This window comes from Virgibacillus necropolis (assembly GCF_044793635.1).
GTDB lineage: Bacteria > Bacillota > Bacilli > Bacillales > Amphibacillaceae > Virgibacillus_F > Virgibacillus_F necropolis_A.
Genome location: NZ_CP084992.1, coordinates 3,745,118 through 3,802,788 on the forward strand (window position 1 = coordinate 3,745,118; position 57,671 = coordinate 3,802,788).

51 protein-coding genes, 1 pseudogene and 1 riboswitch (2 of these 53 running past the window's edge) are annotated in these 57,671 nt (G+C 35.7%); of the genes and pseudogenes, 46 read left to right on the plus strand and 6 right to left on the minus strand.

The annotated features are described in order from the left end of the window. From LG329_RS18540 to LG329_RS18650, 23 genes are all read left to right on the plus strand, one after another. A protein-coding gene (locus LG329_RS18540) for a peptidase (protein WP_404452340.1) crosses the window boundary here: on the plus strand, positions 1-474 show its final stretch. Its footprint begins 792 nt before the window's first position; 474 of the gene's 1,266 nt are visible here — the last part of the coding sequence; the start codon falls outside the window, past its left edge; the stop codon is at positions 472-474. A gap of 17 nt (positions 475-491) precedes the next feature. Further along, positions 492-2,051: a lipopolysaccharide biosynthesis protein gene (locus tag LG329_RS18545; RefSeq protein WP_404452341.1), complete on the plus strand. Its 1,560-nt coding sequence runs from the start codon at positions 492-494 to the stop codon at positions 2,049-2,051. 75 nt (positions 2,052-2,126) lie between these two features. Beyond that, positions 2,127-4,181: a hypothetical protein gene (locus LG329_RS18550; RefSeq protein ID WP_404452342.1), complete on the plus strand. Its 2,055-nt coding sequence runs from the start codon at positions 2,127-2,129 to the stop codon at positions 4,179-4,181. 3 nt (positions 4,182-4,184) lie between these two features. After that, positions 4,185-4,883, plus strand: coding sequence for an HAD family hydrolase (locus tag LG329_RS18555; protein ID WP_404452343.1), 699 nt, complete (start codon positions 4,185-4,187; stop codon positions 4,881-4,883). Beyond that, positions 4,870-5,958, plus strand: a complete 1,089-nt coding sequence (locus LG329_RS18560; protein WP_404452345.1) for a class II aldolase/adducin family protein — start codon at positions 4,870-4,872, stop codon at positions 5,956-5,958. Before LG329_RS18555 ends, LG329_RS18560 begins: the two co-directional genes overlap by 14 nt. A gap of 20 nt (positions 5,959-5,978) precedes the next feature. Beyond that, positions 5,979-7,625 (plus strand): NTP transferase domain-containing protein, encoded by a 1,647-nt coding sequence (locus LG329_RS18565; protein ID WP_404452346.1) that lies wholly within the window; start codon positions 5,979-5,981, stop codon positions 7,623-7,625. Further along, positions 7,601-7,999 (plus strand): GtrA family protein, encoded by a 399-nt coding sequence (locus LG329_RS18570; protein ID WP_404452347.1) that lies wholly within the window; start codon positions 7,601-7,603, stop codon positions 7,997-7,999. Before LG329_RS18565 ends, LG329_RS18570 begins: the two co-directional genes overlap by 25 nt. Continuing rightward, positions 7,996-8,706 (plus strand): glycosyltransferase family 2 protein, encoded by a 711-nt coding sequence (locus LG329_RS18575; RefSeq protein ID WP_404452349.1) that lies wholly within the window; start codon positions 7,996-7,998, stop codon positions 8,704-8,706. Before LG329_RS18570 ends, LG329_RS18575 begins: the two co-directional genes overlap by 4 nt. Further along, positions 8,703-9,293, plus strand: a complete 591-nt coding sequence (locus LG329_RS18580) for a phosphatidylinositol-specific phospholipase C/glycerophosphodiester phosphodiesterase family protein (RefSeq protein ID WP_404452351.1) — start codon at positions 8,703-8,705, stop codon at positions 9,291-9,293. The genes LG329_RS18575 and LG329_RS18580 overlap by 4 nt, the downstream gene beginning before the upstream one ends. Before the next feature lie 26 nt (positions 9,294-9,319). Further along, complete coding sequence (locus LG329_RS18585) at positions 9,320-11,050, plus strand: DUF6798 domain-containing protein (protein WP_404452352.1); 1,731 nt, start codon at positions 9,320-9,322, stop codon at positions 11,048-11,050. A 12-nt stretch (positions 11,051-11,062) separates the two neighbouring features. Beyond that, a complete protein-coding gene (locus LG329_RS18590; protein ID WP_404452354.1) occupies positions 11,063-11,185 on the plus strand; it encodes a hypothetical protein in 123 nt (40 codons plus the stop codon). Between the two features lie 918 nt (positions 11,186-12,103). Further along, positions 12,104-14,146: a right-handed parallel beta-helix repeat-containing protein gene (locus LG329_RS18595; RefSeq protein ID WP_404452356.1), complete on the plus strand. Its 2,043-nt coding sequence runs from the start codon at positions 12,104-12,106 to the stop codon at positions 14,144-14,146. A gap of 226 nt (positions 14,147-14,372) precedes the next feature. Continuing rightward, positions 14,373-16,313, plus strand: a complete 1,941-nt coding sequence (locus LG329_RS18600; RefSeq protein WP_404452358.1) for a lasso peptide isopeptide bond-forming cyclase — start codon at positions 14,373-14,375, stop codon at positions 16,311-16,313. A gap of 14 nt (positions 16,314-16,327) precedes the next feature. Further along, positions 16,328-16,459 (plus strand): paeninodin family lasso peptide, encoded by a 132-nt coding sequence (locus LG329_RS18605; protein WP_404452360.1) that lies wholly within the window; start codon positions 16,328-16,330, stop codon positions 16,457-16,459. 341 nt (positions 16,460-16,800) lie between these two features. Beyond that, a complete protein-coding gene (locus tag LG329_RS18610; RefSeq protein ID WP_404452362.1) occupies positions 16,801-18,744 on the plus strand; it encodes an asparagine synthase-related protein in 1,944 nt (647 codons plus the stop codon). 13 nt (positions 18,745-18,757) lie between these two features. Beyond that, positions 18,758-18,916, plus strand: a complete 159-nt coding sequence (locus tag LG329_RS18615) for a paeninodin family lasso peptide (RefSeq protein WP_404452363.1) — start codon at positions 18,758-18,760, stop codon at positions 18,914-18,916. A gap of 100 nt (positions 18,917-19,016) precedes the next feature. Next, positions 19,017-19,952, plus strand: a complete 936-nt coding sequence (locus LG329_RS18620; protein ID WP_404452364.1) for an HPr kinase/phosphorylase — start codon at positions 19,017-19,019, stop codon at positions 19,950-19,952. Beyond that, a complete protein-coding gene (locus LG329_RS18625) occupies positions 19,949-20,242 on the plus strand; it encodes a lasso peptide biosynthesis PqqD family chaperone (protein ID WP_404452365.1) in 294 nt (97 codons plus the stop codon). Before LG329_RS18620 ends, LG329_RS18625 begins: the two co-directional genes overlap by 4 nt. A gap of 40 nt (positions 20,243-20,282) precedes the next feature. Further along, positions 20,283-20,747 (plus strand): lasso peptide biosynthesis B2 protein, encoded by a 465-nt coding sequence (locus LG329_RS18630; protein WP_404452366.1) that lies wholly within the window; start codon positions 20,283-20,285, stop codon positions 20,745-20,747. Continuing rightward, complete coding sequence (locus tag LG329_RS18635; protein WP_404452367.1) at positions 20,740-21,939, plus strand: nucleotidyltransferase family protein; 1,200 nt, start codon at positions 20,740-20,742, stop codon at positions 21,937-21,939. The genes LG329_RS18630 and LG329_RS18635 overlap by 8 nt, the downstream gene beginning before the upstream one ends. Continuing rightward, complete coding sequence (locus LG329_RS18640; protein ID WP_404452368.1) at positions 21,939-23,735, plus strand: ABC transporter ATP-binding protein; 1,797 nt, start codon at positions 21,939-21,941, stop codon at positions 23,733-23,735. Before LG329_RS18635 ends, LG329_RS18640 begins: the two co-directional genes overlap by 1 nt. A 61-nt stretch (positions 23,736-23,796) precedes the next feature. Next, the gene (locus LG329_RS18645; protein WP_404452369.1) at positions 23,797-24,759 is read left to right on the plus strand and encodes a metallophosphoesterase; all 963 of its coding nucleotides are present in this window, start codon (positions 23,797-23,799) and stop codon (positions 24,757-24,759) included. 78 nt (positions 24,760-24,837) lie between these two features. Then, entirely contained in the window at positions 24,838-26,994 is a 2,157-nt protein-coding gene (locus LG329_RS18650; protein WP_404452370.1) for a DNA topoisomerase, read from the plus strand. Between the two features lie 66 nt (positions 26,995-27,060). On the opposite strand, the gene chrA is transcribed toward LG329_RS18650, so the two are convergent. Beyond that, complete coding sequence (gene chrA, locus LG329_RS18655; protein WP_404452371.1) at positions 27,061-28,260, minus strand: chromate efflux transporter; 1,200 nt, start codon at positions 28,258-28,260, stop codon at positions 27,061-27,063. 18 nt (positions 28,261-28,278) lie between these two features. Continuing rightward, a complete protein-coding gene (locus tag LG329_RS18660) occupies positions 28,279-28,584 on the minus strand; it encodes a PadR family transcriptional regulator (protein ID WP_404452372.1) in 306 nt (101 codons plus the stop codon). Positions 28,585-28,745: 161 nt separating this feature from the next. On the opposite strand from LG329_RS18660, the gene LG329_RS18665 reads away from it, so the two are divergent. Then, on the plus strand, positions 28,746-29,639 hold the full coding sequence (locus tag LG329_RS18665) for a DMT family transporter (RefSeq protein ID WP_404452373.1): 894 nt from the start codon (positions 28,746-28,748) through the stop codon (positions 29,637-29,639). Positions 29,640-30,025: 386 nt separating this feature from the next. Here the strand turns inward: LG329_RS18665 and LG329_RS18670 are convergent, their stop codons facing one another. After that, entirely contained in the window at positions 30,026-30,532 is a 507-nt protein-coding gene (locus LG329_RS18670) for a class I adenylate-forming enzyme family protein (protein ID WP_404452374.1), read from the minus strand. Between the two features lie 213 nt (positions 30,533-30,745). Here LG329_RS18670 and LG329_RS18675 point away from each other — a divergent pair, with 213 nt between their 5' ends. Together LG329_RS18675 and LG329_RS18680 are read left to right on the plus strand one after the other, a co-directional pair. After that, the gene (locus LG329_RS18675) at positions 30,746-31,432 is read left to right on the plus strand and encodes an SDR family oxidoreductase (protein WP_404452375.1); all 687 of its coding nucleotides are present in this window, start codon (positions 30,746-30,748) and stop codon (positions 31,430-31,432) included. 106 nt (positions 31,433-31,538) lie between these two features. Continuing rightward, entirely contained in the window at positions 31,539-31,991 is a 453-nt protein-coding gene (locus tag LG329_RS18680; RefSeq protein WP_404452376.1) for a YndM family protein, read from the plus strand. Positions 31,992-32,035: 44 nt separating this feature from the next. Here the strand turns inward: LG329_RS18680 and LG329_RS18685 are convergent, their stop codons facing one another. Continuing rightward, positions 32,036-32,689, minus strand: coding sequence for a DNA-3-methyladenine glycosylase family protein (locus LG329_RS18685; RefSeq protein ID WP_404452377.1), 654 nt, complete (start codon positions 32,687-32,689; stop codon positions 32,036-32,038). Between the two features lie 266 nt (positions 32,690-32,955). Here LG329_RS18685 and LG329_RS18690 point away from each other — a divergent pair, with 266 nt between their 5' ends. The 10 genes and pseudogenes from LG329_RS18690 to LG329_RS18735 all read left to right on the plus strand — a co-directional run bounded on the left by LG329_RS18690 (position 32,956) and on the right by LG329_RS18735 (position 41,641). Continuing rightward, positions 32,956-34,116, plus strand: a complete 1,161-nt coding sequence (locus LG329_RS18690; protein ID WP_404456774.1) for an NAD(P)/FAD-dependent oxidoreductase — start codon at positions 32,956-32,958, stop codon at positions 34,114-34,116. Positions 34,117-34,428: 312 nt separating this feature from the next. Then, positions 34,429-34,680, plus strand: a complete 252-nt coding sequence (locus LG329_RS18695) for a hypothetical protein (RefSeq protein ID WP_404452378.1) — start codon at positions 34,429-34,431, stop codon at positions 34,678-34,680. Positions 34,681-35,091: 411 nt separating this feature from the next. Next, positions 35,092-36,081: an ABC transporter substrate-binding protein gene (locus LG329_RS18700; RefSeq protein ID WP_404452379.1), complete on the plus strand. Its 990-nt coding sequence runs from the start codon at positions 35,092-35,094 to the stop codon at positions 36,079-36,081. Positions 36,082-36,085: 4 nt separating this feature from the next. Further along, positions 36,086-38,110 carry an iron ABC transporter permease gene (locus LG329_RS18705; protein WP_404452380.1) on the plus strand — a complete coding sequence of 675 codons (2,025 nt, stop codon included), beginning with the start codon at positions 36,086-36,088 and terminating at the stop codon, positions 38,108-38,110. Position 38,111: 1 nt separating this feature from the next. Further along, positions 38,112-38,645, plus strand: a pseudogene (locus LG329_RS18710) (tyrosine-type recombinase/integrase). 114 nt (positions 38,646-38,759) lie between these two features. Beyond that, a complete protein-coding gene (locus tag LG329_RS18715; RefSeq protein WP_404452381.1) occupies positions 38,760-38,996 on the plus strand; it encodes a hypothetical protein in 237 nt (78 codons plus the stop codon). Positions 38,997-39,304: 308 nt separating this feature from the next. Continuing rightward, positions 39,305-39,679 (plus strand): DUF2513 domain-containing protein, encoded by a 375-nt coding sequence (locus LG329_RS18720; protein ID WP_404452382.1) that lies wholly within the window; start codon positions 39,305-39,307, stop codon positions 39,677-39,679. A gap of 134 nt (positions 39,680-39,813) precedes the next feature. Then, positions 39,814-40,815, plus strand: coding sequence for a DUF6731 family protein (locus LG329_RS18725; RefSeq protein WP_404452383.1), 1,002 nt, complete (start codon positions 39,814-39,816; stop codon positions 40,813-40,815). Positions 40,816-40,830: 15 nt separating this feature from the next. Further along, positions 40,831-41,319 (plus strand): hypothetical protein, encoded by a 489-nt coding sequence (locus tag LG329_RS18730; protein WP_404452384.1) that lies wholly within the window; start codon positions 40,831-40,833, stop codon positions 41,317-41,319. A gap of 70 nt (positions 41,320-41,389) precedes the next feature. After that, complete coding sequence (locus tag LG329_RS18735) at positions 41,390-41,641, plus strand: ArpU family phage packaging/lysis transcriptional regulator (RefSeq protein WP_404452385.1); 252 nt, start codon at positions 41,390-41,392, stop codon at positions 41,639-41,641. 314 nt (positions 41,642-41,955) lie between these two features. Here the strand turns inward: LG329_RS18735 and LG329_RS18740 are convergent, their stop codons facing one another. Continuing rightward, complete coding sequence (locus LG329_RS18740; RefSeq protein WP_404452386.1) at positions 41,956-43,902, minus strand: aconitate hydratase; 1,947 nt, start codon at positions 43,900-43,902, stop codon at positions 41,956-41,958. A gap of 219 nt (positions 43,903-44,121) precedes the next feature. Beyond that, complete coding sequence (locus LG329_RS18745; RefSeq protein ID WP_404452387.1) at positions 44,122-44,655, minus strand: YceI family protein; 534 nt, start codon at positions 44,653-44,655, stop codon at positions 44,122-44,124. A 195-nt stretch (positions 44,656-44,850) separates the two neighbouring features. Here LG329_RS18745 and LG329_RS18750 point away from each other — a divergent pair, with 195 nt between their 5' ends. The 10 genes from LG329_RS18750 to LG329_RS18795 all read left to right on the plus strand — a co-directional run. Next, positions 44,851-45,309, plus strand: coding sequence for a DUF6884 domain-containing protein (locus tag LG329_RS18750; RefSeq protein ID WP_404452388.1), 459 nt, complete (start codon positions 44,851-44,853; stop codon positions 45,307-45,309). Positions 45,310-45,418: 109 nt separating this feature from the next. Continuing rightward, positions 45,419-46,246 carry an N-acetylmuramoyl-L-alanine amidase gene (locus LG329_RS18755; RefSeq protein WP_404452389.1) on the plus strand — a complete coding sequence of 276 codons (828 nt, stop codon included), beginning with the start codon at positions 45,419-45,421 and terminating at the stop codon, positions 46,244-46,246. A 72-nt stretch (positions 46,247-46,318) separates the two neighbouring features. Next, positions 46,319-48,100, plus strand: a complete 1,782-nt coding sequence (locus tag LG329_RS18760) for a M3 family oligoendopeptidase (protein ID WP_404452390.1) — start codon at positions 46,319-46,321, stop codon at positions 48,098-48,100. Positions 48,101-48,156: 56 nt separating this feature from the next. Next, positions 48,157-48,260, plus strand: a riboswitch (TPP riboswitch). A gap of 90 nt (positions 48,261-48,350) precedes the next feature. Then, positions 48,351-48,923, plus strand: a complete 573-nt coding sequence (gene thiT / locus LG329_RS18765; RefSeq protein WP_404452391.1) for an energy-coupled thiamine transporter ThiT — start codon at positions 48,351-48,353, stop codon at positions 48,921-48,923. 374 nt (positions 48,924-49,297) lie between these two features. Then, complete coding sequence (locus LG329_RS18770) at positions 49,298-50,719, plus strand: hypothetical protein (protein ID WP_404452392.1); 1,422 nt, start codon at positions 49,298-49,300, stop codon at positions 50,717-50,719. 92 nt (positions 50,720-50,811) lie between these two features. Next, positions 50,812-52,191 (plus strand): Glu/Leu/Phe/Val dehydrogenase, encoded by a 1,380-nt coding sequence (locus LG329_RS18775; protein WP_404452393.1) that lies wholly within the window; start codon positions 50,812-50,814, stop codon positions 52,189-52,191. A gap of 668 nt (positions 52,192-52,859) precedes the next feature. Further along, positions 52,860-53,675 carry a formate dehydrogenase accessory sulfurtransferase FdhD gene (fdhD, locus tag LG329_RS18780; RefSeq protein WP_404452394.1) on the plus strand — a complete coding sequence of 272 codons (816 nt, stop codon included), beginning with the start codon at positions 52,860-52,862 and terminating at the stop codon, positions 53,673-53,675. 12 nt (positions 53,676-53,687) lie between these two features. Then, positions 53,688-56,639: a formate dehydrogenase subunit alpha gene (gene fdhF, locus LG329_RS18785; RefSeq protein WP_404452395.1), complete on the plus strand. Its 2,952-nt coding sequence runs from the start codon at positions 53,688-53,690 to the stop codon at positions 56,637-56,639. Then, complete coding sequence (locus tag LG329_RS18790) at positions 56,632-57,099, plus strand: DUF1641 domain-containing protein (protein WP_404452396.1); 468 nt, start codon at positions 56,632-56,634, stop codon at positions 57,097-57,099. The genes fdhF and LG329_RS18790 overlap by 8 nt, the downstream gene beginning before the upstream one ends. Before the next feature lie 119 nt (positions 57,100-57,218). Then, positions 57,219-57,671, plus strand: the 5' end (the start) of a protein-coding gene (locus LG329_RS18795) for a carbon starvation protein A (protein WP_404452397.1). It continues 1,281 nt past the right edge of the window; 453 of the gene's 1,734 nt are visible here — the first part of the coding sequence; its start codon is at positions 57,219-57,221; its stop codon lies beyond the right edge, outside the window.

The following is a 57,671-nucleotide window of genomic DNA, read 5'->3' on the forward strand; positions in this document are numbered from 1 at the left end:
TTTCATGATGGGTATGATATCAATAGACAAGACAAGGTCAAAGTTGTCGTTGATTATTATTCGAATAATAATCAGCAAGCCAATCTGAGGGTATGCTTTTTAAATAAGGAAAATTGTTGTAACTGTGAAAAATGCGTTAGAACAATTATTGGTGTTGTTGCTGAAGGTAAAGATCCGCGGAACTATGGGTTTAACATTCCACAAGACCTTTCATTTCATATAGTTAATTTTTTAGAAGAAAACGTTAAATTTTTCACACCAGCGAGAGTCATGCAATGGAACCTATCCAAAAAAAGAATGATAGAAAATCGAGACAACATCCTTTATAAGGATCTATTAGAGTGGTTTTTAGATTATGATTTTGTGGTGGAACGAAGGAAATCATTACTTAAATATAGAATCACTAAGTTCTTTCCAATTGTAAAAAGAAAGATTAGCACAAGGTTAAACAGAATACTTACACAAAATAATTAAAAGTAGAAGGCGTTATTATGAGAATTCAAAATTCATTAAAGAACATGTTTTTCGGTCTATCTGGTCAAATAATTAGTCTTGTGATGGGTATGGTTGTTCGTACTGTTTTTATTTACACACTTGGAATAGAGTATTTGGGTGTGGATGGACTCTTTACAAGTATTTTGTTAATGCTATCTCTAGCAAATTTAGGTTTTGATACTGCGATGATTTATAGTTTATATAAACCTTTGGCGGAAAACGATACATACAAAATACAGGCATTGATGAATCTATATAAAAAGGCGTATAGAATAATAGGTATAGTAGTATTATTAATAGGTTTATCATTGTTACCCTTTCTTCCTTACCTAATCAACGGCGAAACAAAGATAGATAATATAAACATTATCTATCTATTATTTTTACTGCAATCAGTAAGTTCTTATTATTTTGTGTATAAGCAGTCGATTATTGTCGCTGATCAGCGAAACCATGTTATCTCAAAGATACACAGTGTTTTTATCATTATATCCAACCTTTTCTTAATCATTTTGTTGTTAACTATAGGAAACTATCTTATAGTGCTTTCAACACAAGTTGTATTTAGAATTATAGAAAATGCATATATTGCAAAGAAAGCAGACAAATTATATCCATTTTTAAAAGAGAATAATAACGCAAGCTTAACTAAAAAAGATCGAAAACTATTTTACGAGAATTTATATTCACTTTTTCTATACAAAATCAGTGGCGTTGTGATAAATGGAACTGATAATATTATCATTGCTATATTTGCAGGAATTACCTGGGTAGGGATCTACTCAAATTATTTGTTAATTATAACAACACTTACGACTTTACTAAGTTATATATTCTATTCGATTACTGCTAGCGTAGGAAATTTAAATGTCAGCGGAAATGAAGAGAAAAACTACTTTATATTTCGTGTAATTAACTTTGCAAATTTTTGGGTGTACGGTTTTAGTGCGGTATGTCTTTTGAGTTTAATTAATCCCTTCATTTCATTATGGTTAGGGGAACAGTACCTCATGAACATGTTTATTGTCTTTGCGATAATTTTAAACTTTTATACTGCTGGAATGCAAAATGCTACCACAACTTTTAGAGAAACTACAGGTCTATTTAAAAAAGGAAAATACAGACCTATTATTGCAGCTATTATAAATATTGGTGTTTCAATTATTCTTACACGAGCAATAGGAATAGCGGGTGTGTTTCTGGGAACAGTTATAAGCAGATTGTGCATATACTTCTGGTATGATCCTTACGTTATATTCAAGTATGTGTTTCACAAACCGGTGAAGTCCCATTTTATTCGTTATATAGGTTTTACTTTATTGGTAACTCTTTCTGCAATAATATCGGGAATTCTAGGAAGTATTTCCTATAATAATATGGTGATAAACATTGTCTATAAAGGGGTCGTTTGTTTAATTATACCTAATATTATTTTCTTTCTGGTATTTAGAAAATCAAAAGAATTCATATATTTATGGAGTATTGTGAAACAAATAGCTAAAAAAGCATCATTTAAACTGTTGACAAAAAAAACATATTACCATGAACACCAATGAAATCTTCTGATTTTAGAGTTAAGCTAAATAGCTTAACTTTTTTTAGTTTAGGAGTATTTATCTGGAGGGGCAATTATGGATAACTTTAAAATCAAGGATCTTTTGAGGAGTAGATGGTTCGTAGTAATTACTATAATAAAAATAATAACTATTTGTGTCTGGTTGCCAAAAGAAATTATTGATACGACTATCCCTTTTATATTACACTTTTTAGCCACTTTTGAAAATCCGTGGCAATTTTTTTATGAAAACAATGAAAGTCTCAGTACTTTTCCGTATCCTTCTGGAATGCTTTATATCCTGTCACTTTTCTTTTGGCCTATTAACTTTAGCATAATTCACTCTGAAAATGTTCAGGTCTTCTTAATACAGTTACCAACGTTACTAGCAGATGTTATTATCTATTATTTCTTGTTAAAAACATATCCAGCCAAACAAAAGTATGTAACACTAATTTATTATGGTTCTCCTATTATATTTATAGCTGGTTATATCTATCCGAATCATGATTTAATCCCCATTGCAGCTCTATTAATATCGGTTTTTTATTTAATTCGAAAAAATCATCTTATATCTGCAGTCATGTTTGGGATAGCGTTCTCTATTAAAATGCCAGTTATTTTTGCATTGCCGTTATTACTAATATATCTAATCAAGTCTAATAAAAAAGTTGATGTATTGAAGTATAGTCTAGTTGTTTTTCTTTGTTGGTCGGTATTAGTTAGTCCCTTTCTTTTATCGAAGGGATATCAGATGTTAGTTTTCAATAATGATGACCAATTTAAAATGTTCGATATCTATTTTGAGATAGATTATCTCAAAATTTATATTGCACCATTGTTTATCGCATTAATGTATATTCATTTTTTAAGATTTGAAAAAATAAATGCTGATCTATTATATACCTATCTTGGTATGCTTTACTTTGCATTTGTACTCTTTATTCCACCGATGCCACATTGGTATGCCTGGTCCTTTGTTTTTGCATCGGTATTTTTTATAAATACATTTGAAAATAAACATAATATGTACCAATATTTTTTACTTACTGCAGCTTACTTAGGTTATTTTATTCTTTTTTATCCGAACACAAACCAAACATTACAGTTTATCGCGGAATTCCTTCATTTAAATCAGTATGAGAACTTTTTACCAAATGTAGTTTTTACTCTATTTCAAGGAATTTTATTATTTTTAATTTGGATTTTTTATAGGTATGGAATAATTAGTAATTCGTTATACAAGGTCAACATGAAACCAACTGTAATTGGAATTGGAGGAGACAGTGGGGTTGGGAAAACCAGGTTAACGATGGGGCTAATGAAGCTTTTTGGATCTGAAAGATTATTAATTGTGGAAGGAGATGGCGATCATAAATGGGAACGCGGACATGAAAAGTGGAGTGAATTTACCCATCTTAATCCGAAAGCAAATTTCTTACACGAACAAGCAGCAACGTTAGAAAGGTTAAAAAATGGCGCATCAACTAATAGGGTCGAATATGACCATGGTACTGGAAAATTTACTACTCCGAAAAAAATTGACCCGAATGACTTTATTATCATGTGTGGCTTACACCCTTTATTGTTGTCTAGAACTAGGAAAGTCGCAGATCTAAAAATCTATGTTGATACAGATGAAAAATTACGTAGACATTGGAAAATTATTAGGGATTGCGAGGAACGTGGCTATACGATCGACAAAGTAATGAGACAGCTTGATTCCAGAATGGAGGATGCTAAGAAGTATATATATCCACAAAAAGAATTCGCAGATTTAATTATTAAGTATTTCACAGAAAGTCAATTTGTTGTTGGTGATGTCAGTGAAAGTCCAACGATTAAATTAAAACTTACGTGTGATGCAAATTTACTTTTAGAAAATATAACAAATAAAATGGACGAATATGAAATATGTTATCTTCATGATTACGATAACAACTTAAAGCATCAGGTTCTCATCTTAAAGGATCCAATAGAAAAAGATGTAGTTAATGATATAGCAACTAGTTGTATTAAAAATCTAAACGAGGTTACTCGAGGTCAAATTATTGAATGGAGCGATGGATATGAGGCATTTATACAACTTATATTACTAGTCCATATAAGCGAGAAAATGAAGGGGAGCTAACTAATGAACTATAAGGGAATTTTGTTAGATCTTGATGATACTCTATATAACTATCAATTTGCACATGAAAAAGCAATTGATGCTGCATTTCAATATGCATCTGAAATAGTAAATGAGACTAGAGATGAGATCGAGCAAATGTTTTTAAAAGCAAAAAAAACTGTCAAAATAGAGCTAGGTAAAACAGCAGCTTCTCATAATCGAATGCTTTACTTTCAGCGTATGTTTGAAAATCTAAAAGCTAATCCACAATTACATGCTATAGATTTATATGACACGTACTGGGAAACCTTTCTGAATTCCATGCATTTTTATGAAGGAGCATTAGAATTTTTAGAATTAAATAGTGATGTTCCTATTTGTCTTGTCACAGACCTGACTGCTCATATTCAACATAGAAAAATAAGATGCCTGGGTATTCAAGAACACATTAATTTTGTGGTTAGCAGTGAAGAAGCGGGTAAGGAAAAGCCTTATCCTCGTATTTTCAACATGGCATTAGACAAATTAGGACTACAGCCAACAGAAGTTATTATGATAGGAGACAACTTTAAAAAGGACATTTTTGGTGCGAATTTATCAGGGATAAAATCCTTCTGGTTAAATCACCACCAAAAAGAGCTTCCTTACCCATTAGATAATGTTGAACCCGTTCATGATTTTCTACAATTAAAGGAGAGAATAAGTTATGTTTACCGGTGAGGAAAAACAGAATTTCGTATCTATATCAAAGTTTGCTGGAGAGCGCTTCGACCTTATCCAGGCGGGCGGTGGGAATTCTTCTGTTAAGTTAGATGATAGCAAGATGCTAATTAAAGCTTCTGGGCATTTGCTATCCGAGATAGATGAGAACAACGGGTATGTAGTAGTGGATATAAAAAAAGTATTAGCGATATTTGAGGATTCCGCCATAATCGGAGAAGAAAATAAACGGAAAAGGGAAAATCGTGCAACTGAACTTATGAAAGATTCAATTGTTCTTTCTAATGATAGGAATAGACCATCTATTGAAACGTTTTTACACGCAATATTATATAAAAACACTCTTCATACACATCCAATTTCGGTTAATATACTAACGTGTAAAAATAATTGGGAAGAACAGTTGAAAGATATATTTCCGAATGCCTTGTTTGTTAAATATAAAACACCCGGAATTGACCTTGCATTAGAATTAAAAAAAGAATGCGTTAAATATCAAAGACAAATAGGGCAACTACCTAAAATTATTTTTTTACAAAGCCATGGATTAATTATAAGTTCTAATGATCCTAGAGAAATTTTCACTTTAACGAATAGTGTTAACCGTGTAATTGAAAACAATATAGGTGTTGATTTATCTAGATACAAACTAACAAATGAATTAACAACTATTATGAAAGAAAAAGGATCTAACCAAGTGATTTCATACTTATCAGAAGACGGCTATTTAACAAAAAAAATAACTAATAATCGCTCTTTGTTTTATCAGCCCCCTTTATCTCCTGATACGCTGGTCTTCTGCGGTTATCATGCTGTTGAAGTAGCCGATGAATCAGAAGCATACAAGATAGAAGCATACTATGATATGTATCATAAAATTCCTAAGGTAGTCATATATAAAGGCTACTTATTTTTTGTGTCTAATACACTAAAAAAGGCTAAAGAGGCAGAAGAAGTATTTAAATCTCATATTATGATTCTTGAAGAAATGGGCGGAAATGAAAGTCCATTGCCTTTAAGTGAATTAAAGTATTTGGATAATTGGGAAGCTGAAAAATTCCGTCAGGGAGTTTGACTATACGAGGAGGGTATGGCATGAAAATTGTAATACCGATGTCTGGGAGAGGAAACCGCTTTTTGCAAGCTGGATACACTGATCCTAAGCCATTAATTAAGATGGATGGAAAGCCAATTATTGAACATGTGGTCAATATGTTTCCAGGGGAAACTGACTTTTTATTTATTTGTAGTAATGACCACCTTGAAACAACGAATATGAAAAAAGTTTTAACACGAATTGCTCCACGGGGGAAAATTGTTGGAATTGATCCTCATAAAAAAGGTCCGGTGTTTGCAGTATCTAAGGTGTTTGAGGAATTAGATGATCGAGAAGAAGTCATTGTAAACTATTGTGATTTTTCATGTTACTGGGATTATGATAATTTCCTAAGAATTACACGAGAAAGAAATGCAGACGGTGCAATACCAGCATATAAAGGTTTTCATCCTCATATGTTAGGTAGCACTAATTATGCCTTTATACGCGAAAGTCATCAATGGTTACAAGAGATAAAGGAGAAAGAGCCATTTACTGATAATAGAATGGAAGAATATGCTTCTAGTGGAACCTATTATTTTAAAAAAGGTTCTTACGTAAAAAAGTATTTCACTGAATTAATGGAAAAAGGTATTCATTTACATGATGAATATTATGTAAGTTTGACGTATAACTTACTTCAAAAAGATGGATTAAAAACTTCTATCTACGAGATACAGCATATGCTTCAGTGGGGCACCCCACAAGATGTTGAAGAATACAATCTCTGGTCAGCTTACTTTGAGGATGTAATTCAGAAAAGAGAGCAAGTTGGAAAGACAGATCATACAACAACTATGATTCCCTTAGCGGGAGCAGGGAGCCGGTTTGCTAAAGTCGGATACAAGGATCCTAAACCAATAATTCAAGTATCGGGTAAACCGATGGTAATACAGGCAAGTGATTACCTACCAAATTCAGCACATCGGATATTTATATGTCTGGAGGAGCACTTGGAACACTACGAACTTGAAAAAAGTATTAAATCATACTATGAAAAAGCAGAAGTTATTTCGATAAGTCAGCTCACAGATGGGCAAGCAAAGACATGTGTGGCAGGTCTTGGGAATATCAATCCGGAGGATTCGTTACTAATTTCAGCTTGTGATAATGGAGTGATATGGAATCAAGAACAATATGACCAACTAATAAATGATAAGGAAGTAGATGTAATAGTATGGACTTTTAGAAACCACGTTTCAAGTAAGATAAATCCAGAAATGTACGGCTGGGTGGATATAGATTCCAAGCAAAACGTAAACTCTGTATCAGTTAAAAAGCCAATTAGTGAAGAACCATTTCATGATCATGCTATCGTAGGAACCTTTTATTATAGAAAAGCAAAATATTTCAAGGAAAGTATTGATAAGCTTTTTTCGAAAAACAAAAGGGTTAATGGGGAATTTTATGTTGATAGTTCTATTAACGAATTAATAGAAATGGGATTAAATGTTAAAGTGTTTGAGGTTGATCACTATATTTGTTGGGGAACTCCTAATGATTTGAATACATTCGAATACTGGCAAAGTTTTTTTCACAAGTGTAGTTGGCATTCCTACACGTTGGAACAAGATCCGTATGTAGATAAAAACAAATTAAAAGAATTGGAAGAAGCATACCGATGGAACCAGCCATTATACAGGTGAAACATAATGTTCATAAACAAATAAAGCGTTTCTTGGTAACAGGTATTTCTGCAGTAGCAATAGACACTTTAGTATATTTTTTATTAGTACAATTCTACTTCGCTTCATTGTCTAAGGTAATCTCATTTATATGCGGAACGTTTGTTGCATATTTATTAAATAAATTTTGGACATTTGAAAAAAAGTCCTATTCTTTAAATGAAGTTTTTAAATTTATTATTTTATATACTTCAACTCTTGGAGTAAATGTAAGTATAAATGCTTTATGTCTTATCCATATAAGCTCTGCTAAACCTATTGCGTTTGTAATAGCAACGGGTGCTAGTACGGTATTAAATTTCGTTGGACAGAAATGGTGGGTGTTTAAGGAATGAAAAAATATTCAATCGTAATACCTTGCTACAATGAAGAAAAAAATATTCCATTGATTTTAGATAGATTGCATAAGGTTATTAATAGGGACGATATTGAAATTACCTTGGTTAACAATGGTTCACAAGACCAAAGTAATAACGTTCTAGATAAGTTAGTCCCCCAATATCCATTTGCTAAAACAGTGGAAGTTGAAGTGAATCGTGGCTATGGATTTGGCATTTTAGCTGGACTAGTTCAGGCTAAAAGTGACTATTTAGGTTGGACACACGCCGATATGCAAACGGACCCGCATGATGTTATAAAAGCTATTGAAATAATTGAAAACAATAATTCTCCAACAGACATTTATGTTAAAGGAAATCGTAAAAATAGACCTTTAGTTGATCAGATTTTTACAAGCGGAATGAGTATGTTCGAAAGTGTTTATTTGCAAAGAAAGTTACACGATATAAATGCCCAACCAAACCTATTTCACAGGAACTTTTATCTTGAATGGGTAAATCCTCCTTATGACTTTTCACTCGATTTATTTGTACTCTATATAGCTAAAAAAAGAGATCTGGATATTCATAGATTTGATGTAATATTCCCAGATAGGATTCACGGTGAATCGAGTTGGAATACAGGACTAGCTGCAAAAAGAAAATTTATAAAACGAACTTTGGATTTTAGTACTATCTTAAAAAAGGAGCTTAAAAGACAATGAACTTTATTGCACATAGAGTTAATACAATTGAAGAACTTAATAAGCTTCCTGTAAATTATGGTGTTGAGATTGATTTACGTGATTCAGGAGATAAATTAATTTTACAACATGATCCTTTTACAGATGGCGAAGATTTTGAAACGTATCTAAAACACTATCGACACGGGACAATGATAATAAATAGTAAAAGTGAAAGAATTGAACATAAGGTATTAGAGTTATTAAATTCTTATCAAATTACGGATTACTTTTTTTTAGATTCATCTTTTCCAATGATTCATTTATTAGCAAAAAAGGGTGAGAGAAATATTGCTCTTAGATTTTCTGAGTATGAAGGATTAGATACAGTCCTTACTATGGAGGGTAAAGTTAAATGGGTTTGGGTTGATTGTTTTACTAAACTGCCTTTAGATAAAGAAATCTATGCAGTATTAAAAAGAGCAGGTTTTAAGCTATGTTTAGTTTCTCCAGAATTACAGGGTAGGCCAGAAGACATTGAATCATATAAGCATTACTTAGATCAAAATAGTATTTTGCTAGATGCAATATGCACAAAAAGTATGAATGTTAATACTTGGAAAAGCTAGATGTGTACAGAAAAGGGGGAAATCACTTGAATAAGGATAGGGAAAGTAAATTCTCAAACTTTACATTTAATCTTACGTTAATTTTAATCGGATTATTTTCTGTATATTTTTATCAAAATGCCTGGGGATGGCCTGTAGTTGACAGTTATCCTCAAATTGAAAGGTTATTAAACAGTGACTATTTAAAGAATGATTTCTTCACCAATACATTTGATGACTTTTCTCCTAGATTATATGTAGCGTACTTCTATATTTTTGGTTCAGAATTATTTAATACAGATTACACCATTTTTATTGGTTACCTTAATTTACTTAGAATATTTTTATTAACCATTTCTGTATTTGTATTATTGAAGGTTTTATCTGAAAATAATTATATTGCTTTGATTGGAACTTTCATAGGATCCGTATCGTTTTATAGCATACCTAGAATGGTTGCGTGGTTTTTTAGTACTCCAGTCTTTAGCGCAGCTGAATTTTCCTTAGTCTTTATAATATTTGGATTGGCCCTTGTATATAAGTCAAGAATTCTCCTAGGATTGCTCTTGTTTTCAATTGCGATGATTTTTCATCCAGTTTTAACCGTTCATGGGTTGGCAATTGGAGGTGTTTTATTTATTACAAGATATGGGTTTAAGACTTTACAAAACATAATTAGTATTCAGTCTATTCTAGGGCTTTTTCTAGTAATTAGTACTTTCTTATTAAGTTATATTCCATATAAAAATTCGTTAAAGGGTACAGAACTATTATCGAGTGAGGAATTCACTCATATTATAGGAGAGATACGTCACCCACATCATTATATTCCATCAATGTTTGGTGCGCAGACATGGTTAATATTCATTATGTATCTAGTAACATTCTTTTATATGATATATATTTTGAGACCCCAACTAGCGAATCATATATATAAATTTCTAAAGTATTATTCTGCTTTTCTTGGGTTAGTTATGGTAACGGGTTATATTTTTGTTGAGATTTTTCCTGTGAAGCCAATTGTAACTTTGATTCCATATCGATCTTTTGTCTTTTTTACTTTAGTTTATTTATTAGTTTTTGGAAACTATTTGTATTACAAGTATAAGAATAAGGATTATCTATCCTTTGTATTACTCCATATACCATTTATTCCTATACTTACTGCAGATATAAAAATATCCACTCTATTAATGTTAGTTGTTTTTTCATACTCCATTATTGGTGATATTTTAAAAAAGAAAAATATAAGTTTAGGATTCTTTATCGATGATTACATCTTTAAAAGAATAAATTTGAAGTATTTTTACTTGATTATGATAATACTAGCAATTGCTGGTAGCTATTTTATTTTGGAAAGGGGTTTAGGATTTAATATACCTGATATTGATGAACCAAAAAATGAAGTATATTCATGGGTGAAAGAAAACACCCCTAAAGAATCCATCATTTTATCTGAAATTAAAGTAGATTACTTGGTGAATCAAAAAATTAGATTACTTTCTGAGCGAGCGGTTCCAGTTAGTAAAGACTTTCCATTTAATGAAAAATATTATAAGGAATGGAGTGAACGTTTTATTGATATATATGATGGAGTTTATGATAATACAGGTCATATAAATAACCTAACAGATAAGGAGTTAAATCACTTATCCCAAAAGTATCAAATCGACTTTATTCTTAGGACGAAAGAATTGGCAAAATCGGAACACTTTACACTGATGGATATACTTCAACTGGAAGAAAAAGAAATTTATATATATTCATATAAAAATTAGAAGTTAACCAAAATGGAAGTCAAAAGATTATGGAACTTTCTAGAAACGACATTCCTTAAGGGTGTCGGTAGTATATTCATGGTAATACTCCATCTATTTGCAAGAAAAGAAGTGAATGATTATATGAAACGTTAATTTTAATTGATGGTGTTCCTTTAGCATACTATATTGGGAATTTCGGAGATGCATGTAGACCTATATATTTATTTGCGAGTGGCTATGCATTTTATATTGTTATTAATCAGGGAAATAATTTTGTTGAAAGAATGAAAAAAATGCAAAGAGAGTAGTAAAGTTACTTATAAATAAACTATTGAATTGTTTTAATCCTGTTCGTATTAATTAGATTTGTAGTAGGAAAGGAGATGTACCCTGGAATTTTAACAGATTTCCTACTAAATTTCTTTGTTTTGTCTAATTCTTATAATGGTACCTGGTGGTTTTTGCAGATATATATCCTCATAGTTTATAGTAAGACTAGTATAGAAATATAATGCTATTCCAATAATTATGTTTTGTGATTGCATATATTCAATTAGTTATCTACAGTTTTTTAAAGATATTTTTGAATTTGGAGACTCGGTTTTCATGTCAATGTTAATTAGAACAATGGTTTTAATGATACTTCATTATTTTCCCTCTTAATAGGATCAATTTTTGCAAAGGAAAAGGTTTTTACTCGACTTCATAAAAAGTTTTATGAAGTAAAATTTAGAAAAACCTTCTGTTATCTATGTATTATCATGTTGTTAGTCATCCATTCAATTTTTGAGTCAGCAAGCATTGCCCCTTTGACAGGTATTTCGTTTATTTGCTTTTTTGTGTTTATTGATAAAAGTAAATTTGTAAAAAGGATACTAAATATTTTTGCTGAACATTCCACGAACATATGGTTAACCCATATGTTTTTTTATATGACCGTTTTTCCAAGGATAACCTTTGCTCATAAATATCCAACGCTAATCTTTGTGTGGCTTTTTGTTTTATGTAATCGTAAAGTAGTAAAACAAAAGGTTTTATAATAAAGAAACAAGATTTTGGAGGGGAAATAAAGTGAAACATTTGAAACTTAAGCTCTTTATTCTATTAATATGCTTATTTATTTTTAGTGCATTTATTCAGGTATTCTCAAAAAATGACGTTGAAAGTATAGAGAATGCTATTTCCGAAAATCAAATGAATGAGACTAGCGGTACCTATAAAGTAGAGTTGGATCGTTGGAACATCTATAATAATGCTTCGCACCCGAAACAGACAACAAAAGGGTTCAATGATGCGCTTAAATGGGCGAGTGAAAATAAATTTACAACGTTTTATGTGCCAGCTGGAACGTATCTTATAGACAAAGGAAAGGTTCCATCTGACCCGAAAGCGCGCATTAATATGGTAAGTGATATGACGCTAGAACTTGATGAGGATGCGGTAATTAAAAAAGAGGCAAATGGTTTCGAAAGTTATGAGGTATTATATATTGGGCCGGATATCAAAAATGTAACTTTGAAGGGTGGCACCTACAAAGGTGAGCGTGAATTGCATGATTATACTGGGAAAGATAATGAATACAGCAGTGGGACTCATGAGTTCGGTATGGGAATATTAGCCATAGGGACAAATAACCTAGTAATAGATGGTGTTAAAACTATAAATTTTACAGGTGACGGTATAATGGTTGGGGGAACTGCAAAGCAAATAAATATATTAGATGAAGAAGATTTTGAAGTAGGTTCTATTGATGAAAAAGGAAAATTAATAAATGATCCTACTAAGATTCGAACAAGAAGTAAAACAAAAACAAATTTTGATCATTATATTTTTGAAACGAATAGAACGATTCAATTTTCTCGACCTAAAAATCTATCAAAAGATATACCTTTTGCTATCTACTTTTACAAATCAGACGGAACATTTTTATCAAGTGTGAAAAACCAAGAGATTGATTGGAGCATGGTTAAAGTTCCAGAAGGCGCAGGCTACTATCATGCGGTTTTTGATACTCCTCAATATAAAGAAATAAAGCTGGAGTATTGGAACAAAGATATAGCTAAGAATGTAACAATAAAGAATAGTGAATCATCCTTTAATCGAAGACAAGGGATAACTGTCGGCGGAGTAAACAACATGAAAATAATTGATAATGAGATACATGACATTAAAGGTACCGCACCCCAATCGGGAATCGACATAGAGGCAGGGTTTTATCCGAATAGTAATATAGTTATAAAAAACAACAAAATTTATGATAATGAAAGATATAATGTTATCTTGTATGATGGCCAGGACGTCACTGTGAAAGGAAATTATTTAGGTCCTAATGAGACAAAGTCATCTATTGGATTGGCTATTTCAGAGCCCTTTCGTACCGGTGCAATCATTAAAGATAATATTTTTGATGGTTCGAAAATAGTAGTAGCAGGTGAAGCTAGATTTGAAGGTAATAAAATGAATAACGCTCTTGCAACTTTTTATGGCCCAAATACTTCAATTAACGGTATGGAATTTACCGACTCACAATTAAGTATACGAAGTAAAGAACCGTTTGGTGTTAAGGTGTCTAATATCACTATGTATAACAATAAAGAGCGGCTCAATACCTTGAGTATATATGATCAACCTGTCCGTTTAACAGATGTAACTATCATTGGAGAAGCAGCGCAACGTAACTTGGTAGGTGAAGTTGCTGAAGGAAGTATTTTTGATAATTTAAGAATAATAGGATACAACTCGACTTACGGAATAGATCTTCCAAGAGGAACTTATAACAATTGTGTATTTGAATCTTCAGGAAATGGCAACGGGATAATTGACATTAATAGTTCAGGGGAATATTTCTTCAATGAATGTTATTTTAAAAACAAAGGAGGAGCAATTAATATAGATGGTGAGGATATAAATGTTACTATTCAAAATTCAACTTTTGAAGTGGAAGGTAATGGAGAACCGATTCACGTAAAAACAGCAAATAAGGTTTCTATACAGAATAACAAAATCAATGTTACCTCAAGCAATTTTACATTACCCAGCGAAATTATTGGTATAACTAATGACAATGATGTTCGTAAAGTAATAATTAAAGGTAATAGAGTTATATCTGAATAAAAAAAGAAGTAGTTGAACGGGCATAGGAAACCTTATTATAAATTTATAATTTTAATAATATCAATTGTTCAGGATATAAATGTGTGTTAATGTTCTTTATATAAAACAAAAGGAATAATTCACATATTAAATATTTTGTCTAACTACACATCCCATGGTTGAAATTATATAATTACGTTGTTCTTTATAAAGTGTTTCCGATATTTTTAATATGGGAGAGGAAATTATGAGCGCTATCGCTGGGATTTATAATTTAAATAAAGAGCCTATATCAAGGGAGCATAGTCAAGGGATGATGAAAGCATTACAGAAATATCCTGCTGAAGATGTTCAGAATTGGCATAAAGAAAATATATTTCTAGGCTGTCATGCACAATGGATCACACCTGAATCAATTGGAGAGCAACAACCTTATTATGACTATGATAGACAGTTAGTAATAACAGCAGATGCTATTATTGATAATCGTCAGGATTTATTTGATAGCTTGCAAGTAGACCAAGCACAAAGAAAGGCGATACCTGATAGCCAACTAATTTTACTGGCTTATTATAAGTGGGGGGAGGAATCACCGAAATATTTAGTAGGTGACTTCGCATTTATGATTTGGGATGAAAGAAACCATCGGATGTTTGGTGCAAGGGATTTTTCAGGATGCAGGACCCTTTATTACAGCATTAAACAACAACGGTTTGTTTTTTGTACAACAATAGAGCCGTTATTAACTTTACCTTATATACAAAAGCAATTGAATGAGCAATGGCTAGCTGAATTTTTAGCCATTTCTGGAATGTTTGATACGGTAGATGCTTCGATAACGCCATATCAGAGTATCGAGCAAATACCTCCAGCGCATAGTATTTCTGTAAGTGAAAGTAAAGTTAAGCTTACAAGGTATTGTTCATTAAAGTCTGATGAGCAAATAAAGTTTGGCTCAAATGAAGAATATGTAGAGGCTTTTCAAGAGGTATTTCAAGAAGCTGTCACGTCACGTTTACGTACATATAGAAAGGTTGGTTTTCAGCTAAGCGGAGGTTTGGATTCGGGTGCGGTAGCAAGTTTTGCTGCAAAACCCTTACGAGAACGAGGTAAAGGCCTGGATAGTTTTAGTTATATTCCTCCGAATGATTTTATCGACTTTACACCGAAACATTTAATGCCTGATGAGAGACCTTATATTCGTTCAACCGTAGATCATGTAGGAGGTATCAAGGACCATTACCTAGATTTTGAGGGGAGAAATTCCTATTCTGAGATTGATAGTTTTCTAGAAATGATGGAAATGCCCTACAAGTTCTTTGAGAATTCTTTTTGGTTAAATGGAGTGGTTGAAAAGGCACGTGAAGAAGGAATTGGTATATTACTTAATGGTGATAGGGGTAATTTTACCATTTCTTGGGGTTCAGCGTTAGATTATTACGCCACCCTTTTGAAAAAAGTAAAGTGGTTTCGTCTTTATCAAGAATTGGATCACTATAGTAAAAACGTGGGTGGATCTAGGTTGCGAAGACTGCCACTTATAGTAAGAGTGGGATTTCCAGGTATTAATCAATTCTTTTCAAAAAATACACCTTACAGTTTGCCTTCAATCATAAATCCTGTATTTGCAGAGAGTACCGGAGTCTTTAAAAAAATAGAAGATAAAGAAATTTATGGAGGTAAGCGGTTAAATACAGCAAATATTTATGAACAAAGGAAAAGACATTTTGAGGAAACATTTTATTGGAATGCAACCAATACATTAGCTACGAAGTTATCTTTACGTTACTCGTTATGGAAACGTGATCCAACAAATGATATACGTGTGATCAAATTTTGTCTATCTGTACCAGAAGATCAATATGTTCAAAAAGGGATAGATCGTGCACTAATACGTAATTCCACAAAAAGGTTTTTACCTGATGATGTTAGACTTAATCAGCGAATTAGGGGTGTACAAGGGATAGACTGGGTTCATCGAATGGTCCCACATTGGGAAACTTTTATTAATGAGCTAAAGGATATTAGTAGAGATAACAGAATTCTAAAATATATCGATGGTAGCGTGATGAATGATGCTATTTTAAAGGTTGAGGGGGGAGTGAAACCCGAATATGCCACTGACCCAAATTATAAGATTTTAATGCGTTGTTTAATTGTTTCACGATTTATAAAAAAATTTACCTGAAGGGAGGTGTTAATATGAAACAAGAATGGCAGAAACCTAAGTTGGAAGTATTGGATGTAAATAAAACAATGCTTGGGCAAGAAGGGGAGCACACCGATGCTGCCTTTGATGCAGGTACCTCTTTTGAAGATGTGACTTTAAGTTAAGACAGATTATCGACAATTACCGGAGGGAAATATTTTTTGTTTTTATACATCTGGAACTACGGGGAACGATAGTATGTTTAAAAGTTCCTATATTTAATAAGAGTATAGGGGCTTTTTACATCTATTTGAAAGTGCAGAAATTTATAGATCAAAAAATTTAGAAATCATTGACAACAAAATCAGAAGATGGTATAAGTTAATTAGTGTTCTTAATAAAGAATAAAAGAGTGTTTGAATAGTACAGTTACAGTGTTAACAAAAAGTTATATTTTTTTGGCTTCAATGTACTTTATATAGAACGAATTATAGTTCTTAAATGATTCACACAAGGGGAAGATCTAATGAGTGCAATAACAGGTATTTTCCATACAAATAAAGAGCCAATACCAATTGATCATAACGAGCTTATGATGAAAGCCCTACAAAAATATCCTGCAGATGACATTCAGAAATGGACCAACAAAAATATTTCCCTCGGATGCCACGCCCAGTGGATCACACCTGAATCATTAGGTGAGCAGATTCCGTATTATGATTACGAGAGACAGCTAGTGATTACAGCGGATGCCATTATTGATAATCGTGATGAATTGTTTGATAAGTTACAAGTGGATCGGGAACACAGAAAAGCAATTCCCGATAGCCAATTAATATTACTGGCATACTACAAATGGCGTGAAGAGGTTCCGAAGCATTTGAACGGTGATTTTGCCTTTATGATATGGGATGAGAAAGAACAAAAATTGTTTGGTGCTAGGGATTTCTCCGGAGCGAGGACACTTTATTTTTATCGGAATGAAAGCCGGTTTGCATTCTCTACAACAATAGAGCCGCTATTCACTCTACCTTATATTGAAAGAGAATTAAATGAGGAGTGTCTGGCTGAATTTCTTGCAATCCCAACTATGGTGGAAGCGGTTGATATGTTTTCAACAGTTTACAAGTCTATCCAACAAATACCACCTTCACATAGTATTACTGTCTTAGATGGTAAAGTTTCACTTTCAAGATATAACGCAATCGAGGTTACCGATAGGCTAAAACTTAAGTCGAATAAGGATTACGAAGAAGCATTTCGACATGTGTTTCAAAAAGCAGTAAAAGCTAAGCTTCGTACACACGGAGAAGTTGGTTCCCACCTAAGTGGTGGATTGGATTCTGGTTCAGTAGCTAGCTTTGCAGCAAAGGAGCTAAAAAAAGAAAGGAAACAATTACATACCTTTAGTTATGTTCCTGAAGAGAGTTTTACTGATTGGACCCCTAATTATTATGTAGCTGATGAGAGGCAATATATAAAAGAAACAGTTAATCATGTAGGCAATATATCAGATGACTATTTAAGTTTTGAAGGAAAAAGTCCTTTATCAGAAGTAGATGATTTCCTAAACATAATGGAGATGCCATATAAATTCTTTGAAAATTCATTTTGGTTAAAAGGAATAAATGAACAAGCACAGCAAAAAGGAATAAGGGTTATGTTAAACGGAGCTAGAGGGAATCATTCTATTTCTTGGGGATCCATGAAGTTAACGTACAATTATTATACAGATTTATTTAAAAGGTTTAAATGGAGCCGGCTTTTAAGCGAATTGGATTCTTACTGTAATAACTTTAATACGGGGAAGTCAGTTATGATTCCCTTTGTTGCCAAAAGGGCATTTCCTGCAGTGTTCCCAAGGAAGGAACAACATCATTATAATTTACCAACATTTATTAACCCGTCGTTTGCACAAAAGACGAATGTTTTTGAAAAGCTCGAAGGATATGGACTTGATAAAAACAGCGGTCCCATTGAAAATCTAACGGAATATAGAAAGAATTATTATAAGCAGCTATACGCTTGGAATAAAAGTGGGGTAGCTGGAACAAAATTATCTTTGCGTTATTCAATATGGGATCGCGATCCAACCAACGATTTAAATGTAATACGTTTTTGTTTAGCGCTACCGGAAGAGCAATATGCAATAGATGGAATGGAAAGATCACTAATAAGGAGGGCTATGAAAGGCCTCTTACCTGATAAAGTGAGACTAAATCAAAGCATCCGTGGAATACAAGGTGCTGATGCGGTTCATCGTATGGTATCAAGTTGGAGAAGTTTTATTACTGAATTACATGAACTTGTTAATGACCCTAAAATGAATGAATTCATTAATGTTGATGTAGTAAAGAACTCTTTATCAAAAATAGGAAATGAACCAAGAATGGAACTAATATTCGAAGGTGAATTTAAAATTTTAACACGTAGTTTAATTGTTTATCGCTTCATGAAACGTTTTAACTAAGGGGGGTGAAAAAATGAAAAAGGACTGGAAGAAGCCAGTGTTGGAAGTTCTTGATATTAGCATGACAATGAATGGACCGGGAAATGCAAATTCTGATTGTTTTGATGTAGGGGAAGCTCCTAGAGGTGAAACACATGAAGGGATGTCTAACGCATCCTGTTTGGGTAGCTAGATATGATTTGTAGTTTTAGTTTCCGAAATTCACTTGAGTTACTTCGCCCTTATATCCTCTAAAGGTATAAGGGTTAACATAAAAAAATGGAGGCAAATAAATGATGGATATTGTTAGAAAGGTCGCTTATAGAGCTTTTGGCTTAAATATTTTTAGTGATATTCCTCTGCCAGAATTGCCTCAAGTTAACTTGGCAGAAATACAGATGAATATTGAAATTCGGAAAACTGATTTAAAATCATTATGGTCTGAATTATCGATTCCAAACAGGCATTTTGTAGTTAAAGAAGATTTAATTATGTTTCAAGTGCCTGAAACTGCTATTTTTTTAATTCAAAATGGTAGAGAGATTTTTGTTTCGCCTTTCGAGGGTTCTAAGGATGATCAAATCCGACTATATATCCTTGGTACTTGTATGGGAGCACTCTTAATGCAAAGAAAATCCCTTCCACTACACGGAAGCGCCATAGTGATAGATGGAAAAGCTTATGCGATTGTAGGTGATTCGGGAGCTGGGAAATCAACGCTAGCATCCGCATTTTTAAAAAAAGGATACCAACTTCTTAGCGATGATGTAATTCCAGTTACGTTAAGTGAGAACAATATTCCAATTGTGACACCGGCATATCCGCAGCAGAAACTTTGGATAGAAAGCTTAGATCAATTTGGTATCGATTCAAATTCCCTAAGGCCAATTATCGACAGGGAAACAAAATTTGCTGTACCGGTTTCCACGCAATTTTCTGATGAACTGATGCCACTTGCAGGCGTATTTGAATTAGTCAAAACAGACAGAGATGAGATAGACATTTTGCCAATTCAGAAGCTACAACGATTACACACATTATTTAACCATACATATCGAAACTTTATCATTGCTCGTTCAGGATTAATGGAATGGCATTTTAACACTTCGACAAAAATTATCAGTAACATCGAACTTTACAAAGTACGCCGGCCAACATCGCGATTTACAGCACATGAGTTAGTAGACTTAATTTTAGCTAAGATACATAAGGGGGAGAAGATTACATGATAAAAAATCATACTATTTCTAAAAATCATTTGGTTAGTCAAGCAGAAGGCAACATCGTAAGTGATATGGATGGAGAGAAAGTAATGCTAAGCATTCACAACGGAAAGTACTACAACCTGGGAGAAATGGGTGGTGAAATATGGGAGCGAATGAAGGAACCCATTATCGTCCAAGAGCTAATCACTACATTAATATCGCAATATGATGTAGAGCAAAACGAATGCGAGGAACAAGTTACTACCTTTTTGGGGCTATTATTAGAAGAAGGTTTAATGAAGGCTAACTTATAATCTTTATCATTGAAGTTATTGGAAGGGACTAAGGAACCTTATGAAAAAGCTCCGGACTTTTTTATCATTAAATTGGAAAATAAAAAAGCTATTATTTGAATCTTATCTATACTTAGGATGGGCTCGTATTTTAAAGATTATCCCTTTTTCAAAAGTGGCTCCTTCATTGGGAATTCAAATGGAAGAGACAACCTTTGCATTGAATTCAACAAATAAAGAAGTGCTTTCCAATGTATCCCAAACTATTCATATCGTGAGTCGTTATACTTTTTGGGAAAGCCAATGTCTTGTTAAGGCAATTGCAGCAATGAAAATGCTGGAAAGACGACGAATTGAAAGCACGCTTTATTTGGGTACTGCCAAAGATGAAAAGGGGAAATTAGTAGCGCATGCATGGTTACGCAGTGGTTCTTTTTATTTAACGGGATTTGAAGGAATGGATAAGTTTACGGTAGTGAGCAAATTTGCTAAAACGTCTGAACTTAAAGGTGCAAATAATGAATAATAAATTATTTCTCGATTTAACTGAAGTACCTAAAGAATTGAGTTTAATACTTGAATTGCTGAAAGAGATTAATGATGATGGCTTTCCAGAAACTCGCCTTGAATTGTTTATTGATATCGATTGGGATCTTTTTATTGATTTGACGAAACATCACCGTCTCTTTCCCTTGTTATATCGTAAGTTAAAAGCAATTGATGGAGATGTGGTTCCTTCCTATGTAACCGATACTTTACACCAACAATACAAAAGAAATACGTTTCAAATGCTTCACCTAAGTGCGGAAATGGAACATGTAAGTAAATTATTTTCCAATGACCAAATACGGCCTCTCTTTCTAAAAGGTCCAGCACTTGGCCATCACCTATATGGTGATATTTCTCATCGAACCTCAAGTGATTTAGATATTCTTATTCCTATTGAGGAACTAGACAAAGCCGATAACGTCCTCACGAAACTGGGGTATGAAAAAGACGAATATATTGAAACTGTTTTGAACGACTGGAAATGGAGACATCATCATGTTACCTATTTTCATTCCCAAAAAAATATAAAATTGGAAATTCATTGGAGGCTAAATCCGGGACCAGCAAAGGAACCAAGTTTTAATGAGTTATGGGGGCGGAAAGAGAAAAGTTCACTCACTAATAATCCCGTCTATTTGCTTGGAAAGGAAGACCTGTTTTTATTTCTAGTATCTCACGGAGCTCGTCACGGTTGGTCACGTCTTCGTTGGTTGGTGGACATTCACCAACTTATTAACCAAGAGATGAACTGGGGTAAGATCCATAGTCTTTTAAAAGCAAACCATTACCTTCATGTGGGAGGTCAAGGTATTATTTTAGCATCCCAGCTTTTAAGTACGAATATTACAAATCAAATGAAACCACTTCTAGTAAGTAATAGATCTAAGAATCTTGCACAACAAGCAATTTTCTATCTCAAATCAATGGTAAATTTACATACGGATCCTGTTCCTGAAAAGGTTGCTAGCTATCATAAACGGCATTTATTTTCATTAATGTCAACTCAGCAGAAGCTTTTCTTTATTATTAGTTTTTTGTATCCATATCCCGCGGATGCTAAAACTTTTCCATTACCTAAACAGCTTCACTTCTTATATTTTCCTTTACGTCCGTTATTATGTGCCTGGAGGAAGACTAGGAGACATGCATTACCCTTGGGGGGAAAGTAATGAATCATATCGTATATTTTTTAAAACAAATTCATGCATATTCTGGAAAAATTCTTTATATAAACCTTATTGCAATGGCTTCTATTAGTTTACTTGAAGGTGTAGGGATTTTATTATTAATTCCTATGATTAGCATGAGTGGTATCGTGAACGTGAATTCAGAAGGAACCCCGTTTTCTAGCTTGTTTGGTTTTTTACAAAATGTTCCCACTGAAGTGGGTTTGCCAGTTATTCTTGGGATTTATGTCCTAATAGTAGTTGGACAGAACCTATTGCAACGCCACATAACAATTCGAAATGCAATTATTCAACATGGCTTTCTAAGGCATATGCGAGTTACAACGTATGGTGGTTTGCTTCATGCAAATTGGGAATTTTTTATTAAAAATAGGAAGTCTGATCTCATTAACTTAATGACAGCGGAAGTTGCCAGGTCTAGTGCAGGGACACATTCGTTTTTGCAATTTTGTTCTGCCCTTATCTTTACACTTATACAAATTGGTCTCGCTTTCTGGCTTTCACCTAATATTACAGTATTTGTATTACTGTGTGGGGTGGCATTAATCTTTTTTAATCGTAAATTCCTTAAAAGATCACTTGCACTTGGGAACAGAAATTATGAATTAGGTAGAAGCTATCTCGCAGGTATTACGGATCAGATAAATGGGATTAAAGATATAAAAAGTAATACGTTGGAAGCGTCTAGAATGGATTGGTATCAATCCGTAACAAAAGGGATGCAGGAAGAACAAGTGAATTACACGAAATTAAAAACAACATCACAATTCTACTATAAAGCTGCATCTGCATTATTAATTGCACTCTTCATTATTATTGCAGTTAATATGTTTAACGCTCAGGCGGGTCAATTAATGCTGATTATCATTATTTTTTCAAGATTATGGCCAAGAGTTGCTGGCATTCAGGCCTCAATGGAACAAATAGCTACAACCCTTCCATCCCTTAAAGCTGTAAAATCTCTTCAAAGTGAATGTAAGAAGGCAATAGAGTTTCAAATGCAAAGTAATCAAAATATAGATCAAGTGAATGTTGAGAAAGAAATAGAATGTCGTAATGTCTCCTTCCGATACAATCAAAATGGATCAACATATGCTTTGCAAGATATAAATGTTGTTATTCCTTCCAATCAGATGACTGCTTTTGTTGGTCGATCTGGTGCAGGTAAAAGCACGTTGATTGATTTATTAATGGGGCTTAATCAACCGGAAAAAGGGCAAGTATTGATTGATGGAGCCCCTCTAACAAGAGGCAATTTATTGTCATTAAGGCGTGCAATTAGTTATGTTCCACAAGATCCTTTTCTGTTTAATTCTAGTATAAGAGAAAATTTATTATTAGTTAACCCCGATGCGAACTTAGAGCAAATGTGGGAGGCATTGGAATTTTCATCAGCGGCTGAATTTGTGAATAAGCTTCCAGATGGTCTTGATTCTCTCATCGGGGACAGAGGTATAAAGCTTTCAGGTGGAGAACGACAACGCCTTGTATTGGCGCGTGCTATTTTAAGAAAACCATCCATTCTTGTATTAGATGAAGCAACAAGTGCACTTGATTCGGAAAATGAAGCAAAAATACAGGAAGCGTTAGATAGATTAAAAGGAAAGATGACCATCATTGTTATAGCACATCGATTATCGACAATCAGAGATGCGGATCAAGTTGTCGTTTTAGACGAAGGGAAAGTCATTCAAAGAGGCGGATTTACACAGCTTGCAGAGGAAAAGAAAAGCATGTTTAGTCATCTATTACGAAACCAATTGGAAGCTACTAGATAATGTCGTAAATATTATATTAATTGGAGTGCGATATTCATTGAAAAAAATAGGAGGTAAGATTTTGGCGGTTATTTTTTTATTATTAATTGTTCTCGTAGTTTATATTTTTTGGGACAATAACCGTATAACCGTTGCAGAACAAGAAATATTGATAGATGAATTGCCAGAACAATTGGAGGGCTTTACAATTCTCCAAATTAGCGATCTTCATGAAAAGGTATTTGGTGAAAATCAAGAGGAATTAATTGATGCGATTAATTCTGTTGATTATGATGCGATAGTTTTTACAGGGGATATGCTGGACGGAGTCGATAGTGAAAACTATATACCTTTTTACAAGATTTTAGAAGGCATTACCAACAAAGAAAATGCATGGTATGTGCCAGGTAATGCAGATCCCGCTAGTTATCAATTACATCCGATATTTGAGAAGAGTGAGTTTGTAAAAGGTATTGAAAAAAGAGGGGTCGAATTATTGGAATCAATGGATACTGTTACAATTGAAGGAGCAAATGTTCATTTTGTAGACTTCGAATTATCGATTATAAAAAATCCTAGAAACATTGGAGAAATTAATGGAGTTGTTATGCCAATCCACGGCGGAAATAATCATTATCTTGCTCACCAAAAACAATTATGGGAAGAATTAACAGTGTTGGATGAGTTGAAGGCGTCAGACGTTCTTATTGCTCTCAACCATTATCCTGTAGTAGATAAACGTGTTGATTATATTCAAAGTGATGCTGTGACTGAGTTGAGAGATTTTGACTTGCTAATAGCTGGACATTATCATGGTGGACAAATCCGTCTTCCATTTTTAGGTGCGCTTTTTGTTCCAGAAGCTTGGTATGAGAATGGAGGTTTTTTTCCACCGCAAGACCGAGTAAAAGGGTTATGGGAATATAAAAATATAAAACAGTATGTAAGTACTGGATTAGGTAGTAGTGACGCAATATCCTTTCTGAAATTCCGGTTATTTAATCCACCTCAAATTAACGTGTTGACTTTAAAAAAGGGAAATTAAGCAAAAAGAACATTTGTTCCGCTTGATAAGAAGTTATGTTATAATGTTAAAAAATGGTTCGAGACAGGTGGAAATAATATGAGATTAATCCTAGCTGAAAAACCCTCTGTAGCTAAAAACATTGCAGATGCTCTAAAGATCAAAAATAAAAAGGATGGCTATTTTGAAGGGAATGGCTATATTATAACCTGGGCATTTGGTCACCTTTTACAGCTTTTCGATGCGAAGGACTATGACAGTAAAATGGCTAGATGGAGTATGGGTAACTTTCCTTTTATTCCAGATGAATTCAAATATAAGGTAAAGAGTGACCCTCGTAATCGGGATAAACCGGATGGTGGAGCTAGAAAACAGCTAAAGATAATTCAGTATTTAATGAGAAGAAATGATGTGGAAATGGTTATTTCCGCCTGCGATTATGACCGGGAGGGCCAGGTTATTGGTGATAGCATTATAAATAACCTTAAACCAAACAAGCCTGTTTATCGCTTGTTGATTAACGAATGGACCCCTGATGAGGTACGAAGAGGGATCGAGCAGATGAAACCAAACACAGCGATGCAGGCTTTGCAGGATGCTGGTATTGGCAGACAATGGGCTGATTGGGTAATTGGGATTAATTTGACATCAGTTGCCACATTGAAATACCAAAAAGGAAGCGGAAAGGCGCTTAATATTGGTCGGGTTTTGTTACCGACATTAAAAGTTATTTATGATCGTGATAAAGAAATTGAGAATTTTATACCTGAGGATTATTTCAAATTAACCGCAACCTTCCTAACAAATGACCAACAGGAGTATCAAGGCGCGTATATGGAAGGAAAAACCGAAAAGTTTAAAGATAAGCAAGCGTTGGAATCTATCAAGGAAGCACTTTTGGATAAACAAGGAACAATCATTGATAAGCAAGTAGAAAAGAAGAAAGAATTTCCTCCGTTTTTGTTCAACCTATCCAATTTACAGGGATATATCACGAATAAATATAATGGATGGACATCAGATAAAGTGTTGAAAGTTGCCCAGTCATTATATGAAAAGAAATTTATTACATATCCACGAACGTCAAGTACGGCACTGGATGATAGTTTAGTAGGTAAAGCGGCAAACGTATTAAAGACACTATCGGAAAATCTACCATATAAAGATGAAATCAAGTTCATGAAATCAAAACGCGTTTTTAATAGCGCAAAAGTAGAAAGTCATAGTGCAATAATACCTACATACATGAAGCCCTCTCGGCTGACCAGTGATCAGGAATTAGTTTATACAGCGATTAAAAACCGTTTTATTATGCAGTTTATGCCAGTAGCTATTTTTGAAGAAACGAAATTAATTACAAAATTGGATGACATGGAAGCAAAAGGGTTATTCCATTCAAAAGGCAAGGTACAGCTTGCAGAAGGCTGGAAGAAGGTCGAAATGTTCCAGTCGAAGGATGTACTATTACCTCTCGTCCATGAAAATGATCAAGTAAACGTAATAGGTTCAGAGGTTTCAACCCATGTAACAAAGCCACCTAAAAGCCATACAGAGAGAACCCTACTTCGGGTAATGGAGACTTGTGGGAAAGGCTTCAAAGAGGATGATGATATTGAAGAAATCATGGGTGGAGTCTTAACTGGATTTAGCATTGGAACGCCAGCTACCAGGGCAGAAACCATTAAAAAACTAAAGGATGTTGGATATATTGCTGCTCAAAGTAAAAATTTAGTATGTACAGAACTCGGGATAAAACTGGTTGAAACGTTCCCAGTCCACGAGTTATTTGATCTGGATTTCACAGGACGTTTGGAGAAAACCTTATCAGACATTGAAAAGAGCACCGTGACGAAGGATGAATTTTTACGTGTAGTAGTTGACTTCACTCGAAAATCAGTAGAAACGATAAAAGTTGATCAGGCGGGAATCATCAATCAAATTACATCAAGTAAAATCTCAAGTGAACCTCTTGGTAAATGTCCACAGTGTGATGGCAAGGTCATTGAGGGAAGAAAGGGATTTGGTTGTAGCAATTGGAAAAGTGGATGTAAATTTGTGATCTGGAAGAACGATAAATACCTGGCGACAATGAAGAAAAAACCAACTAAGACAATGGTGAAATCTTTATTGAACAATGGAACTACATATGTGAAAGGTCTTTCAAGTAAAAAAGGCAGCAAATTTAATGCGTATTTACGCTATGAAAAAAATCCATCTAATGATTATTTTAGTTGGAAAATGGAATTTAAGAAATAAGAAGATAACAATACTAACAGCAGTAAAGCCTTATGTCTGTACTGCTGATTTGTTTAAATGTTTCATTTAGGTTATAAAACTAATCAAATATCCACCCAAAACCCCTAATATCACAATAAGCCACGCTGGAAGTTTCCAGATGTTTAGCAATGCGAATAGTATAATACCTAAGGCAAAATCAGATGCATCAAAAATAGAACTCTTTATAACAGGGTTGTAAAATGCTGCCAATAAAATACCAACAACACTAGCATTTACTCCCATCAGAATTCCTTGGAATGAAGAACGTTTACGTAATTCATTTAGAAACGGTAAGGCTGCAACAATGAGTAAAAATGATGGCAAAAATATACCTATAGTTGCGACGACAGCACCGGATATTCCTTCCATCATGGTTCCTAAGTAACTTGAGAATGTAAACAATGGACCGGGTACAGCTTGTGCCATTCCATATCCTGCCAGAAATTCATCGGCTGTCATCAAGCCCTGAGGTACAATTTCTCGCTCGATCATTGGCAATACTACATGTCCTCCACCAAACACTAATGAACCAACCCTAAAAAATATATCGAAAATATTTAATAGAGGATTATTCGTGAACTTCGTTATGATGGGAAGTGCAATAAGTGAAACAACTAGAATCCCTAGTGAAATGAATCCTGTTTTCTTTGAAATGTTCACAGAAAAAGGTTTCACATTTGATTCCGCTTTATTTTTAAAGAGTTTAAGACCTAATAGTCCAGCAACTATAATGATTAGAATCTGCACCCATGCTGATGGGTAAATCAACATAACCGCAGCAGCAACGATAGCTATAGCGAGCCTGGTTTTATCAGGTGTTAGTTTCTTTCCTAATCCTATTAATGCATGTAACACGACAGCTGCGGCGACAATCTTCAAGCTGTGAATAAACCCTGCATCTCCTAAACTAAAGGTCTGGTAAAGCATTGCAAAGATTACTAGGACGATTATTGACGGAACAGTAAATCCAATCCATGATATTACTCCCCCTAGTAGCCCACCACGCAACATACCTATTGCAATACCAACCTGACTGCTTGCAGGGCCAGGAAGGAATTGACAGAGTGCAATAATGTCTGTGTATGTTTTATCATCCAACCATTTTCGTCTATCAATATATTCATCCTTAAAATAAGCTAGATGAGCAACAGGGCCCCCAAACGAAGTAAGCCCTAACTTTGTTGAAGCGAATAGAATCTCAAGAAGGGTCTGAAAACGGTTCTTCTGCTTAGACTGATTTTCCACATTATCACCTCAATTTGGTTATTTTATTTCTTTAAAGAGTTCATATGCTTTTGCTCGTGCTTCATTCAGTACATCGTCACCTTTGTTTGTAATCTGATAATACTTTCGAATTTTTCCATTTACATTTCTTTCTTCTTTTTTCAAAAGCTGATCAACCTCCATACTGTGAAGTATTGGATAAAGTGTTCCGGCACTTATTTCATAGCCGTGTTCACGCAATTCTTCAAGCATCCATGAACCGTAGATTGCTTCTTCTTTCGCATGATGTAGAATATGAATGTGAATGAATCCCAAAAATAGTTTTCTGAGAACTTTATTATTCATTGTTATCTCCCTTCTGAATCGAAAACCAATATCGGTTTTCGATATTAATATATAACATATGAAACCTAAACGCAATCTTTAAAATCCGCTTAGTTTCAATTTGCTGATATAGTAAGGTATAGTTGATAAGGAATATTTTTTATTAGAAAGGGATATGAATGATGCTTAAGGCTTATTCTTGGTTAACGTTTTGCATTGTGATGTGGGGGAGTAATTTTATTTTTGGGAAAATTTTAGTGCAAGAATTCTCTCCGTCTATGTTAACCATGCTACGACTTCTATTTATCGTGTTATTTTTAGCGGGAATTGCCATTTATCGAAGGCATTTCAAACGGGTCACTAAGATAGATTTACTCACAATTTTATTCCTTGGGATTGTTGGAGTTTATATCAATCAGTGGACGTTCTTTGTTGGACTACAAACTGCTGATACAACACTATCTGCATTAATTCTGGCGACTACGCCAATTCTTACTGGATTTTTGGCAGCCATTTTTTTAAAAGAAAAAATTACAATTCGTATGGTACTGGGATCCATTGTGGCGATTATCGGTATTTTCTTTGTTGTTACGAAAGGAAGCCTATCATCCATTCATGTTCAACAAGGTCTATTATGGATTGTTGTGACGATGATATCTTTTGCAATTATGATTATTATTACTAGGTCACTATCGCAGCGAATTGATCCACTTACGATTACGCTTTATTCGAATGTCGTTGGCTTTGTGGTGTCCATTCCATTTGCTTTTTTACTAGATAATCCTATACGGCTAAGTGCTGGTTTTGGTGACTGGGCGCTTTTAATTGGAACAGCGATTGTTGTACATGGTATAGCTACACTAATTTGGAATAATAATATCCGTCACGTGGATGCGTCAAAAGCATCGATGCTATCTAATCTAGAACCTTTTGTTGCGATGATCGTGGGGTTGGTAATATTATTCAAACCAATCACCTTGGTGGAAATAGTCGGATCTCTATTAATAGTTGGTGGAGTTGTTCTATCAACCTATCAACGTAGAAAATATTATAATCGGACAGTATCCAATAAATAAAAGGAAATAGAATGAGAAAACTCGTATTGTATATCGTAGACTACATCATGGGGTTGTGAATAATGATATGGTAGCTTTTACAAATGAATAGAAGAGCCAAGAGGGGAAGGATTGGTTAACTAGAAAAAGCACCGCTGTGGCGATGCTTTTTTTCATTGTTTAGCGAAACTATAAAATTTTGTAACTGTGGATAACTGATCTATCTAGTCAGCCACGTCTAGCTCCAGCGCCCATTGCCTAGTGCCCTTCCGGCACCTCCTTACGATAACAGTTCGACATAGTCGAACGTCCTTAATCGCTTACGCTCTTCGTGTTTCCTTTATCTCATACGGTTCCGTCCAGGTCATACGGCAATAACCGGGCGCTTGAGCTTTTGTTATTACCGCTTAAACTAATTCGCTAAGCTGTATTTTTTGTATTTTTCCACTGGGTGTTTTAGGTAGTTCATCCATAAACGTGATTTCTTTTGGACATTTGATTTCGTCAAGTCTTTCTTTTGCATAATGAAATAGTTCACTTTTTGTTAGAAGGTGACTTTCCTGCAGCACAACAATTGCATGTAAAATTTCACCTAGTTTTTCATGTGGTGTAACAATGATTGCTACTTCTTGTACAGCGGGATGTTCGGTAAATACGCTTTCTACTTCGATTGAAGAGATTGCATCAGTACCATTTAAAATAATATCTTTTTTTCGATCTACAATATTGACGTGACCTTTTTCGTCTATTGTACCCATGTCACTTGTGCGTAACCAACCCTCACTGTTATCTTCTTTGTTTGAATGATTTTTCGATACTCCGGGACCTTTTACAATAATTTCACCAATTTCAATACCATCCTGTTTTACATCCTGCCCTTGATCATTTACTACGCGTACAGTTGTACTTACCATGTCGTAACCCACCTTTGCTTGTATAACGTTAATAGTAGACTTTAAATTATTTATATGAATAATCAAAATTATACCATACTTTTGAAAGCGTTTAAATTTAATGGAGTGATAAGGTAGTTGAAATTTAACTATAATTGAAATGAGCAAAGTCACCATATCATTATCGGGTATATTAGTTAGGTGTTAGAATAAGGCAAAAGGAGTGGTTGTTTTATGGGGAAATTAACTGGAAAAACTGCGGTTGTAACAGGGGCTAGTAGTGGAATTGGAGCAGCGGTTGCAGCATATCTTGCTGAAGAAGGGGCGAATGTGGTTCTTGCCGCAAGAAGAGAAGATAAACTGGAGGAAGTTTTGTCAAAAATCGATGGGAATTCCATTGCGGTCGTGACAGACATGGCAAAAAAATCGGATGTAGATGCTTTAGCTGAACGAGCTGTAGAGACTTTTGGACAAATCGATATATATGTAAATAATGCTGGTGCTGTGCTTGGCTCCCGACTGCAGGACGGGAAAACTGATGAATGGGATCAGATGATTGATGTAAATATTAAAGGTGTTTTATATGGCATAAATTCTGCCTTACCAGGCATGCTAGAACGGTCTTCAGGCCACGTTGTGAATGTTGCATCTGTATCAGGTCAGGAAGTAAATAAAGTAGGTGCTGTATACAGTGCAACTAAATTTGCAGTTCGTGCACTGTCAATGAGCCTAGAAAAAGAATTAGCACGTACTGGGGTCCGCGTGACGAATATATCACCAGGTCAAGTGGACACAGAAATAGCTTCGAAGCCAAGTGACCGAAAGCGTCTTGAACCAGGTGATATTGCTCGGGCCGTTGTCTATGCAGTGACACAGCCAGATTATGTAAATGTAAATGAAATTACAGTCCGACCAGTGTAAAGCTTGGACTAAACTTCCATTCATTTACAGGTTTCCTTTTTCATGTTTTATGTAAGTAAGGTAAATACTAAGAATAAATACCATAAAAAAGGATGGTTTTTATTCTATGGAACATGTCAAAGCATTAGGTATCAAGTTTATATTCACTGCCATTGTTGTTTATTCTATTTTTGGCATATTTTATAATGCTTCCCTTGGCCGTTTGTTTTGGATTAGTTTGCTTGTTACAGGCGTTTCCTACGTTATTGGCGATTTATATATTCTCCCGAGGTCTGGTAATATCCTAGCATCTATCGCGGATTTGGGATTAGCATTTTTGTCGCTTTGGGTCCTGGCAAATATAATAATCGAAATGTCAATACCAACTGTAATGGCTTCCATTATGGCTAGTGTCGTCATTGCTTTTTGTGAATCTTTATTCCATGCGTACATGCAGGAAAAAGTTATAAATACACGGGAAGAAACCCGTCATTTTAATCAACTGCAAACGGAATTTGCAGAGGAAACAAATGAAGATACAATTAATAAAGATAGAGACAAAAGTAAAAAAGATACGTAGATCAGATTAAACGCTTGGACATTTTCCGAGCGTTTTTTAATCAACTATCCAATGGAGTCAATCGAGTCATACTTTGACATAAATTCTAAATGTACAACTTCCCACAAATAGATTGATGCGATAGTGAAATGGGGAGCCCAAATAGTAGACTTTTCCACTAAAATATTTCGGCGTTCTTTCTGTTCCACTTGATATAACCATTTGGCACCGCGTTGAATGCCGATATCGTCCAGTGCCAGTACGTCCATTCTTCCTAGGGAAAAAATCAAAAACATTTCAGCTGTCCATTTTCCAATTCCTTTTACACTGGTTAATAGCTTAATAATAGTCGCATTATCGAGCTCGTCTAATTTATCTAGCTCAATTTCATCTTCCACGATTTTCTGACTTAAATCTTTCAAGTAATTCACTTTCCTCACTGATAGCCCAACTTCGCGCAATTCATCATCTGTTTTTTTCAAAATACTTGTTGAGGTCACATGGTTATCTAAAAGCTTTTTAAGCCGATTAAATATAGCACTTGCTGCTTGAACCGAAATTTGTTGACCCACCATTGAACGTACCAATGATAAAAAGTAATCAGGACGTAGTGTGAATTCAATGTCACCAATGATACCAATTAATTTCTTCATTAATGGATCTGCATCGCATAGTTCAATAACAGCAGGATTGTCCGTTTTTATAACTAATTTTTCCATAACGCACCTCGTTTCTATAAGTCAAAAATAACCTATTTACATCGGTTAATCAAAATTTTTCGCTGTTTGTTAGCCTATTAAATAAAAGTTTGATATTATAGATATGGTATTTAAATATTTACTAAGTATTGAACGAATACTACATAAACACTAATTATGAAGTGAATACCTTAGTCTCAATTTAATGGTAAATCAAAAAGGAAGGTGGATGTAACGTGAATACGAACAAACCAAGAATCGTTGTTCTAGGAGCAGGATACGCTGGAATGATGACAACCAAACGCTTGACACAAAAATTGGGGGCAGAAGAAGCGGAAATTGTGCTTGTTAATAAACACAATTACCACTATCAAACTACCTGGTTACATGAAATCGCAGCTGGTACGCGCAATCAAAACCAAGCACGTATGATGATTAGTGATGTTTTTAATCCGAATCGTGTACGCTTGATTTATGATTCAGTTGTTGAAGTGAAAAAAGAAGAAAATCGTGTAATTCTGGAAAATAGTGAACTAACTTATGATTATTTAGTTGTTTCCCTTGGATTTGAATCCAATACTTTTGGAATCAAAGGAATGGAGAAAAATGCGTTTTCTATCTTAGACATTGAAACAAGCCGTTTAATTAGTGAGCATATTGAATATAAATTTGCTAAATATAAATTAGATCCTAAAGCTAAAAAAGAAGATTTAACAATTCTTGTTGGTGGAGGCGGATTTACAGGTATTGAGTTTGTTGGTGAATTAGCTGAAAGGATTCCGAAACTTTGTAAAAAGTATGATATTGATCCTAGCATTCCAAGAATCATCAATGTTGAGGCTGCTCCAACTATACTACCAGGGTTTAATGAAGAACTTGTTGCATACGCGAAACAATCTTTGGAAGATCGTGGAGTAGAGTTTAGAATTGGTGCTAAAATTCAAGAATGTAAAAAGAATAGTCTTACTGTTAATGATGGAGAAGAAATCAATGCTGGTACTATCGTATGGACTGGTGGCGTAACAGGTAACTCTATTTTAAGTAAATCCGGTTTCGAAATTACAAAAGGTAAAGTTACAGTGAATGATGATTTACGTGCTCCTAATACCGAAAATATCTTCATCATAGGTGATTGTGCATGGGTAATGAACGAAGCGGAAGGACGTCCGTTCCCGCCAACAGCACAAGCTGCAATGCAGCATGGGGATATTTGTGCAGCAAACATTAAAGCTTTGCTTCATAATGAAGCGTTAGTTCCATTTGTTTTTGATGACAAAGGTACAGTTGCATCATTGGGTAATAAAGATGCGATGGGAACTGTATTCTCCGGTACAAAATTATATGGTAAGTCAGCTTCAGCAATGAAAAAGGTAATCGATAACCGTTATTTATTCTTATTAGGTGGACCAAAACTAATTCTTAAAAAAGGTAAGTTTCGTCCATTTTAATAACTAAAATCAAAGAATATAGATCTCCAAATAGAGGAGGAAAGTTGTTATGAAAAAAAATGTATTTTGCTATTTATTAGTTACTATTGCTTCCTTAGTAGGGTATGTAATAGCAACTCGTACAATGGAAAACAGCCGCGATTTTCGTTAAATTTTATAATAATAAAATCCCTTCAGAGTACAGAGACACTCTGAAGGGATTTTTTGTTCATAAATTTGTGACTTTTATCACAGACAACACTCTGAAAATATGGCACAATTAAAGTATAGAAATAGCTATTTTATTTTTTAAGTTTTTAGGAGGTAGTATTCATGACTGCTGGTATTTGGATCTTATTAATTGTGTTGTTTGCTGCCGCTCTTTTTGGAACAATCTTTGCTTTTAAGCAAGAAGAAAAGAAAATGAAAAAATATGAAGAAGAAGGCGATACAATTGAGGATGAAATACGCCGTTCACATGAATATGAAACGGCGTCATTAAAGTCAAATGTCCCGATTATGTCTGCTATTTATCTTGTTACAATTATCGTCTCGATCATTGTTTTTCTTGTGTATATCAATTAACCAACCGGAATTATACCCGGTTGGTTATTTTTTAGCACGTAAACAAAGTATCAATGTTTTAAGGAAATGCCAATATACAAAAAGTTTTATTGACAATGAAAAAGGGATAAGGTAACATCATATGTGATAATGAGAATCTTTATCAATTAGAAAAGTGGGTTGGAAGAGGTGAGATACATAGATTTAAATTATGTTATACAGTCAAGATGGACTATTTCTTGATTATAAGCTAGAAAAAATTGATCGTAATACACTTGTGGAATTATTTCATATAGCATTTATACACTAACCATTTTATGAAAAAACCTTGGAAAATTAAACCGTACCGAGGATGAGTCTAGGTCTTTATTTGGGGAAAGATAATAGAAAGTTACATACGCTTAGGATTACAATAATGAGGAGGTAATACATATGAAAAAAGTAACGATACTAGCATGCATACTTATTCTGTCACTCTTAGCTGCATGTAATGAACCGAGTGAAGAGAAGAATACAAGTAAGGAAACAAATACGACAGATCGTGAAATTAAAATAGAGGATGCAATGGGAACACAAACAATTAAAGGTACACCAAAAAATATTGTCGTTTTGGAATGGTCCTATGCGGAAGATTTATTAGCTTTGGGCATTCAACCTACTGGTGTAGCGGATCTGGATGGCTATAATAAATGGATTAATGTAGAAAAAAAGCTAACGGAAAGTGTAAAGGATGTAGGGACTCGTCAAGAGCCTAACCTAGAGGCAATCTCGAGACTGAATCCAGACCTTATCATTGCAGTGAAGTTTAGACATGAAGAAATATTGGATAGCCTAAAGGATATTGCTCCAGTAGTAACGTTTGCCCCATATTCAAAAGAGGCTACAGAAAATCAGTATAAGAACATGAAAGAAGAGTTTAAAAAGGTTGCTAAGATTGTTGATAAAACAGAAGAGGCGGAACTTGCGATTACTGATTTAGAATCATTTATTGAGGATCAGAAGAAACGTGTCAAGGACGCAGGAATAGAAGGTTCTAAATATATTGCAACCCAAGCGTATTCAGCACAAAACACACCAATAATACGTATGTTTACAGGCAACTCAATCGTATCACAAATCATGTCTCGATTAGGTTTTGAGAATGCTTATGAATCGGATAAACTCGAAACATACGGATACAGCGAAGTAACAGTTGAAGCTCTGCAAAACTTCCAAGAAGAAAATTTACAATTCTTATACATTGTTCAAGAGGATGACAACATTTTTGAGAATCAGCTTAAGGGGAACCCAGTATGGGAAAATCTAAGCTTTGTTCAAAATGGGAATACACATCAACTTCCAGGTGATACATGGACATTCGGTGGTATTTTATCTGCACACGTGTTAACTGAACAGTTAGTTGATTCAATGGTAAAAGAGTAATCGTATGGGTATTTCATTAAGAAATTCATTAGTAGCGGTTCTAACCTTTGGAGGTGGGGCCGCGCTTTTATTCATTCTAACGTTTATACATATAAATCAAGGAAATGTATCGATACCAATGGCAACGGTAATTGATGCGATATTTCACCCAACTGATACTTTAGCGCATCATACTGTTCGGATTCTCAGGTTACCACGTGCAATGATGGGAATACTCGCTGGAGGTGCGCTTGCGGTTGCAGGGGTAGTATTGCAAACTGTAACAAAAAATCCGTTATCCTCTGCAAGTACGCTGGGTATTCATTCTGGAACATATTTTGCAGTAGTTGCTAGTACTGTATTTTTCCCTGTTGCTCTTTTTGGTAATGGAATTGTAGTTGCCTTCTTAGGTGGGATAGGTACGTTTTTTCTCGTATACATTTTATCTGGAGGTAATCATGCGTCTCCAGTTCGAATGGTGTTAGCCGGAATGATTGTAACTTTCTTATTTTCTTCGTTGACAAGTGTATTGCAAATTTTTTATGAAAATGAGACGGCAGGATTGTTTCTTTGGGGATCCGGAACACTTGTACAAAATGACTGGAGTGGTGTACAGTTTTCCTACCCATTTGTAATCGTTGGTTTTATAGTTATTTTAGCTATGTCATTCAAACTGGACACGTTAACTCTTGGTGATGACGTGGCAATTGCTCTTGGTCAGAATGTAAACGTTGTGAAGTTTATTTCGATTATTGCAGCGGTTATGTTAACTTCTGTGACGGTCAGTGTAGTCGGTCCAATCGGGTTTGTAGGGTTAGTCGCTCCACATATTATAAAACTTATTGGCTACAGAAAACATGTTCCACTTATCATTGCCTCTTTCATTTGGGGTGGGAATGTTCTATTGATGGCAGACATTTTGGCAAGAGTCATAGACCCATCTTTTTCCGAATTACCAGTAGGAGCAATAACAGCATTAATTGGTGCTCCATGGTTAATTTGGTTAGTCTTACGAATGAAGAGAACGCAGTATGGGGAAGAGAATGCATCTGTAATTGCTGGAAAAGCGACTTCCGCAATGTCGTTAAAGGTCATCTTACCTGTGCTGACAGGATTAATTATTATCGTGATGTTTGTTAATCTAGCTTCGGGTAATTATGGATTTGAGCCTGTTCTTATGTATCAAGCATTTTTTGGTGATTCTAATGAGTTTATGAAAAATTTAGTTATAGATCTAAGGTTGCCTCGCGCGATCGTTGCCTTAACAAGTGGAATGGTTTTAGCAGTAAGTGGTTTAATTTTCCAGGGCGTACTTCGGAATCCATTGGCTGATCCTTCTGTAATTGGAATTACATCTGGTGCTGGAGTAGGTGCGCTGATGACGATGTTCGTGTTTGGTGTGTCAGCGTTTTGGATACCAATTGGTGCGATGATTGGCTCTTTTGTGTTCTTCATGGTTGTCATGCTTCTCGCTATTCGGGCAAAGTTCCAACCAACGATTTTGGCTTTGCTTGGAATTGGAGTGTCAGCATTTGGCTCGGCAATCATACAGATTCTTGTCGTTAAATCTGATTTGGGAGTCGCAGCGGCTTTGACCTGGTTATCCGGAACAACATACGCCAAAGGGTGGACAGAGTTTACCCACTATTTGATTTGGCCAATCGTGATTATTTTTCCATTACTTTGGTTGCGGATTTCGTTACTCGACACGTTGTCATTGGGTGATGACACTGCAAAAGGTCTTGGATTAAGGGTGATGTCATCAAGGTTCCAGTTAGCATTTTTAGCAACAGTTTTGGCTGCATTTAGCGTAGCGGCTGTTGGTGCAATTGGATTTGTCGGATTAATTGCACCGCATGTAGCGCGACTTTTAGTGGGACCATCCAATCGACGTTTATTGCCAGTTACGATCCTAATCGGTGGGTTATTGTTACTAATTGCTGACTTATTTAGTCGTACGTTATTAGCACCAAATGAAATACCATCAGGAATTATTGTTGCAATTATTGGGGCCCCGTATTTCTTATGGTTGATGAAGAGAAAAGCGTAAGATTGTCCAACCAATAAGAAATCCAGAGGTTATTCGAGTAATCAAACGTTATTTAAAAGAACAAAATGAACGAGATTATATGCTGTTTGTCACTGGAATCAATTCAGGTTTACGCATTTCAGACATACTTCCATAAAGGGTATCTGATGCCAAAAAATCATACTTCAAAATTAAGGAAATGAAAACAAAAAAAGATAAATATCTAGATATGACACCACAGCTACAAAGAGAATTCAAACAATACATTGTTGGTAAAGAGGATTATTAGCGCCTTTTTAAAAGCAGAGAAGGAATAAATAAGCCTATCGGTAGAAGCATGGCATATAAGATATTACTCAATGCTGCTGATTACGATAATTTAATTGATATAGGAACACATACATTAAGAAAAATATTCGGCTATCATTTGTATAAAAAACGGGAGATGGCTTTACTTCAAAAGATATTGAATCACTCAGATTCAGCATTTACATTACAGTATATCGGTATTGACCAAGATGCCATGAACAAAGCAATAAAAGACTTTAAGATATAAGCTCATCCATTCGGCGGAAGAGCTTTTTCTTTTGCGTCCTAAGTAGTTATCCATATTAAATTAACGTGTAACTCATTTTAGGGAAATATGGTAGAATGATAGGTAGCAAGGGTTTTGAAGCGATGGACAAGTTCAACACAATATAAGATATGGGTAATTGATGGGAGGGTAAATAGTAAGAAAATTCGGGGTTATTGTATTGATGAATTCAAAGCTACCATAACTACATTTTCGACAAATAGAATAACTTTTGACAGAATTCAAACTGCACTACAGGACGAACTGGATCACGAAAGAGCAGAATTAAATGGCAGACCCTATGATAATTATTGCCGACTTTTGGCGGAATAAAGCAGAGCATTTCTGTTTAAATGAGATATGATTATAGTATGAAGTAGATTCGACAACTGCTTCAAATAAAAATAATTATTCTAGATAATCAACCTATGCACGGGTTGATATTTTTATATATAGATTAAAGGGTAATGCATATCCAAATTGATTGTGATGTGGGACTACAGGTCAAGCCACAGGATTAATTGCGGGGGCGACTAGATATAAAAAATAAGTAAAGTATTTTGTAAAATGAGCAGGAAATCACTAACCTTTTGTTGAATGTTGTAAATGTTGAAAGTGAAACTAAAAGGGGAGGTGTAATGATGAAAAGAGATTTAAAGCTTGTCAGAGATTTATTGCTTTTCATCGAAGAAAAATACCAAACAGGTCATTCCTTCCAGATCAACAGTGATCCGGAAGGAAGAACTCAATCAGAAATACAGTATCACCTAAGAATAATGGCAGAAGCAAACTTAATAAAAGTATTAAATGCATCTTCAAAAGATGGTGAAACTTATTTTGTTGAAGGAATTACATGGGAAGGACATGACTTTTTAGATAGTGCAAGAAACGAGAAGGTATGGGAAAAGGCTGATGAAACCGCCAAGAAAGAAGGAACGAGATTAAATGATTTATCCTTTGAAGTAGCTAAATCACTATTGGTTGCATCAGCAAAACAACTGTTTAATTTACAGTAAATAATTAACTAAGACATCTCACTCAATGCGAGATGTCTTTTTTAAAAGGAAAATATAGGGAAATTTGTAATAATTGCAGGGAAATAGCCTTTTTTGTAGAAATAGTTTATAAATACAAAAGGGGGAATTTTAAAGTGTCAACTAAATACGTAAGATTTAATTATTTCGAGCCTCAATTGGTTCCTGCTGAAGATTTATTTCGAGCTGAGATACAAAACGAAGGCGGAGTAGAGGAAGTTTTTGCAGATGATATTCCTGCTGATAGATGGGAAATGCAGCAAGTACTTGATTATTTCATGGTAGAAAGAGCACTTGACACAAGTGTAGAAGTAGGTGATGAATTTGCTGAAATAGAACCTGAATCAATTTTTTATCGACAAAATCATGATTACTATTTCTTTCAAGTCACAAAATTACGAGATAGCAATATCCCGGCTAAGAAAAGGATGAACAGGATAAAAGAAGATATTCGATTGGAGCAGGATGAATATATTGGAGAATTTGTTAGTATTCTATATGATAATGCGTATGGTGTTGTAGCTATGCAATCAAATTTATATGGGGTTTCATCAAAACAAGCTGAAGTTGTATTAACGAATTTGAGGCAAATGTATTTGTATGAAAATGATATTGATGAAGAAATTCCTTTGGTGGTAAGGTTAGTGCCAATTATAGATAATGAACAAATTAATAAAGCAGTAAGGTCTGATTATTATAAAAAGGTAAGGATCAAAGGTTCTGATTATATGATGGATGCAAATGTTGGATATGGTGATGATCTTTTATCCGAAGCCGCTAGGTTAGTAAATAGGGTGCAAGGTGTACATTTTGATATCACATTCTCGTTAGGTCGATCAGAGAAAACAGCGTCCTTAGATGAAGAAAATATAAGAGAATTAATCGAAAGATATCAAATGATTGGTGAAGAGGTAAAACCCAAAGTTGAACTTACTTCATTAGAAAATGAAGATGCACAAATTGAGACAGTTAATCTGTTAGAGCCTAGAATGACAGATAGGTTCACTATAAATGTAGCGCCGAGAACTACAGTTGGCCATGAACACCTTATTGATGAATTTGTTCACAAATCGTTTAATAATAGAAGGCCTGATATAAGAAGGGTTATGCGACCCTAATTAGGAGTGGAGATCATGAGTAAAGTGAGTAATTGGTTAGAAGATACATGGGAAAAACACTCTGTTAAAATATCGATATTTCTAAGTATTATAGTTGGTATTTTATATTATCTAGAGGTAATAGATAATTTAAGAGATGTTTTATCGGATGTAATTTCATTTTCATCGATTGTAGTCGGTATTAATGGCGTATTCATAACATTAATTATTACAATAAAATTGACACCTGCCTTTATAAGGTTGAAAGGTATCCTTCCCAATTTTGAAAATCGACTGTTTGGGCTATTGAGATCCCAAGTTATGATTGGCTTAACTGTTGTAATTGTATCAATAATGATAACCATGTTACCTTACTCACCATCAAAGCTTTTATCTGCTATTGGAACTACTATATGGTCGTTCTTTTTTATACTTATGGCCATTGGTTCATTTTTTACGATGAATTTAGTAATAAATATAATTTTGGCTAATGAAGACGATCCAAAGGTAAATAAAAGACCTTAATAAATTTAAGACATCTCAAAACGGGGTGTTTTTTTATTTATTCAAATAGGGAAAGGGTGTCAGTATGCAAATGCCGTTTAAAAAACTATCAGAGGTAGATCTAGATGCTACACATATTGACGTTGGTTCAGCTTTAGATAATTATAATATGTATTTACTAAAGGAACCAGAAGATTTGCAACCTAAGATAACAGCATCCTTTAGCCTAGTACCACTTACACCTAATAATCAATTCCATTCAACAACAGAATCTGTTGCGCTTGATATGATGGACGCAAAGATTAAACGAAAAGTATATCTTTTGAAATACAAAAAGCGGTAAATAGTTTATCCCATCCAGAGCGTTCAACCATTATAAACCGTTATCTATAGGAAGATGATGTATATGAAGTATATAATGAGTTAGATTTTTAGTGAACGAAAGTATTACCGAGTGAAATCAAAAGCATTTTATAAGCTTGCATTTATTTTAAAATTAGATGTATATGCGCAAGAAGGTGAGACTACTTGAAAATGACAGTGGTCTTAATCGACTAATTCCACGGCACCCCGTTATAACAATCTCAACAGTTAATATCAAATATCCATACACAAAAAACCGAGCCCGCACAGGCTCGGTTTTTTAACATATAATTATCATGTTTGTTTTTGACGGATCCAGTTAATAAGTCCACCATGAAGAACAATATTAACTTGACGTTCTGATAACGCATGCCGAACATTAATCTTGCCTTCTTTGCCTTTAATTGTGACAGAGAATTCATTGCTATTCTTAATTTTATCACGCAAATCATTAAACTCCAGAATGTCTCCTTGGCTTAGCTTATTATAGTCTTCCTCATCAGTAAAAACTAATGGAACGACACCAAAATTGACAAGGTTTTGCCAATGAATTCGGGCGAAATCTTTTACGATTGCGACACGGAGTCCTAAGTATCTAGGTGCAAGTGCTGCGTGTTCCCGACTTGAACCTTGACCATAATTATATCCGCCCACAATTGCGTGGCCAGTCGAATCTTTACTTTCCATTCCGCGATCATAATATGTTGGGTCAACTGCCTCAAATGTGAACTTGCTTATTTCAGGTAAATTACTACGGAAAGGTAACACCCTAGCTCCACCAGCGAGTATTTCATCAGTCGACACGTTATCACCAACGGTCAACAAAATTGGTAATTTTAAATTATCTGGAAGTGCATTCATTTCTGGTATGGAAACAATATTTGGACCTTTAACCAGTTCTGCTTTTTGTGCATCATCATAGGATAACGGTTTATCTAATAATCGGTCATCCACGGTTGAGTCTTTTGGTTCCTTTACTTTCGGATAGTTGATATCTAATGTCCGTGGATCTGTGATTTTTCCAGTTAAAGCCGATGCTGCTGCAGTTTCTGGGCTACATAAAAATACACTATCTTCTTTTGTACCTGAGCGTCCTGGGAAGTTTCGTGGTGTTGTACGAAGGCTGTTTCTTCCAGTTGCAGGCGCCTGCCCCATACCAATGCATCCATTACAACCTGCTTGATGCAGACGTGCTCCGGCTTGTAAGAGACTTGCGATATGCATTTCTTTTACCAGATTTGTAAGCATTTGTCTTGAAGTAGGGTTGATATCAAAAGATAAACTGTCTGCTATTTGGCGATCTTTCACGATTTCAGCTGCTACAGCAAAATCGCGGTAGCCTGGATTTGCTGAGGATCCAATATACGATTGATATATTGCCGTATCTTTTAATTCACTGGCAGGTACAACGTTTCCTGGGCTAGATGGCTTTGCAACTAATGGTACTAATTCTGAAAGATTGATTTTATCGTTCAAATCATATGTTGCACCTTTATCAGCTTTCAGTTCAATCCAGTCATCTTCCCGGTTTTGCGTTTTTAAAAATCTTTTGATTTCCTTGTCAGATGGGAATACAGTTGCGGTTGCACCAAGCTCTGCACCCATATTTGCTATTACATGACGATCCATTGCAGATAAATTGTCAAGACCGGGACCGTGGTACTCAATTATTTTACCAACGCCACCTTTTACATCATAGCGTCTAAGCATTTCAAAGATTACATCCTTAGCACTAACCCAGTCTGGAAGTTCGCCAGTTAGTTCCACGCCCATAACTTCTGGCATCTTAATGTAAATTGGTTCACCAGTGATTGCCATTGCTACGTCGATCCCACCAGCACCAATCGCAAGCATTCCCATACAGCCATTCGCACATGTATGACTATCTGAACCGAGTAGGGTCTTGCCAGGCTTTGCTAAGCGCTGCATGTGAATAGGGTGACTTACACCGTTCCCTGGACGGCTATAATACATTCCAAATCGTCGTGTTGCACTTTCTAAAAATAGGTGGTCATCTGGATTTTTACTATCGACCTGAATTAAGTTATGGTCAACGTATTGTGCGGAAGCCTCGGTTTTTGCATAGTCCAATCCCATTGCTTCAAGCTCAAGCATAACCATTGTTCCTGTTGCATCCTGTGTCAATGTCTGATCAATTTTTAATCCAATTTCTTTTCCTTTATCGATCGTTCCAGAAACCAGGTGATCTTTAATTAGTTTTTGCGCGACATTTAACGGCACAATGTTACCTCCTCTTTATAAAAATATAAGTACCATCATGATAGCTTTTCACTGTTACACAAAATCATGCGTAATGACTAAAACGTGCTAAATTTTGGATAATTACATCCCTAATAAACATTACCTCAAAACAAGTATATTCAAACAGCATTGAGAATATCTTCATTAAAAAAGAGACTCCACTGATTAAAGTGGAGTCTCTCTCGTTCAACTGTAGGTTTATGCTTGTTTAATTGCTTCGATTTCGATGTTGATTTTTACTTCATCGCCTACCATAACGCCACCAGTTTCAAGTGCAGCGTTCCAAGTAAGACCGAATTCTTTACGGCTAATTTTAGTGTTACCACTGAAACCAGCTACTTCATTACCCCATGGATCTTTTCCTGAACCTTCAAATTCAACATTAAATGTTACTGGTTTCTTTATTCCACGAATGGTTAAGTCACCTGATACATCATAGTTGTCACCTGATTTCTTTTTAATATCAGTTGCAACAAATGTCATTTTAGGGTGGTTTTCCGCATCAAAGAAATCAGCTGAACGTAAATGATCGTCACGATCTTTTTTACGAGTATCAATACTATTGATGTCTACAGAAAATTCAACTGTAGCTTCCTCAAGATTCTCTGGGTCTGCCTCGATTACTGCATCAAACTCATTAAATACACCTTTTGCCTTTGAAATCATCATATGTTTAACAACAAATTCTAATGAACTATGTGCAGCGTCTACGTTCCATTTTACTTTTGCCATATAAAAAAACCTCCATGTTATTAATAGTATGTTAGTTACTTTTCGATACTTAGTATATATTCAACAATTAATGTTGTCAAGTAATTGTTTGATGCATCATCTGTTTTTTCATATACCCTGTACATCATTTATGTAAACAAAGTATGAAAATGGTACGATGTATATAGTTAAGATTCAGCAGTCGAGGTGAAGATCATGAGACAATTGAGCATTATTCCTTGTGGGAAAAAGAAAATTTGGGACAAGGAACCAGAGCGTGGTGCTACAAGTGCTAAGCACACCTACATCGGTACATTTCATACATTGTGTCGTAATTATGCTTTGCGATTTACCGACCAGTGGGTGGTTTTATCAGCAAAGCATGGATTTTTATTACCGGAAGATATGGTAGATGAGAATTATGATGTAACATTTAATCAAAAAAATAACGAAATCATAACGATAGAACGATTGCAAGAACAGGTGAAAGTAAAAAAGCTGGATCAATTTGATGAACTAATCATTTTAACTGGCAAAAAGTATAAGAAAGTAATCGAGGGAAGTTTTGATAAACATATGACTAAAAAGTTCCCACTTGAAACTTATAGTGGGATGGGTTATATGCAACAAGCTTTAAAGCAGGCAGTGGAAAATAATATTCCGATTCACAAATAAAATACCGCCAGTTCAAAAAATAACCAACATTTATCAGTTTCTTGCCACCAATTAATCTAACTCATCGATTGTAATGATGAAGTTAATTAAATTGTGAGGAGGAATAAGTATGAAGCCACTATTAATTATTGATCCTGGACATGGAGGGAAGGACCCTGGCGGTGGGTCTAATCGGTTTTGGAAAGAAAAAGAAATGAATTTAGCAATATCCTTGTACCAATTTAATCGTTATAAGCAGTTGAACATCCCAGTTGAATTAACGAGGGCAACGGATATTACATTGACGCCTGGAGAAAGAACGAGAATAGTACGTAATAGTGGGGCAACATTTTGTCATTCCAACCACATTAATGCTGGTGGCGGGGATGGGGCTGAAATTATTCATTCTATTTACGGTGGGGAAGAGATGTCTGAAAGGTTAGCGGCTGAACTGAAAACTGCTGGGCAAAATATCAGACGGATTTTTACCCGAACGCTTCCTTCGAATCCCAATCAGGATTTTTATTTTATGAACAGAAACACGGGGAATGTCAAAACCGCAATAATTGAATATGGTTTTGCTGATTCAGACAGGGATGACATCCGTCAGTTACAATCGCATTGGAAAAACTTTGCGGAAGCAGCGGTAAAAGGTTTTTGTTTGTACACGGGACACAACTATTTTTTACCAAGCCTGAAGAGTAAAACCTTCCAAACTAAATCAGTGGAAATATTACGATTACCTGCAAGTGCTGATTCATGGCGAGTGTATCCCTTAGATGAAAAGCCAATTAAAGGAAATGAAGTAGGCTTTCTTAAGCCGTCCAAATTTAACGGAATCGAATACAAGATTCTAGGGAAACCCTCAGGACATGTATACACAATCAAGACACGTGATTTTGGCAAGGTTAACATCTATGCCCATCCTAACACTGGAGCAATTATTAAGAAAAGGTGATGTAAATATTCGAAATTATCGGTATAATGGTGAAGTAGTTTTTTATAATCAAACAAAATTGGGAGAGATTAGATGCAAAAAACGTACGAGCCCACTTGGGATTTGAATACTATTTTTCAAGGTGGAAGTGATTCGGAGCAGTTCGAATCTTACCTATACGATACCAAGGTTTACATGGAAAGGCTTTCTAATTCCGTTCAAGGACTAGATCCGCGAAGTACTGATGCGGAGTCGTTAGCGGTTATCGTTGATCAACTAGAGGGGTCAGTAAAAAAATTGCGAGAAGCTTTTGCGTACATAAGTTGTTTAAGTGCGCAAAATGTAAAAGACGTAAAGGCTAATATGCTGGTTGGGAAACGTAGCGAGCTGAAAGCGGAAATGGATGCCATCCGAACGAATCTTGATCAAAAACTAGTGCAAATTGACGATACGCGATGGGGAGAACTTTTAACACATCCACTGCTGAGCGAAGTATCGTTTGTATTAAATGAAAATAGAGAAAAAGCGAAGGAACAATTATCTGTGGATCAAGAGGTTTTGCTCAATGATTTGGCAGTTGATGGCTATCATGGCTGGAGCCAAATGTATGATGCGTTAGTTGGGAACATGAACGTCGAGCTTGAAATTGATGGTGAACGTCAATCCTATTCAGTCGGACAGGCGGCGAATAAATTAAGTAACCCAGATCGGGACGTTCGTAAGCATGTTGCAGAGCAAATTGAAAAAGCATGGAAAAGTAATTCAGATTTATTTGGGCAAACACTCAACCATCTGGCCGGTTTTCGTTTGCAAAAATATAAGCATCGGAAATGGGAAAGTGTTTTAAAAGAACCACTTGCGATTAATCGGATGAAAAAAGAGACACTTAATACGATGTGGAAAGCAATTTCCGATTATAAGCAGCCGTTCGTGAAATTTTTACAGAAAAAAGCCGATTTACTAGGGCTTGAAAAGTTGAGTACGTTTGATATTGGTGCACCACTTTATGACTCAGTCAAAACCTATTCTTTTTCTGAAGGTGCTGATTTTATTGTAGAGCACTTTCGCGCATTCAGTCCAAAGATGGCGGACTTTGCACAAATGGCATTTGATAAGCGGTGGATTGAAGCGGAAGATCGTGCTGGAAAGAGACCCGGTGGATTTTGTACAAGCTTTCCAGATAGTGAACAAACGCGTATTTTCATGACGTATTCTGGTACGTCATCAAATATTGCAACACTGGCGCATGAACTCGGCCATGCCTATCATCAGCATGTCATGAACGATATACACGGTCTTAACCAAGGGTATGCGATGAATGTCGCGGAAACGGCCTCTACTTTTGCGGAGATGATTGTGGCAGATGCATCTGTTAAGCATGCCAAAGATCATAAGGAAAAAGTATCCTTACTTGAAGATAAAGTACAACGAGGGGTAGCCTTTTTCATGAACATTCATTCTAGATTTTTGTTTGAAACCCGTTTTTATGAAGAAAGAAAACATGGCCTCGTTTCCGTTAATCGGCTGAATGAATTGATGGTAGAGGCACAAAAAGAAGCGTATTGCGATTCATTGGCAGACTACGATGAGAATTTCTGGGCATCTAAACTTCACTTCCATATTACAGGGGTTCCATTTTATAATTTTCCATACACATTCGGTTATTTGTTTAGTCTTGGCTTGTATGCACATGCATTAGAAACTGATGGCGATTTTGAAGCGGATTATATTGCATTACTAGGTGACACTGGGCAAATGAATGTGGAGGAACTGGCTATGAAACATTTGAACATCGACTTAACAAAGCCCGATTTCTGGGAGAATGCGATGAAGTTATGTGTCAAAGACGTTGAGGAATTTATCGCACTAACTTAATATTGTTAAACGTCTGGTTATCCGTTATACTATTCGTAACGAGAAAAGTAATATAAAAAGCCTGCAGGGGGAGCCATTTGGCTGAGAGTGAACATGTATATGTTCTGACCCTTTGAACCTGTTAGTTAATACTAGCGTAGGGATCGTGACTTTTTTGATGGATAAAAAGCAATGTGCAAGGATTCCCCATCAGGAAACTTCCCCTAGGCATTGCTTTTTTTGTTGCATAAAAATAGGGGGGGTATTGGTTTTGCGTTCAAAGAAAATTTTATTTTTAATTGAAGTGTCGATTTTTACAGCGTTAGCACTTGTACTTGATCTTATTCCATTTTTGTCGTTTAAAATATGGGCGAATGGTGGCTCCATTTCACTTGCGATGATTCCAGTTTTTATCGTTGCGTTTAGATGGGGGATTAAAGGCGGATTGTTGTCTGGTTTCTTGTGGGGGGTATTGCAGGTTGCAACTGGTACGGCTTGGATTTTAGGTCCAATGCAAGGATTCATTGAGTATGGTTTGGCATTTACCGTTCTAGGATTTGCTGGGTTATTTGCTAATAACATTCAAGAAGCTGTCAAGGATGGTAATACGAAAGAATATTTAACGTATATTATGTTAGGAGTACTTTTAGGAACACTATTACGTTTTATTGGTCATTATTTTGCAGGTGTTGCGTTTTTCGAATCTGCAATTGATGGGCAATCCGTTTGGATGTACTCATTCCTGTACAATATTTCCTACATGTTCCCGTCATTTATCATTTCTACCATGGCTGTGTTCTTTTTATTTCATAAGCAGCCAAGAACTTTGTTGAACGCAGCATAAGCATTCATTCTAATAGGTGACAGTCCTGAATTTTCTCAGGATTGTCTTTTCATGTATACTTGAAAAAGAGGTGATTTCATTGCGTGAATTAATAGGTGAGTGCCAATCATGTGCCACCAATGTTTATTGTGAGAACGGCTTTTTTGATGGATACCAGGAAAACGGGAAGCTTTTATGTAATGACTGCGCGGAAAAATTGGATAAAGAGAAAAATTAGCAGCCTTTGAATGAGGGCTGTTTTTTATTTTCTCCGTTCCGCATGTTTATCCGCCAATCACAATCCTCTCACAACAATTTCCTTTCACTCCATCACATAAAAATGCATAGGCTATAGCACATTCAAAAATAAAGGATGTGAGAGAGGGAGAAAGGGTATGGAATTAACCGTTTCACATTGGTTATATGCTTTTTTCACGTTAATGATCATTGGAACTATGATTTTCAAAAAAGGGGTTGTGCTTCCTAGTTTGCTAGGAACATTCGTGATTGCCTGGGTGAATAAGGGAAGCTTGGTTGATGGTTTTACGGCTATCTTTAATGCCAACCTCGTCGCAGCGAAAGAATTGTTTAGTATCTTCCTAATCATTACATTTATGTTGGCATTACTTCATGCATTACGGGATCTGGGTGCCGACCGGCGGATGATTCAGCCGATACAAAAAGTGATGGTCAATGGTCATGTATCTTTCTTCGTTTTGATAGGGGTAACGTATGTTATTTCGTTATTCTTTTGGCCAACACCTGCTGTACCGCTTATCTGTGCATTGCTTGTTCCGGCAGCAGTTCGTGCTGGTCTCCCAGCAATGACAGCCGCAGTGGCTATTGCACTAGCTGGGCAGGGTATGGCATTATCATCTGACTATATTGTACAGGTAGCGCCGAGTATATCGGCAAAGTCAGCTGGTATCAGTACGGCAGCAGTTGCCGATACGGCATTAGTTTTATCACTAATAACTGGTGGTGTAGCAATTCTCCTCGCCTACCTATTGTATCGAAAAACAATTCGTAAGAAAGGTAACCCATTGATTGAAGCGGATTTGGCTAAATTGCAAACGGAAACACAATCGACGAATAAACCACATGGATCACATCTAACAATGTGGAGTAAGATATTCGCAATAATTGTTCCTCTATCTCTACTAGCGGTAGTTATTTATATGATTTATACGAAATTAATGTCTGGTCGCATGAGTGGATTTGAAGGTGGTGATGGTGCTGCATTTATAGGTGGTGTTGCTGTTATTTTGTTACTCCTTGCAACGGTTGCATTCGGTAAGCAACATTCACTGGATTATATAAGTAGTCACATTACAGAGGGATTTGTTTTTGCTTTTAAGGCGATGGGTCCAGTAATTCCAATCGCAGGTTTCTTCTTTTTAGGAAGCGCAGATTTTGCTGGGAGTATTTTAGGTGTTGCTGAAAATCCGCCAGCATTCCTGTTTGATATTGTAGGGGCTGTTCAGGAGTTTCTGCCACAAAGTGCACTATTATCCGGATTTAGTGTATTGATTATCGGTATCATTACCGGGTTGGATGGATCTGGATTTTCAGGGCTACCACTAACTGGTGCGCTATCTGCTTCACTTAGTAATGGTGCTATTGATACAGAAACACTAGCAGCAATCGGTCAGATGGGCGCTATATGGACCGGTGGCGGAACGCTTGTTGCATGGTCTTCCATGATTGCAATCGCAGGTTTCTGTGGTGTATCTGTTATGGATTTGGTTCGGAAAAACTTTATACCGGTTATAGCAGGTTTGCTCATTTCCACGTTAATCGCTATATTTATACTTTAAAATAGGTTGCATAAGATTGGTGTAAGTAGGGTAATCATTAGTAGAAGCATTTTTAGCTAATAAAAAGTTTTCTACTGGAGGTTACCCTATTTATGTCTAAACAAACAAGCTCGATTGTACAGGATTCACTGAATGCGTTATACGATGATGAATCATTTTTACCAGATTTAAAGAATGGAACTAGAGAGAAAGCATTTACCTCGTTAGTATCGATTCTTTCTACCCCAAATCATGTAAACAAGTCATTCCTGCGGGTTACACTTGAAAATGAAAAAGTGATACGAATACCTGCTTTTCGTGTACAACATAACAATATTTTAGGACCATATAAAGGCGGTATTCGTTTTCATGAATCCGTTAATGAAGAGGAAGTTATAAATTTAGCATCCTTAATGACGTTGAAAAATGCACTTCATCAAGTTCCATTTGGCGGTGGAAAGGGTGGAGTAGTTATTAATCCACGTGAGTTCGATGTCAAAGAACTTAATTTGATTTGTAAAAAATATATCCAATACTTTAGTGAGATTCTAGGTCCGGATAAAGATATACCAGCACCAGATGTTGGGACCGGTGACAGGGAAATGGATTGGATGATGGGAGAATATAAAAGCATTAGACCAGGAAGTAGATACCGAGGTAGTTTTACAGGGAAAAGTGTGGTGAATGGTGGATCATTAGGACGTCGGGAAGCAACTGGAAAGGGTGTCTACTATACTTTCCGATATATGCTACATGATTTTATTCAATCACAGCGGAAATGGCTTGAGGAGCGGAATAATATTTTTGCCAAAACAGCTTTGGATCATAGCGATAAGGACTTGACTTTGGCAATTCAAGGGTTTGGTAATGTTGGTTCAATTGCTGCACTTGAGGCTTATCGTTGTAACTATTTAAATAACAAAATTGTAGCGGTAAGTGACCGAAATGTAACATTATACAATTCAGATGGGCTGGATATACCAGCATTGGTAAAGATTACCGCAGCAAATAAAGGAGATCTTCCGACTAGTGACGAAGAACTTACGAATGCAGAGGTTAAAGCTAAAATCATGGATCGTGCCGATGTGCTTAGCTTAGACACGGATGTTTTAGTGTTGGCTGCTTTGGAAGATCAGGTACATGCCAAGAATGTTCAGGACGTGAAAGCGCGTATCATTGTGGAAGGTGCGAACTCACCGGTAACTGCTGAAGCGGATAAGATATTAAGTGATAATGGTGTCATTATTGTTCCAGATATTTTAGCCAATGCAGGTGGTGTAATTGTATCTTATTATGAATGGCTTCAGGGAAGAGATACACAGTTTTATACGGAAGAAGAGGTTTACAAGAAACAGTTTGATAAGATGAAGGAAACCTTTGATACGATTTTACCGCAATTTTTTGGTGACCCACATCCATTACGGCAAAATTGTTATATTCACGCGGTTTCAAAGCTGTCTACTGTTTTGTATCGACAAGGAAAACTTTATTAAATTTACCAAAGGGTACTTCTTTATTATGGAAGTGCCCTCTTCTTGTGTTATAATAATATAAAAATTCAGTTAATAATTTAGGCTCTTTTCATACGCATTGTTGCTATTTCATCTTCATAGTTGATATATATTGCGAAGTAACCAAAAACCATGTTCAGTGGCCTGCGATCGCTACGGAAAAATCACTACGCTTTCCGCGGGCTTGCGCTGAGCCTCCTCGATCGCAAAGAACGCTCACTGCGGGGTCTCATCACTTCGCTTTCCCGCAGGAGTCTCCGTGTTTTTCCTTCGCTGGGGTGGTGTTTAATAATGGAATGATAGTAATTACTTTATTGATTAAAGCATGAATTTCCACTATTATGGCAGTTGATTGAAGCGGAGGACAGTTGACTCCTGCGGGAACAGCACGTGTCCGAAGACCCCGCAGAGTGATAGATGATGAAGGCCGACTAAAACCGTCCTTTGCGGACAACGTCGGCATACCCCTTGCCGGGGCAAGGAGGCTAAGGCCGTGCCCGCGGAAAGCAACTGTCCGCAGCGGAAATCAACCAGCAGTTACGTCGCAATATATCTATTCTTTTAAAAGCAACAATCTTTACGAAAACAGCCATACTTTAAAACAAAACATTTTGAAAACCCTTTCGTAATTAGTGGTAAAGGAGGTAATCATGGTGGATGACAAAAGCTTAACATATTGGACGACAGCAAAATACCGTCAAAACCTCATGATCACCGAAGAGGATGCGGTTGCTCGTGAATTTGCCTTAACGATAGAAATTAATGGCGAACAATATGCAACAATTGTGTGTACGCCTACTGATTTGAAGGAGCTAGTAATCGGGTTTTTAGCATCAGAAGGAATAATTCGGAAATATGAAGACATACAATCCGTAATGGTTGATGATTATAAAGGATTTGCATATGTGGAATTGCATTTTCCAGTAGAATTTACTGAACGAACAGAACGTTGGATTGGGTCCTGTTGTGGGAAAAGCCGTGAATTTTATTTGAAACAGGATGTAAAGGCTGCGAAGACAATAACTACTAAATTGCAATTACAAACTAACCAGGTATACCAGCTTATGAAGGAATTTGATGATCAAGCGGAAGTGTTTGGAGAGACTGGTGGTGTCCATCAAGCCGGACTAGCTACTGAAAAGCAAATTAACGCTGCTTTTATTGATATTGGTAGACACAATGCATTAGATAAACTATTTGGCCATATTTTGTTACATAAGCTGTCTGTTAAAGATTACTGTATATTGTTTTCAGGCCGAATATCATCTGAGGTTATACTAAAGGTTTCAAAAATTGGAGTTGGTATTCTATTAGCAAAATCTGCACCTACTGATCTAGCACTTAAATTAGCAAGAGACCTACAAATTACGGCAGTTGGATTTATACGAAATGCTAGTTTAAATGTTTATACACATGAAAATAGAATACAAAATGGCTTGGATGAAGGGATATACTTTACCAAATAAGGGAGGGATTCCGTGCAAGATCAAGAGCATATCATCGTTACAATTAATGGATCAGAATTTCTGGCACAAACTGGACAAAACTTACTAGATTTAATTAATACATCGGAAGAATCGGTTCCGCAAATTTGTTATAACGAGTCACTCGGACCTATTCAAACCTGTGATACATGTATGGTAGAAGTAGATGGAGCCCTGACGCGTGCATGCGGAACAACCATCGAGGCTAGCATGAATGTAAATACCACGATAGATTACGTGAAATCTGCACAAAAAGAAGCACTGGACACGATTTTGGAAAAACATGAATTGTACTGTACGGTTTGTGATTATAACAATGGAACATGCGAGATACATAATACAGTAGCTGAATTCGGTTTAGAGCATCAATCAAAGCCATTTAAATCAAAGGAATATGAAGTAGATAATTCAGGTTCGTTTTATCGTTATGATCCGGATCAATGTATCCTTTGTGGCCGTTGTGTAGAGGTTTGTCAGGATGTCGAGGTAAATGAAACGCTTTTAATTGACTGGAACAGGGAACAACCCCGCGTTGTCTGGGATAATGATGTACCAATTGATCAATCTTCCTGTGTGAGCTGTGGACAGTGTGCTACGGTATGTCCTTGTAATGCAATTATGGAAAAAAATATGGTCGGTGAAGCTGGCTATATGACCGACCACAAGCCAGGGCTATTACGATCGATGATTGACCTGACGAAAAAAGCTGAACCAGGGTACGGTCCATTATTCGCTGTTTCCGATACAGAAGCATCGATGCGTGAAGAACGTATTGAAAAGACGAAAACCGTTTGTACATACTGTGGTGTTGGATGTACGTTTGATGTCTGGACAAAAGACCGCAAAGTTTTAAAGGTTGAACCGCAACAGAATTCACCAGCGAATGGAATTTCTACGTGCATCAAAGGAAAGTTTGGCTGGGATTACGTGAATTCAGAAGAACGTTTGACGAAACCATTGATTCGCAGGGATGATCATTTTGAAGAAGTAGAATGGGATGAGGCCATTTCTTATATTGCAAAACGTTTTACCGATATTAAGGAGGAACATGGTCCTGACGCATTGGGGTTCATTTCATCTTCAAAGGCAACCAATGAAGAATCTTATTTAATGCAAAAACTAGCTCGTCAGGTAATCGGAACGAATAATGTTGACAACTGTTCCCGTTATTGTCAGGCGCCAGCTACGAAAGGTTTATTTCGTACGGTTGGTCATGGTGGTGATTCTGGATCCATTAATGATATTGCTGAAGCGGAACTAGTAATCACGATTGGATCGAATACAGCAGAATCACATCCAGTGCTCGCATCGCGAATTAAGCGTTCACAAAAGTTATTTGGTCAAAAGTTATTTGTATTCGACTTGCGAAAGCATGAAATGGCTGAGCGAGCAGATCGCTTTATTCAACCCAAAAGTGGTACAGACCTTGTTTGGCTATCTGCAGTTACCAAATACATTATCGATCAGGGCCTTGAAGACCGTAAATTTATCGATCAATGGGTTAACGATTTTGAAGCATATAAGGAAAGCCTTGAAAAATTCACTTTAGAGTATGCAGAAAATGTTACAGGTATAACGCAGGATACCTTAATAGAAATAGCGACAGAGATTGCTAACGTCGACAAAGTGGCTATTTGCTGGGCTATGGGTGTAACACAGCACCAACTTGGAAGTGACACGAGTACAGCAATTTCTAATCTATTATTGGTTACTGGAAACTACATGCGAAACGGTACCGGTGCATACCCACTGCGCGGACATAATAATGTCCAAGGCTGTAGTGATTTTGGTAGTATGCCAAACTTCTTCCCAGGATATGAAAAAGTATCAGATAATGATGTGAGAGGCCGTTATGAAAAAGCGTGGAATGTAGAAATCCCTAACAAGCCTGGAAAGGATAACCATCAAATGATTCATGCGATACATGAGGGTGATTTACGTGGTATGTATGTAATCGGTGAGGATACTGGTGTTGTCGATTCAAATATTAATTATGTGACAGCTGCATTTGAGAAACTCGATTTCTTTATTGTACAGGATTTATTTTTAACCAAAACGACTGAATATGCTGATGTTGTTTTACCAGCGGTACCGAGTCTTGAAAAAGAGGGGACTTTTACCAGCACAGAACGTCGAATTCAACGACTTTATCAAGCGCTTGAACCTGTAGGTGATTCTAAGCCAGATTGGAAGATTCTCATGGAAATAGCTAAGGAACTGGGTTATGACTGGAAGTATACACATCCCTCAGAAATCATGGATGAATCTGCAGCACTTGCACCATTATTTTCAGGTGTAAAATATGAATTACTAACTGACTATAATAGTTTGCAATGGCCAGTAGCGGCGGATGGAACAGATACACCATTATTATATACAGATGGTTTTCCTTTTGAAGATAATAAAGCTAAATTATTCTCATTAGATTTTAACCTAGATTATGACACAAACGAAGAATACGATTTACATGTTAATAATGGTAGACTGCTAGAGCACTTTCATGAAGGAAACATGACCTATAAATCAGAAGGAATTACAAGAAAAACACCGAGTGCGTTTATTGAAGTTTCCCCTGAGCTAGCGAAGGAGCGTGGTATTGAGGAAGGGGCGAAAGTAAAGTTAACATCTGAAGCGGGCTATGCGACCGGTATTGTCCACATAACAGATCGAGTACGTGGAAAAGAACTTTTCTTACCACTAAATGATAATGGGAAATCAGCTGTTAACTATTTAACAGATAATCGTGTCGATCGGTATACAAATACTCCTGCATATAAGGAAATCGCAGTTAAAATGGAAGTTATAAAGAAAAAAGGAAAGAGTCCAATTCCTTCAAATAATCATAGACGTGGTAACCGACAACCACAACTTGGAGTTCAGGTTAATCAGAAATGGGAACGTGATGATTATATATTTCCAGGAAGTAAGGTGAAGCATGATGGCTAATCCGATAACGAAAATAAAAAGAATGGAAATCCCTGAAGAAGTTGCTCAAGAACAAAATATGGCCGAAGTTACAAAGGCTGTTAGTGAAAATAAAGATGCTATTTTGAAGGGCATTGATTTTCTCAGTACCTTGAACGAAAATGGCATGCTTGATATGACACATGCGCTTGTTAAACAAAAAGAAACTGCGCTTGATAATATCATGCGTGAATTGAATAAACCACAGTATTCCGCGACCCTTGAAAATATAAGCAAACTGTTTCTGTTTCTAGGTGAATTGAATGTGGATGAACTTAAACATTTTACCGATAAGTTGAATCATGGCATGGAAGAAGCACTTGCATTTGATAACTCGGAAAAGACATCTTATATGGACTTAATTAAAGCATTGAAAGATCCGGAAATTAACCGAAGTATAACGATGCTACTGGAATTCCTGCGTGGCATGGGAAAAAAGTAATAGTGTTACCTATGTTCAAAATGGGTTAGCTTTTATATAAGTTGTACTAATCACAAACGCTGTTACATAGGTTTTAATAGGATTGGTATCTATAAATGACTAGGGAGGTAGAAGATATTATGAGTGGTATATTAGTTGCTATTATTGGTCTTATCGTTTTTGCTTTAGGTTATCGCTACTATTCTAAGTTTGTAGCAGAGAAGATTTTTCGCCTGGATCCCAATTATGTAACTCCAGCACATAAGTATGAAGATGGGGTAGATTTCGTTCCTACAAATAAATTTGTTTTATGGGGGCATCACTTTTCATCTGTAGCTGGAGCAGCTCCTATTGTTGGACCTGCTATTGCAGTTTATTGGGGGTGGTTACCTGCGTTCCTTTGGGTAATCTTAGGAACAGTTTTCGCAGCGGGGGTTCATGACTTTGGTACACTCGTCCTTTCAGTCCGTAATAAAGGACAATCAGTAGGTACACTTGCACACAGGCTAATCGGTCAACGTGCAAAAGTCTTATTTTTATTCATCATTCTTATTCTTGTATTAATGGTGAATGCGGTATTTGCCTGGGTTATT

Coding starts and splice junctions, on each gene's coding strand:
- LG329_RS18545 (WP_404452341.1), top strand. CDS start 492: ATGAGAATTCAAAATTCATTAAAGAACATGTTTTTCGGTCTATCTGGT.
- LG329_RS18550 (WP_404452342.1), top strand. CDS start 2,127: ATGGATAACTTTAAAATCAAGGATCTTTTGAGGAGTAGATGGTTCGTA.
- LG329_RS18555 (WP_404452343.1), top strand. CDS start 4,185: ATGAACTATAAGGGAATTTTGTTAGATCTTGATGATACTCTATATAAC.
- LG329_RS18560 (WP_404452345.1), top strand. CDS start 4,870: ATGTTTACCGGTGAGGAAAAACAGAATTTCGTATCTATATCAAAGTTT.
- LG329_RS18565 (WP_404452346.1), top strand. CDS start 5,979: ATGAAAATTGTAATACCGATGTCTGGGAGAGGAAACCGCTTTTTGCAA.
- LG329_RS18570 (WP_404452347.1), top strand. CDS start 7,601: ATGGAACCAGCCATTATACAGGTGAAACATAATGTTCATAAACAAATA.
- LG329_RS18575 (WP_404452349.1), top strand. CDS start 7,996: ATGAAAAAATATTCAATCGTAATACCTTGCTACAATGAAGAAAAAAAT.
- LG329_RS18580 (WP_404452351.1), top strand. CDS start 8,703: ATGAACTTTATTGCACATAGAGTTAATACAATTGAAGAACTTAATAAG.
- LG329_RS18590 (WP_404452354.1), top strand. CDS start 11,063: ATGGAAGTCAAAAGATTATGGAACTTTCTAGAAACGACATTCCTTAAG.
- LG329_RS18600 (WP_404452358.1), top strand. CDS start 14,373: ATGAGCGCTATCGCTGGGATTTATAATTTAAATAAAGAGCCTATATCA.
- LG329_RS18605 (WP_404452360.1), top strand. CDS start 16,328: ATGAAACAAGAATGGCAGAAACCTAAGTTGGAAGTATTGGATGTAAAT.
- LG329_RS18610 (WP_404452362.1), top strand. CDS start 16,801: ATGAGTGCAATAACAGGTATTTTCCATACAAATAAAGAGCCAATACCA.
- LG329_RS18615 (WP_404452363.1), top strand. CDS start 18,758: ATGAAAAAGGACTGGAAGAAGCCAGTGTTGGAAGTTCTTGATATTAGC.
- LG329_RS18620 (WP_404452364.1), top strand. CDS start 19,017: ATGATGGATATTGTTAGAAAGGTCGCTTATAGAGCTTTTGGCTTAAAT.
- LG329_RS18625 (WP_404452365.1), top strand. CDS start 19,949: ATGATAAAAAATCATACTATTTCTAAAAATCATTTGGTTAGTCAAGCA.
- LG329_RS18630 (WP_404452366.1), top strand. CDS start 20,283: ATGAAAAAGCTCCGGACTTTTTTATCATTAAATTGGAAAATAAAAAAG.
- LG329_RS18635 (WP_404452367.1), top strand. CDS start 20,740: ATGAATAATAAATTATTTCTCGATTTAACTGAAGTACCTAAAGAATTG.
- LG329_RS18640 (WP_404452368.1), top strand. CDS start 21,939: ATGAATCATATCGTATATTTTTTAAAACAAATTCATGCATATTCTGGA.
- LG329_RS18650 (WP_404452370.1), top strand. CDS start 24,838: ATGAGATTAATCCTAGCTGAAAAACCCTCTGTAGCTAAAAACATTGCA.
- LG329_RS18660 (WP_404452372.1), bottom strand. CDS start 28,584: ATGAATAATAAAGTTCTCAGAAAACTATTTTTGGGATTCATTCACATT.
- LG329_RS18665 (WP_404452373.1), top strand. CDS start 28,746: ATGCTTAAGGCTTATTCTTGGTTAACGTTTTGCATTGTGATGTGGGGG.
- LG329_RS18670 (WP_404452374.1), bottom strand. CDS start 30,532: ATGGTAAGTACAACTGTACGCGTAGTAAATGATCAAGGGCAGGATGTA.
- LG329_RS18675 (WP_404452375.1), top strand. CDS start 30,746: ATGGGGAAATTAACTGGAAAAACTGCGGTTGTAACAGGGGCTAGTAGT.
- LG329_RS18680 (WP_404452376.1), top strand. CDS start 31,539: ATGGAACATGTCAAAGCATTAGGTATCAAGTTTATATTCACTGCCATT.
- LG329_RS18685 (WP_404452377.1), bottom strand. CDS start 32,689: ATGGAAAAATTAGTTATAAAAACGGACAATCCTGCTGTTATTGAACTA.
- LG329_RS18690 (WP_404456774.1), top strand. CDS start 32,956: ATGATGACAACCAAACGCTTGACACAAAAATTGGGGGCAGAAGAAGCG.
- LG329_RS18695 (WP_404452378.1), top strand. CDS start 34,429: ATGACTGCTGGTATTTGGATCTTATTAATTGTGTTGTTTGCTGCCGCT.
- LG329_RS18700 (WP_404452379.1), top strand. CDS start 35,092: ATGAAAAAAGTAACGATACTAGCATGCATACTTATTCTGTCACTCTTA.
- LG329_RS18705 (WP_404452380.1), top strand. CDS start 36,086: ATGGGTATTTCATTAAGAAATTCATTAGTAGCGGTTCTAACCTTTGGA.
- LG329_RS18720 (WP_404452382.1), top strand. CDS start 39,305: ATGAAAAGAGATTTAAAGCTTGTCAGAGATTTATTGCTTTTCATCGAA.
- LG329_RS18730 (WP_404452384.1), top strand. CDS start 40,831: ATGAGTAAAGTGAGTAATTGGTTAGAAGATACATGGGAAAAACACTCT.
- LG329_RS18735 (WP_404452385.1), top strand. CDS start 41,390: ATGCCGTTTAAAAAACTATCAGAGGTAGATCTAGATGCTACACATATT.
- LG329_RS18745 (WP_404452387.1), bottom strand. CDS start 44,655: ATGGCAAAAGTAAAATGGAACGTAGACGCTGCACATAGTTCATTAGAA.
- LG329_RS18750 (WP_404452388.1), top strand. CDS start 44,851: ATGAGACAATTGAGCATTATTCCTTGTGGGAAAAAGAAAATTTGGGAC.
- LG329_RS18755 (WP_404452389.1), top strand. CDS start 45,419: ATGAAGCCACTATTAATTATTGATCCTGGACATGGAGGGAAGGACCCT.
- LG329_RS18760 (WP_404452390.1), top strand. CDS start 46,319: ATGCAAAAAACGTACGAGCCCACTTGGGATTTGAATACTATTTTTCAA.
- LG329_RS18770 (WP_404452392.1), top strand. CDS start 49,298: ATGGAATTAACCGTTTCACATTGGTTATATGCTTTTTTCACGTTAATG.
- LG329_RS18775 (WP_404452393.1), top strand. CDS start 50,812: ATGTCTAAACAAACAAGCTCGATTGTACAGGATTCACTGAATGCGTTA.
- fdhD (WP_404452394.1), top strand. CDS start 52,860: ATGGTGGATGACAAAAGCTTAACATATTGGACGACAGCAAAATACCGT.
- LG329_RS18790 (WP_404452396.1), top strand. CDS start 56,632: ATGGCTAATCCGATAACGAAAATAAAAAGAATGGAAATCCCTGAAGAA.